The 57,671-nt window shown below is 56.5% G+C and carries 50 protein-coding genes and 1 pseudogene (2 of these 51 running past the window's edge); 16 read left to right on the top strand and 35 right to left on the bottom strand.

The window, feature by feature from the left end:
• On the top strand, positions 1-1,168 hold the 3' portion of the coding sequence (cydD, locus tag DD235_RS12570) for a thiol reductant ABC exporter subunit CydD (RefSeq protein ID WP_109062446.1). 635 nt of this gene lie to the left of the window's left edge; the window shows 1,168 of its 1,803 coding nt (coding positions 636-1,803); the start codon falls outside the window, past its left edge; it ends in the stop codon at positions 1,166-1,168.
• On the top strand, positions 1,152-2,843 hold the full coding sequence (gene cydC / locus DD235_RS12565; protein ID WP_109062445.1) for a thiol reductant ABC exporter subunit CydC: 1,692 nt from the start codon (positions 1,152-1,154) through the stop codon (positions 2,841-2,843). Before cydD ends, cydC begins: the two co-directional genes overlap by 17 nt.
• 14 nt (positions 2,844-2,857) lie before the next feature.
• On the opposite strand, the gene crcB is transcribed toward cydC, so the two are convergent.
• Positions 2,858-3,235 carry a fluoride efflux transporter CrcB gene (crcB, locus tag DD235_RS12560; RefSeq protein ID WP_109062444.1) on the bottom strand — a complete coding sequence of 126 codons (378 nt, stop codon included), beginning with the start codon at positions 3,233-3,235 and terminating at the stop codon, positions 2,858-2,860.
• A gap of 53 nt (positions 3,236-3,288) precedes the next feature.
• Here crcB and DD235_RS12555 point away from each other — a divergent pair, with 53 nt between their 5' ends.
• A complete protein-coding gene (locus DD235_RS12555; protein WP_109062443.1) occupies positions 3,289-3,990 on the top strand; it encodes a fumarylacetoacetate hydrolase family protein in 702 nt (233 codons plus the stop codon).
• Between the two features lie 111 nt (positions 3,991-4,101).
• Here the strand turns inward: DD235_RS12555 and DD235_RS12550 are convergent, their stop codons facing one another.
• The 7 genes and pseudogenes from DD235_RS12550 to DD235_RS12520 all read right to left on the bottom strand — a co-directional run bounded on the left by DD235_RS12550 (position 4,102) and on the right by DD235_RS12520 (position 11,888).
• Complete coding sequence (locus DD235_RS12550) at positions 4,102-6,096, bottom strand: TonB-dependent copper receptor (protein WP_239990135.1); 1,995 nt, start codon at positions 6,094-6,096, stop codon at positions 4,102-4,104.
• A 161-nt stretch (positions 6,097-6,257) separates the two neighbouring features.
• Positions 6,258-6,686, bottom strand: coding sequence for a hypothetical protein (locus DD235_RS12545; RefSeq protein WP_109062441.1), 429 nt, complete (start codon positions 6,684-6,686; stop codon positions 6,258-6,260).
• A 103-nt stretch (positions 6,687-6,789) separates the two neighbouring features.
• On the bottom strand, positions 6,790-8,016 hold the full coding sequence (locus tag DD235_RS12540) for an acetate/propionate family kinase (protein WP_109062440.1): 1,227 nt from the start codon (positions 8,014-8,016) through the stop codon (positions 6,790-6,792).
• Positions 8,013-8,942, bottom strand: a pseudogene (locus tag DD235_RS12535) (bifunctional enoyl-CoA hydratase/phosphate acetyltransferase); the annotation flags it as partial. The pseudogene DD235_RS12535 and the gene DD235_RS12540, both read right to left, overlap by 4 nt.
• A 35-nt stretch (positions 8,943-8,977) precedes the next feature.
• Positions 8,978-9,724, bottom strand: a complete 747-nt coding sequence (phbB, locus tag DD235_RS12530) for an acetoacetyl-CoA reductase (protein ID WP_109062438.1) — start codon at positions 9,722-9,724, stop codon at positions 8,978-8,980.
• The gene (locus tag DD235_RS12525; RefSeq protein ID WP_109062437.1) at positions 9,714-10,040 is read right to left on the bottom strand and encodes a hypothetical protein; all 327 of its coding nucleotides are present in this window, start codon (positions 10,038-10,040) and stop codon (positions 9,714-9,716) included. Before DD235_RS12525 ends, phbB begins: the two co-directional genes overlap by 11 nt.
• A gap of 96 nt (positions 10,041-10,136) precedes the next feature.
• Positions 10,137-11,888: a PHA/PHB synthase family protein gene (locus tag DD235_RS12520; protein WP_109062436.1), complete on the bottom strand. Its 1,752-nt coding sequence runs from the start codon at positions 11,886-11,888 to the stop codon at positions 10,137-10,139.
• Between the two features lie 249 nt (positions 11,889-12,137).
• Between DD235_RS12520 and DD235_RS12515 the strand changes: the two genes are divergently transcribed.
• Positions 12,138-13,460, top strand: a complete 1,323-nt coding sequence (locus DD235_RS12515) for a solute carrier family 23 protein (protein WP_109062435.1) — start codon at positions 12,138-12,140, stop codon at positions 13,458-13,460.
• Positions 13,461-13,519: 59 nt separating this feature from the next.
• Here DD235_RS12515 and DD235_RS12510 read toward each other — a convergent pair whose 3' ends face one another.
• The 4 genes from DD235_RS12510 to DD235_RS12495 form a co-directional block, all read right to left on the bottom strand.
• The gene (locus DD235_RS12510; protein ID WP_239990134.1) at positions 13,520-14,740 is read right to left on the bottom strand and encodes an MFS transporter; all 1,221 of its coding nucleotides are present in this window, start codon (positions 14,738-14,740) and stop codon (positions 13,520-13,522) included.
• A gap of 43 nt (positions 14,741-14,783) precedes the next feature.
• Positions 14,784-15,350 carry a putative antibiotic biosynthesis monooxygenase gene (locus DD235_RS12505; protein ID WP_109062434.1) on the bottom strand — a complete coding sequence of 189 codons (567 nt, stop codon included), beginning with the start codon at positions 15,348-15,350 and terminating at the stop codon, positions 14,784-14,786.
• Positions 15,351-15,555: 205 nt separating this feature from the next.
• Positions 15,556-16,890, bottom strand: a complete 1,335-nt coding sequence (rimO, locus tag DD235_RS12500; protein WP_109062433.1) for a 30S ribosomal protein S12 methylthiotransferase RimO — start codon at positions 16,888-16,890, stop codon at positions 15,556-15,558.
• A gap of 98 nt (positions 16,891-16,988) precedes the next feature.
• Positions 16,989-17,954: a DUF3829 domain-containing protein gene (locus tag DD235_RS12495; RefSeq protein ID WP_109062432.1), complete on the bottom strand. Its 966-nt coding sequence runs from the start codon at positions 17,952-17,954 to the stop codon at positions 16,989-16,991.
• 137 nt (positions 17,955-18,091) lie between these two features.
• Between DD235_RS12495 and DD235_RS12490 the strand changes: the two genes are divergently transcribed.
• From DD235_RS12490 to wbaP, 10 genes are all read left to right on the top strand, one after another.
• Entirely contained in the window at positions 18,092-18,625 is a 534-nt protein-coding gene (locus DD235_RS12490) for a GAF domain-containing protein (RefSeq protein WP_109062431.1), read from the top strand.
• A gap of 15 nt (positions 18,626-18,640) precedes the next feature.
• Complete coding sequence (locus DD235_RS12485; RefSeq protein WP_109062430.1) at positions 18,641-19,330, top strand: response regulator; 690 nt, start codon at positions 18,641-18,643, stop codon at positions 19,328-19,330.
• Positions 19,308-20,753, top strand: coding sequence for a sensor histidine kinase (locus DD235_RS12480; protein WP_109062429.1), 1,446 nt, complete (start codon positions 19,308-19,310; stop codon positions 20,751-20,753). Before DD235_RS12485 ends, DD235_RS12480 begins: the two co-directional genes overlap by 23 nt.
• Before the next feature lie 132 nt (positions 20,754-20,885).
• Positions 20,886-21,848, top strand: coding sequence for a Bug family tripartite tricarboxylate transporter substrate binding protein (locus DD235_RS12475; protein WP_239990144.1), 963 nt, complete (start codon positions 20,886-20,888; stop codon positions 21,846-21,848).
• A 12-nt stretch (positions 21,849-21,860) separates the two neighbouring features.
• Positions 21,861-22,298, top strand: a complete 438-nt coding sequence (locus tag DD235_RS12470; RefSeq protein WP_109062427.1) for a tripartite tricarboxylate transporter TctB family protein — start codon at positions 21,861-21,863, stop codon at positions 22,296-22,298.
• Positions 22,295-23,842: a tripartite tricarboxylate transporter permease gene (locus DD235_RS12465; RefSeq protein ID WP_109062426.1), complete on the top strand. Its 1,548-nt coding sequence runs from the start codon at positions 22,295-22,297 to the stop codon at positions 23,840-23,842. The genes DD235_RS12470 and DD235_RS12465 overlap by 4 nt, the downstream gene beginning before the upstream one ends.
• 228 nt (positions 23,843-24,070) lie before the next feature.
• The gene (locus tag DD235_RS12460) at positions 24,071-25,168 is read left to right on the top strand and encodes an LPS O-antigen chain length determinant protein WzzB (protein ID WP_109062425.1); all 1,098 of its coding nucleotides are present in this window, start codon (positions 24,071-24,073) and stop codon (positions 25,166-25,168) included.
• Between the two features lie 154 nt (positions 25,169-25,322).
• On the top strand, positions 25,323-26,375 hold the full coding sequence (locus DD235_RS12455; RefSeq protein WP_162300490.1) for an LPS O-antigen chain length determinant protein WzzB: 1,053 nt from the start codon (positions 25,323-25,325) through the stop codon (positions 26,373-26,375).
• Between the two features lie 103 nt (positions 26,376-26,478).
• Complete coding sequence (gene galE, locus DD235_RS12450; RefSeq protein ID WP_109062423.1) at positions 26,479-27,489, top strand: UDP-glucose 4-epimerase GalE; 1,011 nt, start codon at positions 26,479-26,481, stop codon at positions 27,487-27,489.
• A 32-nt stretch (positions 27,490-27,521) separates the two neighbouring features.
• Positions 27,522-28,976 (top strand): undecaprenyl-phosphate galactose phosphotransferase WbaP, encoded by a 1,455-nt coding sequence (gene wbaP, locus DD235_RS12445; RefSeq protein ID WP_109062422.1) that lies wholly within the window; start codon positions 27,522-27,524, stop codon positions 28,974-28,976.
• A 48-nt stretch (positions 28,977-29,024) separates the two neighbouring features.
• Here wbaP and DD235_RS12440 read toward each other — a convergent pair whose 3' ends face one another.
• The 7 genes from DD235_RS12440 to DD235_RS12410 are packed head-to-tail and all read right to left on the bottom strand — an operon-like array spanning position 29,025 to position 36,707.
• Positions 29,025-30,134: a glycosyltransferase family 4 protein gene (locus DD235_RS12440; RefSeq protein WP_109062421.1), complete on the bottom strand. Its 1,110-nt coding sequence runs from the start codon at positions 30,132-30,134 to the stop codon at positions 29,025-29,027.
• Between the two features lie 7 nt (positions 30,135-30,141).
• A complete protein-coding gene (locus tag DD235_RS12435) occupies positions 30,142-31,161 on the bottom strand; it encodes a glycosyltransferase family 4 protein (protein WP_109062420.1) in 1,020 nt (339 codons plus the stop codon).
• A gap of 5 nt (positions 31,162-31,166) precedes the next feature.
• Positions 31,167-31,892, bottom strand: coding sequence for a glycosyltransferase (locus DD235_RS12430; RefSeq protein ID WP_109062419.1), 726 nt, complete (start codon positions 31,890-31,892; stop codon positions 31,167-31,169).
• Positions 31,889-32,845 (bottom strand): GDP-L-fucose synthase, encoded by a 957-nt coding sequence (fcl, locus tag DD235_RS12425; RefSeq protein ID WP_109062538.1) that lies wholly within the window; start codon positions 32,843-32,845, stop codon positions 31,889-31,891. Before fcl ends, DD235_RS12430 begins: the two co-directional genes overlap by 4 nt.
• Positions 32,846-32,857: 12 nt before the next feature.
• The gene (gmd, locus tag DD235_RS12420; protein ID WP_109062418.1) at positions 32,858-33,976 is read right to left on the bottom strand and encodes a GDP-mannose 4,6-dehydratase; all 1,119 of its coding nucleotides are present in this window, start codon (positions 33,974-33,976) and stop codon (positions 32,858-32,860) included.
• Between the two features lie 59 nt (positions 33,977-34,035).
• On the bottom strand, positions 34,036-35,259 hold the full coding sequence (locus DD235_RS12415; RefSeq protein WP_146193510.1) for a lipopolysaccharide biosynthesis protein: 1,224 nt from the start codon (positions 35,257-35,259) through the stop codon (positions 34,036-34,038).
• The gene (locus tag DD235_RS12410) at positions 35,256-36,707 is read right to left on the bottom strand and encodes a mannose-1-phosphate guanylyltransferase/mannose-6-phosphate isomerase (RefSeq protein ID WP_109062416.1); all 1,452 of its coding nucleotides are present in this window, start codon (positions 36,705-36,707) and stop codon (positions 35,256-35,258) included. Before DD235_RS12410 ends, DD235_RS12415 begins: the two co-directional genes overlap by 4 nt.
• A 685-nt stretch (positions 36,708-37,392) precedes the next feature.
• Here DD235_RS12410 and DD235_RS12405 point away from each other — a divergent pair.
• Together DD235_RS12405 and DD235_RS12400 are read left to right on the top strand one after the other, a co-directional pair.
• On the top strand, positions 37,393-38,733 hold the full coding sequence (locus tag DD235_RS12405; protein ID WP_162300489.1) for a sugar transferase: 1,341 nt from the start codon (positions 37,393-37,395) through the stop codon (positions 38,731-38,733).
• Between the two features lie 252 nt (positions 38,734-38,985).
• Complete coding sequence (locus DD235_RS12400; RefSeq protein WP_109062414.1) at positions 38,986-39,999, top strand: acyltransferase family protein; 1,014 nt, start codon at positions 38,986-38,988, stop codon at positions 39,997-39,999.
• A 201-nt stretch (positions 40,000-40,200) separates the two neighbouring features.
• On the opposite strand, the gene DD235_RS12395 is transcribed toward DD235_RS12400, so the two are convergent.
• The 16 genes from DD235_RS12395 to DD235_RS12320 form a co-directional block, all read right to left on the bottom strand.
• Entirely contained in the window at positions 40,201-41,430 is a 1,230-nt protein-coding gene (locus DD235_RS12395) for a glycosyltransferase family 4 protein (protein ID WP_109062413.1), read from the bottom strand.
• A 107-nt stretch (positions 41,431-41,537) separates the two neighbouring features.
• A complete protein-coding gene (locus DD235_RS12390; RefSeq protein WP_109062412.1) occupies positions 41,538-42,653 on the bottom strand; it encodes a glycosyltransferase family 4 protein in 1,116 nt (371 codons plus the stop codon).
• A gap of 55 nt (positions 42,654-42,708) precedes the next feature.
• The gene (locus DD235_RS12385) at positions 42,709-43,851 is read right to left on the bottom strand and encodes an N-acetyl sugar amidotransferase (RefSeq protein ID WP_109062411.1); all 1,143 of its coding nucleotides are present in this window, start codon (positions 43,849-43,851) and stop codon (positions 42,709-42,711) included.
• Positions 43,852-43,911: 60 nt separating this feature from the next.
• Positions 43,912-45,135 (bottom strand): hypothetical protein, encoded by a 1,224-nt coding sequence (locus tag DD235_RS12380; RefSeq protein WP_146193506.1) that lies wholly within the window; start codon positions 45,133-45,135, stop codon positions 43,912-43,914.
• A 77-nt stretch (positions 45,136-45,212) separates the two neighbouring features.
• A complete protein-coding gene (locus tag DD235_RS12375) occupies positions 45,213-45,962 on the bottom strand; it encodes an AglZ/HisF2 family acetamidino modification protein (protein ID WP_109062409.1) in 750 nt (249 codons plus the stop codon).
• Positions 45,963-46,574, bottom strand: coding sequence for an imidazole glycerol phosphate synthase subunit HisH (gene hisH / locus DD235_RS12370; protein ID WP_109062408.1), 612 nt, complete (start codon positions 46,572-46,574; stop codon positions 45,963-45,965). It abuts the gene before it with no gap.
• Positions 46,571-47,803, bottom strand: a complete 1,233-nt coding sequence (locus DD235_RS12365) for a lipopolysaccharide biosynthesis protein (protein WP_109062407.1) — start codon at positions 47,801-47,803, stop codon at positions 46,571-46,573. The genes hisH and DD235_RS12365 overlap by 4 nt, the downstream gene beginning before the upstream one ends.
• Before the next feature lie 19 nt (positions 47,804-47,822).
• Positions 47,823-48,923, bottom strand: a complete 1,101-nt coding sequence (locus DD235_RS12360) for a DegT/DnrJ/EryC1/StrS family aminotransferase (RefSeq protein WP_109062406.1) — start codon at positions 48,921-48,923, stop codon at positions 47,823-47,825.
• A gap of 20 nt (positions 48,924-48,943) precedes the next feature.
• On the bottom strand, positions 48,944-50,125 hold the full coding sequence (locus DD235_RS12355; RefSeq protein WP_109062405.1) for a hypothetical protein: 1,182 nt from the start codon (positions 50,123-50,125) through the stop codon (positions 48,944-48,946).
• A 14-nt stretch (positions 50,126-50,139) separates the two neighbouring features.
• The gene (gene wbpD, locus DD235_RS12350) at positions 50,140-50,724 is read right to left on the bottom strand and encodes a UDP-2-acetamido-3-amino-2,3-dideoxy-D-glucuronate N-acetyltransferase (protein ID WP_109062404.1); all 585 of its coding nucleotides are present in this window, start codon (positions 50,722-50,724) and stop codon (positions 50,140-50,142) included.
• A gap of 9 nt (positions 50,725-50,733) precedes the next feature.
• Positions 50,734-52,569 carry an acyltransferase family protein gene (locus DD235_RS12345; protein WP_109062403.1) on the bottom strand — a complete coding sequence of 612 codons (1,836 nt, stop codon included), beginning with the start codon at positions 52,567-52,569 and terminating at the stop codon, positions 50,734-50,736.
• A gap of 28 nt (positions 52,570-52,597) precedes the next feature.
• Positions 52,598-53,542, bottom strand: coding sequence for a Gfo/Idh/MocA family oxidoreductase (locus DD235_RS12340; protein WP_109062402.1), 945 nt, complete (start codon positions 53,540-53,542; stop codon positions 52,598-52,600).
• Positions 53,543-54,109: 567 nt separating this feature from the next.
• Positions 54,110-54,949, bottom strand: coding sequence for a UTP--glucose-1-phosphate uridylyltransferase GalU (gene galU / locus DD235_RS12335; RefSeq protein ID WP_109062401.1), 840 nt, complete (start codon positions 54,947-54,949; stop codon positions 54,110-54,112).
• Between the two features lie 137 nt (positions 54,950-55,086).
• Positions 55,087-56,298, bottom strand: coding sequence for a beta-ketoacyl-[acyl-carrier-protein] synthase family protein (locus DD235_RS12330; RefSeq protein ID WP_109062400.1), 1,212 nt, complete (start codon positions 56,296-56,298; stop codon positions 55,087-55,089).
• Entirely contained in the window at positions 56,295-56,699 is a 405-nt protein-coding gene (locus tag DD235_RS12325) for an acyl carrier protein (RefSeq protein WP_109062399.1), read from the bottom strand. Before DD235_RS12325 ends, DD235_RS12330 begins: the two co-directional genes overlap by 4 nt.
• Positions 56,700-56,779: 80 nt before the next feature.
• Positions 56,780-57,671, bottom strand: the 3' portion of a protein-coding gene (locus tag DD235_RS12320; RefSeq protein ID WP_109062398.1) for a fimbrial protein. Its footprint extends 269 nt past the window's final position; only the last 892 of its 1,161 coding nucleotides appear in the window; the start codon falls outside the window, past its right edge; its stop codon occupies positions 56,780-56,782.

The raw sequence follows: 57,671 nt of genomic DNA, 5'->3' as shown, positions 1-57,671 counted from the left end.
GGATGTCCTGCGCGGCCTGCCAACACTCCGGTTGCTTGATGCGCATGGTCGCCAGGCCGAACGCATCACCCGCACGGCCGAAGACTTCCGCATCCGCACCATGAGCGTGTTGCGACTGGCCTTCCTGTCCGGCACCGTGCTCGAATTCTTCTCGTCTGTCGCCATTGCGCTGACAGCCGTCTATCTGGGCTTCAGCCTGCTGGGGCATCTCGACTTCGGCTACTACGGCCATGCCCCCAACCTGCAACTGGCATTCTTCATCCTGCTGCTGGCCCCCGACTACTATCAGCCGCTGCGCGACCTTGGCACGCACTACCATGCCCGCGCCGAGGCACTGGCTGCCGCCGAGGCGCTGCAGGAGGTATTGCCCGGCGAACCGACCGTCCCCGCGACGGAAGCCGTTCCCCTCCCTGATGCAACTACCCCGGCGACAGCGCATGCAACACATCCTTCCCGGCAGGCAGATAACAGGGTGCCACCCTCCGGTGCGCCCAGTCTGCGTCTCGACAATCTGAGCTTTGCCTACCGGCCTGGCGAGCCCGTGCTCGCAGACCTCAACCTGCAGGTCGAGCCGGGTGCGGCAATTGCGATTGTCGGCCCCTCCGGCGGCGGAAAAAGCACCCTGCTGCGCCTGCTGTCCGGGCAACTGGCACCCGACGCCGGCAGGATCGAGATCAATGGCATGGCACTGTCGGACATCGACCTGCCGGCCTGGCGTGAACGTATCGGCTGGATGGGACAACATCCTGCCGTACTGGCCACATCCCTGGCCGAAAACCTGCGCGTCGCCCGGCACGATGCCACCGAGAGCGCACTGACTGACGCACTCACCTTTTCAGGCCTGGCCGACTGGTATGCCTCGCTTCCTGACGGACTGGATACGCAACTGGGAGAAGGCAGCCGCCGACTGTCGGGAGGGCAGGTTCGCCGCCTGGCACTGGCCCGCCTGGCACTGCGCCCGGCAGCGCTGCTGCTGCTGGACGAGCCGACCGCCAGTCTGGATGAAGATACCGAGCAACTGATTGTCGAGCGGCTGCAGCAGCTGCGCCAGGGGCGCACCCTGGTGTTGCTGACACATCGCCGGGCCCCGCTGGCCTGCGTCAATACGGTGTATCGACTCAGCGAGCATCGGCTGATCAAGGAGGAAACGCATGCGCCAGCGCTCTGATGCCGCCGTCCTTCTCCCCTATATCCGCCGGATGTCCGGCCGGATGTTCTGGCTGCTGGGCTCCCTGATCCTGATGCTGGCGACCCTGGCCGGCAGCATGGGGCTGCTCAGCCTGTCCGGAGGCTTCCTGACGGCAACCGCCATTGCCGGCCTCTCGCCGGTCACGGCCATGGCATTCAATTTCTTCCTGCCGGGTTCTGGCGTACGCTTTTTTGCCATCCTGCGTACCGCCAGCCGCTGGGGCGAACGCGTGGTGACCCACGAAGCCACCTTCCGACTGATCGCGGGCCTGCGGCTCTGGCTATACCGTCGCATCAGCCCACTGGCCCCCAGCCAGCTCGGCCGCTGGCATGGCGGCGAACTGCTGAACAGGTTGATCCGGGATGTCGATGCGCTCGACAACCTCTATCCACGCCTGCTGCTGCCCATGGTCGCGGCAGGCTTCATGCTGGGTCTGGCCGGCCTGCTGGCCACCTTCATGCTTCCCGCACTGGCTCCCATCGCCTGGTTGCCCTTCATCCTGGCCATGCTGGTCATCCCATTGACAGGCTGGCTGCTGGGCCGCTATATCGCCCCCGCACGGCTGACCCGTCACGCAGCCTTGCGGCGCAGCCTGCTCGATTGCAGCGATGGCCTGGATGATCTCATCCTGCACACGGTAGCCTGGCAACGCCAGCTTGATCGCACGTTGGCCGCCAGCCAGGCCTGGCTAGCGCTGCAAATGCAGTTCGCCCTGCGCGGTGCCTGGCTACAGGCCGGCACGCAAATGGCGGTCGGTCTGAGTGCCTGGGCTGCCTTCGGCCTGGGAGCCGCCCTGCTGGCCGACGATACAGGTGCCGGCCAGATCGACGGTCCCTGGCTAGCGGCGATCATCCTGCTCTGCCTGGGCAGCATGGAAGCCCTGCAACAGTTGCCGACCGCCTGGCTCGAACTGCCCGGTACAGCCGCCGCTGCGCGCCGCCTGGATGAGCTGGCCTGCACCACACCCCGGCCGGCCTTTCCCGAGCAGGGGGCAAAGCCCGACGGTTACGACCTGCAGGTCCGTGCCGTCACGTTCAAGTGGCCGAATGGGCCGGCCGTGCTGGACGGCCTGAGTCTGGACATTCCTTACGGCATGCATCTGGCACTGCTGGGCCCCAGCGGCTGCGGCAAGTCCACCCTGTCACAATTGCTGGCCCGGCTGGAAGACCCGGACAGCGGCGACATCCTGCTGGGTCGCATTCCGCTGCAGGCGTTCGACGAATCCACCCTGCGCCACCTCATTGCCTGTGCGCCACAGGATGCCTGGGCGCAGACCGCCACACTGGCCGACAACCTGCGCCTGGCCGCCCCCGATGCCAGCGATGCAGACTTGCATGCCGTGCTGACCCTGGTCGGGCTGGACGAAACGGTACGCACCTGGCAGGACGGTCTGGAAACCTGGGTTGCGGAAGGCGGTGCCAGCCTTTCGGGAGGCCAGCGCAAGCGACTGGCCATGGCCCGTACGCTGCTGCGCAATGCCCCCATCACGATTCTGGACGAACCCACCGAAGGGCTGGATACCCCGGCAGCACAGGCATTGACGACGCGCATCAGCCAACACCTGCGTGGGCGCACCCTGATCTGGATCACGCACCGGACTATCGGGCTGGATGCCTTTGATCGCACACTCACGATGACGCCCGTGCAGGGCTAGCTGCGCAGCAAAGGTCAGGCAAGCCGCATCAATGCCATGCCGGCCCACAGTGCCAGCACGGACAGTACGACAGAAGCCACGACATACAACACGGCCAGCATCAGTTGGCCGCGTTCGAACAGCATGACCGTTTCCAACGAAAACGCCGAAAAGGTCGTGAATCCCCCCAAGATCCCCGTCGTCAGGAACAGGCGCAGTCCTGCATGGGTGGCTCCCATGCGCTGCGCCAGCCACTCGACCACCATGCCCATCAACAGCGAACCAACGACATTGATCGTCAATGTACCGAATGGAAATACCTGTGCCCATCCGGTGCGCAGTGCCACCATATTCAGGGCATGCCGCGCCATACCACCCAGACCGGCACCGACGAAAACAAAAAAGTAGTTCATCCCGCGCTCCGTTTTGGGTATCGTACTGCACATCGTTTCATCAGGAGCCCGTCATGTCCGAGTTTGTCATCGTCCCGCCCACAGTACCTTCCGTCGCCGTCCACGGCCAGGCAGCGCGTTTTCCCCTGCGACGTGTTTTCTGCGTCGGCCGCAATTATGCCGACCACGCACGGGAGATGGGCCACGATCCCGATCGCGAGCCGCCCTTTTTCTTCGGCAAGCCGGCCGATGCCATCGTACCGGCCACCGGCACCATCGCCTACCCGCCGCTGACCTCGGACTTCCACCATGAAGTCGAACTGGTGGTCGCCATCGGCACCGGCGGTGCCAACATCTCCACCGAGCAGGCCCTGGAACACGTCTGGGGCTACGGCGTGGGTGTCGACCTGACGCGCCGCGACCTGCAGACCATCGCCAAGAAACAGGGCCGCCCCTGGGACTGGGCCAAGGGCTTCGACGCCTCCGGCCCCGTGACCGCGCTGCACCCCGTCTCGGAAACCGGACACCCGGACGACGCCCGCATCTGGCTCAGCGTCAACGGCGAAATTCGCCAGCAGGGATCGCTGGCCGACCAGATCTGGTCGGTGGCCGAAGTCATCAGTGACCTGTCCACCTCGGTCGCCCTGCAACCCGGCGACCTGATCTTCACCGGTACGCCGGCAGGCGTCTCGGCGCTCAAGCCGGGCGATGTGGTCGAAGGCGGAATCGACGGACTGGACAGCTTCCGCTTTACGATCGGTGCCACTGCCCGCTGATGCGCAGAGCCCCCGGCAATCTCCATGTCGGCCAGACACAAAGATTGCCGGGCATGGCATACCTGCACACTGTCAGGCATGCCCACCACCCCGGCATACAGATGCCGGGTATCAGAACTCGGCCTGCATCTTCAGCCAGAAGGTCCGGCCGGGCTCGTTGATACGGATATTGGCAGGCCAGATCCCGACTGCGCCACTGCCGGTACGCGACAGGTGCTCACTGTAGGTCTTGTCGAGCAGGTTATCGACACCCGCAGTCACAAGCACCGTCGGGTGGACACGCCAGCCGGCATTGAGTGACAGCACGCCAAACCCTGCCGTGGGTCCCGAATCGCGACCGATCAGATTGCCCTGGTTGCTATCGTAGCGATTCTGCCGCGCCGCCAGTCGCCACAGTGCACCCACTGAATAGTCACCCTGTTCGTAGTTGAGCCCAAGCCGCAGTTCAAGCGGTGGCTGCTGCGCCAGTGGTCGGCCATCGGTACGGTTCTGGCCGAACACATAGGCCAGCGTGGCCGTTCCCAGCCAGTTGGGATTGAAACGATAGCTGGCATCGACTTCTCCGCCCATGATGCGGGCATCGATATTGCGCGTGACCGTCGAGTTGCCGCTCCAGTCCAGTGAGATATAGTCGGCTACATGTCCATAGAAACCGGATACGGCCACGCTCAAGGGACCCTCGCTATAGCTGGCACCGATATCGAGCTGGGTCAGTTTTTCCGGCTTGACGTTGAGCGTCACACTGTCGCCTGTCTCGTCCATCTTGTTCATGCGCTCCCAGTAATCGGGGAAGCGCTCCGAATGCCCCAGCCCGGCGTACCAATAGCCGCCCTCGAAATCGGCTTCGTAGCGCAGGAAACCACTGGGCAGCGTCCGCTTGTCTTTGTCACCTCGCTGCACCGACGCGGCCCGCTTGTCCTCGACTTCATGCCAGTCCACCCGCAAGCCACTGATCAAGCGCTGGCGAGCATCCAGTTCGTACTGTGCCTCGCCAAACAGTCCCATCTGGCGGAATGTCAGATTGGCACTGCGCGACTTGTCGCGATAACGGTCCGCCATGTCTTCGTTCATGCCCATACCCATCCGCGAACGGTGCCGATCCTGCCTGAAGTCCGTTCCCAGTGTGACCTGCCAATCGTCCGAAGGCGTCAGGGTCGCGCTGAAACGTCCGCCCTGGGTGCGGCGATCCGGATTCATGGCAGAAAACATGCCTGTCACATTGTCGCGCAGGCTGTAGTTGTCCATCACATGATCGACATAGTTATGGTAGAGGCGCGCTTCGATCTTCGACAACACCGGCGTCAGGTTTTTTTTCTCGAATAACAAGGACAGGTTTTCACGCCGGAACTTGCTGCCATCCATGCCGCGATCAGCATAAGCTGCCTCACCATCGCTGAGCGCAGCCGACAGTTCAATCCGGGTATCGTCATCCGGCGTCCAGCCCACCGCGCCATAGGTATTCCAGCGACGATAGGCAGAATGAACGGTATTGCCGTCGCCATCCTTGTAGTCATGAGCATGCGCACGGCTACCACCGGCACGGACGTAGAACTGGGACGTGCCGACAGTCATGTCCGCCACCTGGTCATTGCGCGCCGCACTGCCAAAGATCAGGCTGGCGTGACCGCGCCAGCCAAACTCATCGAAACGCTCGAAATTGCGCTCAAACAACGCCACGCCGGCCGACCAGCCTGCGCCATAGAGCACGCTCTGCGGCCCCTTCAGCACACGGACATTGTCATAGGATTCAGGATATACATAGGCAGTCGGTGGATCCATGCGATTGCCGCAACCACCATAGATTTCCTGGCCATCCAGCAAAATGCCCAGGCGCGAACCGGCCTGACCACGAAACACCGGGTCACCATCCGTACCGCCCTTGCGAATCACCGAAAAACCAGGGATGCTTTTCAGGAAGTCCGCGCCATCGTTGGCAGGCAACGGTTGCCTGGGTGCACTGGGGTCTGTCTCGACCACCAGCGGTGCCACCACCACGGGGGCAGTCACAACCACAGGGGACAGTATCTGGACCGTCGACGCCGATTGCGCCTGCACCGCCCACGATGCAGAAGCGATGGCCAGTGCCAGCAATGTAGGATGGATCACTTCAATTTTTTTTCTGCAATTCACAACAAGCTCCTCATTCATGCCGTACCGACGAGCGGACACAGCACCACGCTACATCTCGGGGATATAGGGCGCGCACATAACTTGGCCTGCAACACGGAGCCGCACTGCAGGCCAAATAGGGGATCAATCTAGGAGTGTCAGAGCAGAGGCGGGGCGCGCGGACCAAGCGGCGCGCCGGCCGTGAAAGTCGCTATCGGGACAGGATGGATATCCCGCAGCGTCTCCACGCCATCCCGTTGCGGGATGGACAAGATACCAAGCGCCGCGCTCAGCGCGACCTGGGTAACAACGGAAGCAAAAAGGCAGGGACTGGAACCGACAACATCATCCGGCGCGGACGATGCGCCATCATCGCCAAGATCAAGCATGATGGTTTTGACCGGCCCGTCCATCGAGCACAGGACAAGGCTGAATGTGCGATCCTCACCCGGAGACATGCCCGGCATGTAGCCCACCGGAATCGCACTGCGCAGGAACAACGAAACCAGCAGGAACGCCAGCAGCGCCCACCGCCCGGTCGGGACGGCGGATCTGCTGCGGCAATATCCTGAAAGCGGGTTCATCATGAAAATCCGAAAAAGAAGGTGACCTGTCGCACCATCCTGTCTGGATTAAAGCACGACAGCCCCCTTTTCCTCTTTGACTTCCCTCAACTTCGGGCAGCAGGTTTCAGGCAGCCCGCAGCACCATGTTGGCAGCCACCCATTCCTCGTTGGTGGGTTCCACCACGACCTTGACCTTGCTGCGCGACGTCGAGATCACGCGGGCATCGGACTGGTTCAATTCCTCGTCCAGTTCGATCCCGAGGTAGGCCAGTTCGCGGCAGACGCGGCGGCGAATCATGGCACTGTGCTCGCCAATACCGGCGGTGAAAGCCAGCATTTCCAGCCCGCCCAGCATGGCGGTCAGGCCACCGATCTCGCGCACAATCCGGCGCACGTAGAGCGCCAGCGCATGTTCGCAACGGATGTTGGTGTCGGAGTGCGCCCGCAGCACACGCGGATCGTTGGACACGCCGGAAACACCCTTCAACCCGGAGTCGTGATACAGCACCTTGCCGACCTGCTCGAGTGTGAGCTTCTCGATCTCCATCAGATAGAGTACGGCCCCCGGATCGATGGAACCGCATCGCGTGCCCATCATCAGGCCATCGAGTGCGGAGAACCCCATGGTGGTGGCTTCGCTGCGCAAATCCTTCATCGCACACAGGCTGGCCCCGCTGCCCAGGTGAGCCACGATCGTGCGGCCCTGGGCACGCTGACCATACAACTCCGCCAGGACGATCGACATGTATTCGTACGACAGGCCATGAAACCCGTAGCGGCGCAGCCCCTTTTCCCAATACTGGTAGGAAATGGGCAGCATCTTCTCGATGTCGGGCGTGGTGTGGTGAAAGCCCGTATCGAAGCAGGCAATCTGCGGCAGATCGGGACGCAGCGCCAGCAACTCGGCAATCGCAATCAGCGCGAAAGGCTGATGCAACGGTGCCAGCGGCACGTAGCTGCTGAGGTCATCAAGTACCTCGCGGGTAACACGTACCGGTTCAAAATACTTGTGGCCACCGTGCACGACCCGATGCGCCACCGCGATCACCGGCTTGCTGCCGATTTTGTCGAGCACACGCTGGCGGATCATCACCAGAGCCGCCCGATAGGGATCGGCATCCAGGCTCAGATCGACCGGCTCACCCTCGGGCGAACGCCCGAGCACCAGGGCCGGCTGCTGGCCGGTGATGTTCTCGATCCGACCACTCCACCATGCCTGACGGGGAATTTTGAGGCCACCATGCGTGGCACTTTCGACCTCGAACAAGGCAAACTTGATGCTGGACGACCCGCAGTTCAGCACCATGATGTAGCCGCCGCCCTCGGGCAGATTCTGCAACAGACTGCTCATGGACGGTGTTTCCTGTAATGATGAGCCAGGATGACACCGATGGCGCACGATGCCAGGCGAGCATCGGCCGGATCGGCACGACTGGTCAGCATGATGGGTACGCGCGCACCCAGCACAATGCCGGAGCTGGCAGCATCGCCCATGTATTCGAGCTGCTTGGCCAGCATGTTGCCGCTTTCCAGATCAGGCGCGACCAGGATATCGGCCTGCCCGGCCACGGGGGAATGGATCCCCTTGATGGCCGCAGCATTGAACGAAACAGCATTGTCGAAGGCCAGCGGGCCATCGAGCACGCCTCCGGTGATCTGGCCACGGTCGGCCATCTTGCACAGAATGGCTGCATCCAGTGTGGCCTGCATGCTGACATGTACAGTCTCGACGGCCGCCAACAGTGCGACCTTCGGCACCTCGACGCCCAGCACCCGGGCCAGGTCGATGGCATTCTGCACGATATGCACCTTGGCCTCGACCGCCGGAGCGATATTGATGGCCGCATCGGTGATGATGAAAGGCCGGGGATAGGCTGGCGTCTGCATGACGAAGCAGTGCGAAATGCGCCGCTTGGTACGCAGGCCGCCGGCCGACGAAACCACAGCCCCCATCAGCTCATCAGTATGCATGCTGCCCTTGACCAGCGCCTCGACATCCTGGCTGGCCGCCAGTTGCACGGCCAGGGCCGCTGCCGCGTGGCTATGCTCGACATCATGGATCTCGATGTCGGCCAGGTCATGCCCGAACTGTTCGGCGACCGCCTCGATCTTGCTCCTGGGGCCGATCAGTACCGGCTCGACCAGGCCATGCTCGCGCGCCTCGAACGCCGAGGTCAGGCTGACCTCGTTGCAGGGGTGCACGAAGGCGGCACGGATACGCTCCAGCGGGCGGGCGGCTTCCAGCAGCCATCCCAGGCCATGGGTTGCCGCAGACTGATGTTCTGCTTTCATTCATTCACCTCAGGATTACGTCAGTACATGTGCTGGCCGCCATTCATGGCGACGTTGCTGCCTGTCATGAAACCGGCCACGTCGCTGGCGATGAAGGTCACCAGCGCAGCAATTTCCTCGGGCTTGCCCAGGCGACCGACCGGCACCTGCGCAACGATCTTTTCCAGCACGTCGGGGGCAATGGCCTGGACCATTTCCGTCCCGATGTAGCCGGGCGACACGGCATTGACCGTCACGCCCTTGCGTGCCAACTCCTGCGCCAGCGACTTGGTAAAGCCATAGATACCCGATTTGGCCGAGGCGTAGTTGGACTGCCCGAACTGCCCCTTGGAGCCATTGACCGACGAAATGTTGATGATCCGGCCCCAGCCGCGATCGGCCATACCTTCAAAGAACTGCTTGGTGACATTGAAGACAGAGTCCAGATTGGTGCGCAGCACCGCATCCCAGTTTTCCTTGGTTAGCTTCTTGAGCGTGGCATCGCGGGTGATACCGGCATTGTTGACCAGGATATCGACCTGCAGACCATCAGCCGCGATCTTCTGAGCCAGTCGCTCGCACGAGCCATAGTCGGCCACATCGGCCTCGTAGGCCTTGAAACTGTAGCCAGCACCGGTCTGCGCAGCCAGCCAGGCCTCGGAAGCCGCCTCGGTGCCGGGCAGATAGGTCACCAGCACCTGGTGGCCTGCGTCGTAGAAGGCGCGGGCAATAGCCTGGCCAATCCCGCCTTGTCCGCCGGTGACCAGCGCGGTACGTTTATTTGACATTTTTATCTCCTTGCTTTGCGATTGCACTTGCCCAGAACGCCTGGGTTGCTTCAGCCTGTCGCGCAAGCTGATTCCAGAACTCCGATGCCGGTGCCTGCGCACCCTGCCCCAGCTCGCCCAGTGCGGCGGCCGAGGCCTTCTGCCAGGCCCGGAACGCCTCGGCCGATTCGTTGCTCAGCCGGGCATAGTCTTCCGTCACGGACTGGACGCCAAGCGCCAGCCATTTCTGCTGATGCTCCTGCAGCAAGCGCCCGATACGCTGGGCGAATGCAAGGTTGGCCTGGTACAGCGCTGCGGGAACTTGATTCAGACTCATCGCCTTCTCCTGTGACATCCATGAATGAAAATTAGTCGTGCAGATCTGCCAATACACCGCATACCTATGGTTATCCGCATATCTGCCACCTCCTGCTCACTTCTGCAGTACGTACTCGCCCGGGGCATCACACACGATGTCGTAGCCCTTGCGAGGGGCCCCCATGCTCGGCGGTGCCACCTCGGCTCCGGAATGGGCTGCCAGCCAGCGTTGCCACTCGGGCCACCATGAGCCTTCGGTGACGGGTGTCTGCGCCTGCCAGGTATCGGGATCAAGTGCCTTGTTGCCATGCGTGTGGGTATGGACCTGATAGCTGCGACGTGGCCGGCCCGGCTCGCTGACGATGCCGGCATTGTGGCCGCCGCTGGTCAGCAGGAAGGTCACTTCGCTGGTATCGGCCAGACTGTTCAGCTTGTATACCGAGCGCCAGGGAGCTACGTGATCGGACACGGTACCCACCGCAAACATCGGTACCTTGATATCGCTGACGAACACCGGCTTGTCGCCAACGGTATAGACCCCGCGACTCAACTCATTGTTGAGGAACAGGCGGCGCAGGTACTGCGCGTGCATGTGGGCCGGCATGCGGGTCGCATCGGCATTCCAGGCCATCAGGTCATTAAGCGGCCGGCGCTCGCCCAGCAGATATTCGTTGACGATCTTCGACCAGAGCAGGTCGTAGGAGCGCAGCATCTGGAAGGCACCGGCCATCTGTTCGGCAGCCAGGTAGCCCTTTTGCTGCATTTGCGCCTCGAGCAGGCTGATCTGGCTTTCGTTGATGAACAGCGCCAGCTCGCCCGGCTCGCTGAAATCGGTCTGCGCAGCAAAGAACGTCAGGGAGGCCAGTCGGTCATCACCATCGCGAGCCATGCGGGCTGCTGCAATCGCCAGCAGCGTACCGCCCAGACAATAGCCGGTGGCATGCACCCTGGCCTTGGGCACGATGGTCGTGACGGCATCAATGGCTGCCCCCAGTCCCAGATCGAGATAGTCGTCCATCCCGAGGTGGCGGTCGCCTTCGTCGGGATTCTTCCAGGAAATGCAGAATACGGTATGGCCCTGGTCAACCAGATACTTGACCATCGAATTGTGCTCGGACAGGTCAAGGATGTAGTACTTCATGATCCAGGCCGGGACGATCAGAATCGGCTCGGCCTTGACCTTGTCGGTGGTCGGCGTGTACTGGATCAGCTCGATCAGTCGGTTGCGGAAAACGACTTTGCCGGGAGTACGAGCCACGCTCTGACCCGGCACGAAATTTTCGGTGCCTTCGGGAGACTCCTCTGCCACCAGACGACGCACATCGTCCTGCCAGTTGCTGACGCCACGCAGCAGGTTGGCACCACGTTCCTCGAGCGTGCGACGCAGCACAACCGGATTGGTCAGTAGTTGGTTGCCCGGCGAGAACATGTCGAGCCACTGGCGAGCATAGAACGAGACGAAATCCTCATGCTTTTTCTCGACACCCCAGACCTGGGTCGTGGCCTGTGCCAGCCACTCCTGGCCGAGCAAAAAACCCTGGTGCAGGGCATTGAACGGCCAGTACTGCCATTCGGGTGCGGCAAAGCGGCGATCGCTCACAGGACGATCCACACAATCGCGCGTTTCACCGAGCGGCGTAGTCATGCATTCCTGGAGATAGTTGAAGAACCGCCCCCAGTTCTGCATGCCGGCCATCAGCAATTCGAGCTTCTTGCCCGGCGAGGTAGCCAGATGCGAGAGCCAGTCCATCCACGCCAGCATGGCCGCTTCGGGCGACAGTGAAGAACTGAAGCGCGCCTGGTTGATGCGCGATGCCAGATCAAGTTGACGGAAGGGACCTTGCGTATAGGTCGTGCTCTCTTTCATGCGCCATCACCCGTTTATAAATTTAAACACAATGTCACAAATGCACTCGTATATTAACATTTATACCTGCCCAAGGCATGACATCCGTTAATACGTATTGCTGCCACCACATGTACCGAACCTGACAATGGTGCACCGCAACACATTACACTATTGCAGCGCTTCTGACAAAACTCCTTGTATGCCCCTGTCGAAGACAGGTAAGCTGCTGCCCGGTTTCCTTCCCCTCTTGCTTTCCTGGCACACATCATGTCCGACTCCTTCTTTCCACGCTGGCGCGAGGTCCCCGGTGGCCTCCAGGACGGCAGCGTCGTCCAGCCCGACGAGCGACTTTCCTGGCCCCACACCGTTGCCATGGGTGCCCAGCATGTGGTCGCCATGTTCGGCTCGACCATCCTGGCTCCGTTGCTGATGGGCTTCGATCCGAACATGGCGATTCTCATGTCCGGCATCGGTACTCTGATCTTTTTCCTGTTCGTGCGAGGCCGGGTACCCAGCTACCTGGGCTCGAGCTTTGCCTTCATCGGCGGCGTGATTGCCGTGACCGGTTATGCCGGCGTGGGTGCCAATGCCAACATGGGCGTCGCGCTCGGTGCCATCATCATCTGCGGCCTGGTCTATACCGCCATCGGTGTCGTGGTCTGGGCACTCAGCGCCCGCTCGGCCCGCGTGACCGATCTCATCGACGCCTGGATGCCCCCGGTGGTAACCGGGGCCATCGTTGCCGTGATCGGTCTCAACCTCGCCCCCATCGCCGCCAAGGGTGCCATGGGCAGTGGCACCTTCGACGCCCTGATGGCATTGATGACCGTGCTCTGCGTCGGCGGCGTCGCCGTCCACACCAAAGGTGTCGTCCAGCGCCTGCTGATCCTGGTCGGCCTGCTGCTGGCCTGCCTGCTCTACTGGATTTTCACCAACATCATGGGACTGGGCGCGCCCATCGACTTCAGCCGCGTGGCGGCCGCTGCCTGGTTTGGACTGCCGACGTTGACCGCACCGGTTTTCGAGGCCCAGGCCATTACCGTGATCGCCCCCGTGGCCCTGATCTTGGTCGCGGAAAACCTTGGCCACATCAAGGCCGTCAGTGCCATGACCGGGCAGAACCTGGACAAGTACCTGGGACGTGCCTTCGTCGGTGATGGTGTGGCCACCATGGTGTCCGGCGCAGCCGGCGGCACCGGCGTGACCACTTACGCCGAAAACATCGGTGTAATGGCGGCCACCCGCATCTACTCGACCATCGTGTTCGTGGTCGCTGCCCTGATCGCTATCTTCCTGGGCTTTTCACCCAAATTCGGCGCACTGATCCAGGCCATTCCCGGCCCGGTGCTGGGAGGGATGTCCATCGTGGTGTTCGGCCTGATCGCCGTCGCCGGCGCACGGATCTGGGTGATCAACAAGGTCGATTTCAGCGATACCCGCAACCTGATCGTCGCCGCCGTGACCCTGATCCTGGGGACCGGCAACTTCACGCTGGAGTTCGGCGTATTCAAGCTCGACGGCATCGGTACGGCGACCTTCGGAGCCATCATTTTGTATGCGCTGTTGCGGCGCACCCGACGCACGGCTTGATCAGAACACACCGGGCCTCTCGCGCCAACGGGCGGAGAAATACGCTTTACCGCCCTCTCTCAGGCCCGATGCAGGCTGCGCCAGCGGCGCTCCTGCCGCCAGGCCAGCCACAGTACTACCAGCCCGGCAGCAGAAAGGACGGCCCCGGCCCAGCCGGTTGCCCGCAAGCCCCAGCCCGCCTCAATCACCGCGCCCCCCAGCCAGGCCCCCAGCGCATTGGCCAGATTGAACGCAGAATGATTGAGCGAGGCAGCCAGCGTCTGAGCCTCGGCCGCCACATCCATCAGCCTGACCTGCAGCAGCGTGCCCAGGGCCACGGCGGTTCCCACCAGGAAAACGCCGGCAAACACGGCCACGGGATGGACCATCAGGACCGGGAACAGCAATAGGACGACCATGGTCCAGACCAGCACGCCCAGCATGCCCTTCATGACGGAACGATCTGCGGCCAGGCCACCCGCGTAGCTGCCTGCAATCATGCCAGCACCGAAAACCGACAGTGCCACCGGCACGAAACGCTCCGACAGGTGTGCTGCCTGCGTAATGATCGGCGCGACATAGCTCATCACGGCGAACATGCCGCCACAACCTATCGCACCGATGGCCAGCGCCATCCAGACACGGGGATTGCGCAATGCCCCCAGTTCCTGGGCTGCCGAGCTTTTAGGCTCGGGCAGCTTGCGCGGCACGCAGCGCCAGATCAGCACCATGGTCAATACGGCAATACCGCCCACCAAGGCAAACGGATAGCGCCAACCCGCTACCTGCCCCAGCCAGATCGCCAGCGGATTGCCCAGCAAGGCCGCCACGGTCAGGCCCATCATGACCCGACCGACCGCGAAACCACGCCGATACGGTTCGACCATCGAGGCCGCAATCAGAGCCGCCACGCCAAAATAGGCTCCATGCGGCAGCCCACTCAGGAACCTGAAAAACATCAGGGTTGCGAAATCAGGGGCCAGCGCACTGGCAAAATTGGTCACGGCATACGCCGCCATGAGGCTGATCGCCAGGCGAATACGCGGCAACCGGGCACCCCATACCGCCAGCACCGGCGCGCCGACCACCACTCCCAACGCATAGGCACTGATCAGGCGGCCAGCCTGTGGCTCGGTCATCATGTGATGAGCCGCCACTTCCGGCAGGATACCCATGATGGCAAACTCGCCCGTACCGATGCCGAAACCGCCCGCCGCCAGAGCCAGCAAGGCCAGCCAGAGCCGTGGCCCGGCCACGGGTTGCCGGGCCACCGGCACCACTTCTACATTGGACATCTGCATGTCCCCCCTGTCTGCAAAAGGGCGCCAGTGTATTCCAGTCCGCTTACTGCCGGCTGACAGTCGGCAGCCTCCGTACATTCGCATATAACCAACGTTGCAGGACACGATGCACCGCCGGCATCGCCAGATAGACCATCACAGGCACCTGCAGCAGGGTCACCAGCAACAACCGCAGCGGCAACGGCGCACCGACCAGCGGTGCCTGCAAAATGGTATTGAGCAGCAACGAAAGAGGAAACAGTGCCAGCCAGATGGCGCAGGCCTTTTTCCAGCGCGGCGGCTCGGCCTCGCGCTGGCCGAACACGCTCTCTACACTGTCCACGCGCATGATCTCGGTCGAGCGCACCAAGGTCTCGCCACGCTCCAGCCACATCCGCCGCGGCAATGACTTCTCCCAGGCCTTGAGCGACTGCGCATCCTGGAAACGGAACATGATCTGATATTCATCCCCGCCGGGTGCGGGTGCCAGCGTGCCGGCACCGAGGAAACCGGGAAAACCTGCCGCCAGCAGGATCCCCCGGCGCATCCAGGATTGGAATTCGCTGAACCGATCCGGCGAGATCCGACGGGTCACGAGTAAAGTAACGGGCTTGGAGAGGGGCGAGTCCATGATGCGTATCCTGCAAGGAACAGAGTAGGGGCATACAGGAACAAGCAAAAATCGTGCCAGGGTTTTCCCTAGAAATTACAGGGCGCAAACATCAGGGTTTTCACCAATACAGCGCATTTTTCCAACCAGCATTGCTGCGGCGCACCAACCCAGGCAAAATACGCACCAGAGTGGTGCGCTCACAATCTGAACAAATCCAGATCCGTCAGACCAGCTCAGCCCACAGATCGTATTCGTCGGCATCGATCACGCGTACACGTACCATATCGCCCGGTTTGAGCGAAGTGGACTCAATAAAGACATTGCCATCGATTTCAGGCGCATCGGCAGCCGAGCGGGCCACGGCACCATCCTCATCGACCTCGTCGACCAGTACATCGATCTCGCGGCCGATCTTGCGCTGCAGACGGGCCGCGCTGATGGCTTGCTGGTGCGCCATGAAGCGCTCCCAGCGCGACTGCTTGATCTCGTCAGGCACCTGTTCCATCCCCAGGTCATTGGCGGGTGCGCCATCGACCGGCGAGTACTGAAAACAGCCAACTCGATCGAGTTGCGCCTCGGTCATCCAGTCGAGCAGATACTGGAAATCCTCCTCGGTCTCGCCCGGGAAACCGACGATGAACGTCGAGCGGATGGTCAGATCAGGACAGATTTCGCGCCACTGCTTGATGCGCGCCAGCGTGCGGTCCTCGAACGCCGGCCGCTTCATGGCCTTGAGCACCTGCGGACTGGCATGCTGGAACGGAATATCGAGATAGGGCAACAGCTTGCCTGCGGCCATCAGCGGCACCACATCATCCACATTGGGATAGGGATAGACGTAATGCAGCCGCACCCAGACGCCCATGTTCGACAGCGCTTCGCAGAGTTCCTTCATGCGCGTCTTGACCGGCTGACCGTTCCAGAAATCGAGCTTGTACTTGAGATCGACACCATAGGCGCTGGTGTCCTGCGAGATCACCAACAGCTCCTTCACGCCAGCCTTGACCAGCCGCTCGGCCTCGGACAGCACATCGCCCACCGGGCGGCTAACCAGCTTGCCACGCATGCTGGGGATAATACAGAAGCTGCAATTGTGATTACAGCCTTCGGAAATCTTCAGGTAGGCATAATGGCGCGGCGTCAGCTTGACGCCCTGGGGCGGCACCAGATCGACGAAAGGATCGTGACTGACCTGGGGCGGAGCCGCCTCGTGCACGGCACGCACCACCTGTTCATACTGCTGCGGACCGGTTACGGCCAGCACGCTGGGATGCACGTCGCGGATGTGGTCTTCTTCCACGCCCATACAGCCCGTCACGATCACCCGCCCGTTCTCGGCCAGCGCCTCGCCAATCGCATCAAGTGATTCGACCTTGGCGCTGTCGATGAAGCCACAGGTGTTGACCACCACCACATCGGCATCCTCGTAGGTCGGCACGATCTGATAGCCTTCCGTGCGCAACTGGGTCAGGATGCGTTCGCTATCGACGGTATTCTTGGGACAGCCGAGGCTGACGAAACCGACCTTGGGCGCGGCGGCAGGAGAAGCGGCGGACATAGGAGGAAAAACCTTTTTCAGGGATGCGCAGACGGCATCGGATAGATGGGCGAACACTCGATTTTAAAAGAATATTCGCCCTCCGCCCGCAATAGCCCTCAAAGCTGGTTGGCGCTGGCCACTCCGCGATTGTAGGCATCCACCATGCCACCGATCCGATCAGCATCTCCATCCTGCTTCAGATTGCGGTAATAGGCCAGGACATCGATCATGGCCCCGGCCAGATGGTCATAGGCAAAAGCAGGCTTGCGCTCCTCTCCAGCCGCGTCCTTCTGACGCAGATACTCATTCCTGAGATCGGTAGCGGCCTGCTGCAATTGCGCTGCCAGATCGTCTGTGGTCTCGAACACCATCGGCTGACCAGTCGTATTCTGCTCGACCAGCGCGCTGACAAGATCTTGCCCCAACTGGATATTGAGCAATGCGTAATACGGCAGCTTGTTGTCCTGGCTCTTCAGCTTGTCCAGATCGGCCTTGCGACGCGCATCAAGGTGACGCCCCAGCGCATCATCGAACTCATTCAGGGCAGCCAGAGCCCCCTCGAAAGCACCACGAATCGCCGGATCGGCAGCCTTGCCCTTGGCGACGCCATCGTCCTTGTAGGCGTTGGACGAATAGTAGACATCCAGCTCGCGATGCTGCGCGAACAGGGTGTCCAGCGCCGCAATCAACCGGTCCGCAATCGCATCGAGATCCGAGTAGCGATCGCCCTCGATACCGCGTGCCTGCTTGAGACTGTCAAGCGGACGATCCAGGTTCGACACCGAAAACCCCAGCGTACTGTTGGCTGTCGCCTTGGAGAAATCCTGGCGCAGATAGCCTGCGGCCTGGTACTTGAGACCATACTCATTGGACAGCGCATTGAAAGCAGTCACATAACCGGCCAGCTTGCGGCCTTCATCCTGCGCAACCGTCGTCGCGCCTTCTGCCTGCTGCCCTGCGGCAGGTGCCTGGGTGCTGGCAGCTTCCTTGTCACCGCAGGCGGCAAGGCCTGCGCCCAACAACAGGACGACCGCAGTCTGTCGCAACAATCCCAGGGCGGTTCCTCGATTTTTTTCCTGCATGGCAAACTCCTCTGTTCCAAAGAGCCGGCAGTGTAGATCAGCGCTTTGTCGCAGACCCGTACCATTCGTATCCAAATCAATCCCTCTCCCCCTGCTGCTATCATCCAGACACCAGCGACTTTTGGCCCTGTCTCATCATGTCCGTCCACCACACACCGCCTGCCCACCAACCCACCTCCAACGTGAGCGTACTGGTCTTTGAAAGCCTGTCTTATCCAGAGCTCCTGCAACAGGCGCGCGGCCTGCTGGCCGGCGAGCATGACCGGATCGCCAATGCCGCCAACCTGAGCGCCCTGGTTTTTGAAAGCCTGCCCGACCTGAACTGGGCCGGCTTCTATTTTTTCGACGGTACAGAACTGGTACTCGGCCCGTTTCAGGGACGTCCGGCCTGTGTCCGCATTCCGCTGGGCCGCGGCGTCTGCGGTACTGCCGCACGCGCGCGCAGCACCCAGGTCGTGGCCGACGTGCACGCCTTTCCCGGACATATCGCCTGCGACGCTGCCTCCAATGCCGAAATCGTCGTGCCACTGATCCTGAACGACGGCACGCTGCTGGGCGTATGGGATGTGGACAGCCCGCTGGCAGGCCGTTTCACGGATGCAGACCGTGACGGCATGCAGGCGCTGTGTGCGCTCTACCTGGATAGCATCCAGCCTGGCAGCGCCTCCTGAGCGGACACCATCGGGATGCGAATTTTCCTGATTGAAGACGAGCCCGAGCTCGCCCGCTGGGTCTCGCGCTCACTGGCCCGACATTCCGGCTTCGTGGTCGAGTGGGCCGACGACGGCATCGTGGCCGACCGTCGGCTGTCGCTCGAGGAGTTCGATGCTGTCGTCCTGGACCTGGGCCTGCCGGGTATGGACGGCCATGCCGTGCTGAGTCGCATGCGCGCCCGCGACGATCGAACTCCGGTTCTGGTGCTCACGGCACGCGACTCGCTGGCAGAAAGAGTTGGCTCGCTACACGGGGGGGCAGACGACTTCCTGCCCAAACCCTTCATGATCGAAGAACTCGAAGCCCGCCTGCAGGCCCTCATCCGTCGCAGCCGGGGTCGCGAGCATCCCCGCCTGGCCTGCGGTCCGTTGCATTACGACACAGCTGCACAAAAGTTTTCACTCGATCAACAGGTGTTGCCCCTGTCTCCGCGCGAACACGCCGTCCTGCGTGCCCTCATCCAGCGCAGCGGTGAACCGGTCAAGAAACAGCAGATTCTGGAGCGCGTCTTTTCCGACGACAGCGACGTCAACCTTGAAGCCATCGAAGTCCTGATCCATCGGCTGCGCAAAAAGCTCACCGACAGCGGGGTGCGCATCACCACCATGCGAGGCCTGGGCTATTGCCTGGAAGAAAACGATGGCGATCCCACGCAGCCTTAAATGGCAACTGCTCTCCTGGGTCATTCCGGCGCTGCTGCTGAGCCTGGGTGTCGGGCTCTGGATTTCCACCACACTGCTGGACGAACAGGCTGAAGCTGCCTATGACCGATCCCTGGCTGGCGTTGTGCGGGCACTCGACCTGAACATCTCGACGGCCAGCGGCGGACTGGCGCTCGAACAACCCTACCGGTTGCTGGAGTTCTTCCAGTTGACAGCCAGCGGCAACGTCTATTACCACGTCTCGACCGAGGACGGCCTGGCCGAGATCGGCCATCCGCGCCTGCCTCTGCCACACGGTCCCCTCCAGGATGGCCAGCTTTATTTCTACAACACCACCTACCTGGGCAACGAACCGGTACGCGTCGCCACCATGGCCCGCCAACTGGACCTTCCATCCAGCGAGTCAGCGCCAGAAACAGCGCAGCGCCCATCCAGTCACCCAGCCACCGCCCCTTCTCGCGTCATCATCCAGGTGGCCGAAAGTATGGAAGGACGCCACCTGTTCACCCAGAGCATCCTGATCCGCAGCATCGGCCGCGATGTACTGGTGATCCTGCTGAGCGCCGTGCTGCTGGTAGCCGGCATCATCATCGCTCTGCGCCCGCTCAACCGCCTGCGCAACGAGATGCGCCGCCGCCACCCCGATGATCTGCGCCCCATCGACACCCAGGATATTCCTGCCGAAGTCCTGCCACTGGTCGATGCCGTCAACCAGCACATGGCCCGCTTCTCGTGCCAGGCAGAACAGCAGCGACAATTCCTTGACGACGCGTCTCATCAGTTGCGCACCCCGTTGTCGGTGCTGCGAACCCAGATCGGCTACGCCCTGCGCGAGAACGACCCCGCCGAGACCCACGAAGCGCTGCGTTCGATGGCCAGCGGCCTGGATCGGGCCGTGCGCGTCACCAACCAGATGCTGGCCCTGGCACGGGCACGCGATGCCGGACTGCAGGACAGGTCAGCGGCCCGCTCACGCTTTGACCTAGGACTGGCCACCGAAGAAGCGGTACGGTTCCTGCTGGCCAATGCCCGCGCACGCCGCCTGCAATACGATCTCGACCTGCCCGACGAACCCGTCATGCTGGCGGGCGACCGCCTGCTGGTACAGGAAGCCATCGTCAATCTGATCGACAACGCCATCCGCTACAGCCCCGAGCGCGGCACGGTCAGCATCAGTCTCTCCTTCGAGGCCGCCTGCGCCCTGGTCTGCATTGATGACAGCGGCCCTGGCATGGGTGCCGACGACCTCGCACAGGCCGGCGTACGCTTTCGGCGCGGTGCGGCAGGCAAGGGCAAGAGTGGTGCGGGCCTGGGACTGGCCATCGTGCGCACAATTGTCGAAGCCCACGACGGCAAATTGATCCTGCAAACCTCCGAGCAACTGGGTGGTCTGCAGGCCAGACTGGTGTTTCCCCTAGGGTAGATTGAAAGGCAACCGAAAGCCTGCTGTGCGTAAGGTGTCGTCATGCAGAGCGTACAACCACAATACCGCCTGCTTTTCTTCCCCCTTACGGAGACAACTGTAATGGCTATCAAAAAAATCGGCACCAGCTTCATGCTGGCAGCCAGCCTGATCGCATCCGCCCTGCCCGCCTCCGCGCAGGCCGAACCCAACCGTCCCGAATGCATCGCACCGGCACAGCCCGGCGGTGGTTTCGACCTGACCTGCCGCCTGGCCCAGGCAGCCTTGCGGCAAAGCGGCGCACTGGAAAGTCCGCTGCGCATCGTCTACATGCCCGGCGGCATCGGTGCCGTGGCCTACAACAACATCGTCGCACAGCGCCCCGCCGAAGGCGGCTCCATCGTGGCTTTCTCCGGCGGCTCGCTGCTCAACCTCGCCACGGGCAAGTTCGGCCGCTACACCGTCGATGACGTCCGCTGGGTTGCCGGCATCGGTGCCGACTACGGCATGGCCGTGGTCCGCGAGGATTCTCCCTACAAGAACCTCGACGACCTCATGAACGCCCTGCGCGAAGACCCGAGCAAGGTCATCTTCGGGGCCGGCGGCACGGTCGGCAGCCAGGACTGGATGAAGGCTGCCCTCACCGCCCAGGCCGCCGATGTCGACTACAAGAAGATGCGCTTCGTCGCCTTCGAAGGCGGCGGCGAGGGGATCACCGCGCTGCGCGGTGGTCATATCCAGGTCTTCATGGGCGATGCTGCCGAAGCCATCTCCATGCTGGAAGGCGGCGCGCCCATTCGCGTGCTGGCCGTCTACAACGACGAACGTCTGCCCGGCCGCCTGGCCGACGTGCCTACAGCAAAGGAGCAGGGCTACGACATCGAGTGGCCAATCATCCGCGGCTTCTACGTAGGCCCCAAGGTCTCCGACGCCGACTATGAGTGGTGGGTGGATGCCTTCAAAACCACCATGGCCACACCGGAATTTGCCGAGCTGCAGGCACAGCAGGGCCTGTTTCCCTTCGCCATGACCGGCCCCGATCTGGATGCCTACGTCAAGGAACAGGTTCAGAAATACGCCGAGCTGGCCGCCTCCTTTGGTCTCGTCAAGAAGTAAGAAGCATCCATCATGAATGATCGCATCCTTGGCATTGCTGCCCTGGTGCTGGCCGCCTTCATGACGTGGTTCGGCCACGACCTGGAGGCGCCCTTCGCCTACGAACCCCTCGGCCCCAAGGCCTTTCCCCTGTTGCTGGCGCTGGTCATCGCTCTCTGCGGCCTGACGCTCATCATCAAGAATCGCCATACGGCCGACCCCAATCCACCCGGTGCCAATGCCCGCATTGGCGTCATGATCACCATCGTGGCCGGCTACGCCATGCTGTTCCAGTGGCTGGGCTTCGTCATTTCGACAGCCCTGATGACCACGCTGGTGGCACGTCTGTTCGGAGGCCGCTGGGTCTACGCCATCATCGGCGGCGTTGTCATGGGTGTGGCCTTCTTCCTGCTGTTCGACAAGGTACTTGACGTCGTATTGCCTACCGGCCTGCTCGGAGACCTGCTATGAGCGATATTTTTGAACACCTGAGCATGGGCTTTGGCGTGGCCCTGTCCTGGCAAAACGTGCTGGTTGCCGCGCTGGGCTCATTCTTCGGCACCATCGTCGGCGTCCTGCCCGGCCTGGGGCCCATCAACGGCGTGGCCATGCTGATCCCGATCGCATTCGCCATGAACCTGCCCCCCGAAACGGCACTGATCCTGCTGGCTGCCGTATACGTGGGTGCCGAGTACGGCGGGCGGATTACCTCGATCCTGCTGAATGTCCCCGGCGAAGCCGCCTCGGTCATGACCACGCTCGACGGCTACCCCCTGGCACGCAAGGGTCTGGGCAGCGTAGCCCTGTCCCTGTCGGCATGGTCTTCGTTCTGCGGTTCGTTCGTGGCTTTCATCGGCATCGTCATCTTCGCTCCGCTGCTGGCCAGTTGGGCGCTGGCCTTCGGCCCCCCCGAGTATTTCGCCCTGATGGTCTTCGCCTTCTGCTGCCTGACCAGCCTGCTGGGTCAGAATCCCGCCAAGGGCGTACTGGCGGCGGCACTCGGCCTGTCGATCTCGACTGTCGGCGTAGACTCCAACTCCGGTGTCTACCGTTTCACGTTCGACTCACCCAACCTGGCCGACGGCATCGACTTCGTGGTGGTCGTGATCGCGCTCTTTGCCATCAGTGAAATGCTGCAGATGCTGGAAAACGTGGTCGGAGGCATGTCGGTCAAGGTCCCCAAGAGCGAGCGCAAGTTGTTCAACCTGAAGGAGTTCAAGTTCACGCTGCCCAGCGTAATCCGCAGCGCACTGACCGGCTTCGGCCTGGGTGTGCTGCCTGGCGCAGGTGCCAGCGTCGCCTCGGCCGTCACCTATGCAAACGAGAAGCGCCTGATCGAGCAAAAGGACCCCAACGCCTGCTTCGGCAAGGGCGACATGCGCGGCCTGGTGGCCCCAGAGGCGGCCAACAACGCCTCCGCCACCGGCTCCTTCATTCCCATGCTGACGCTGGGCGTACCCGGCTCGGGCACGACAGCGGTCATGATGGGCGCACTCACGCTCTACAACATCACGCCCGGCCCGGTACTGTTCGAGACCCAGCCGCTGCTGATCTGGGGCCTGATCGCCTCACTGTTCGTCGCCAACGTGATCCTGCTGATCATGAACGTGCCGATGGTGCGCCTCTTTGCCAGTATCCTGGCAATTCCGCCCTGGTTGCTGGTTCCCGGCATCGTCAGCATCAGCTTTATCGGTGTGTACGCCATCAACGCGACCCGATTCGACCTGATGATGGTTGCCGGGCTGGGGCTGATCGGCTACTTCCTGCGCAAAGCCGAAATGCCCATGGCTCCGCTGATCCTTGGCGTCGTGCTGGGCGATCTGATGGAGCAAAACCTGCGCCGGGCCCTGTCGATGTCCAATGGTGAAGTCGGCATCCTGTTCGCCAGTCCGATCACAGTGCTGTTCTGGGTGCTGTCGATCTCGGTGGTGATCGTGCCGCTGGCGTATCGACGGTGGAATCGACGGCAGAAAGCGGCGGACAAGCCGGTGCAGCACAAGGATACAGCCCCCTGAGGGCGCGATACCGGCGACACCCCGGGACAATGCCATACAGCGACAGCGGGCCCAGCAAGGAAGACTTGCCGGGCCCGTCTGCTTCTCCCTACCGGGGAATCAAGTAATGGAGACGCGCATGCGCACGAAATTTCGTTATAAACCATTACTTACAAGTAAGGATATTCTGCTAGGATACAGGTATCAATCCCAATTCATTGATAATTAATAACAATCCTCATTCCGCAGATGTCCGACACTCATCGTTTCACCAGCACATCCTGTCCGCCACACCAAACCGACGAAATAGACCTTGTCACCCTGCTCCGCTCCCTCTGGCAACAGAAATTGCTGATCATCGGAACCATGATCGCCTTTGTGACTATTGGCGTATTCTACGCCTTTGTCATCGCAAAGCCCCGCTACGAAGCAACGGTCTATCTGGACGAACCTTTTGCAGGTTCCCTGGCCCTCCTCAACGAGGGCCGTACGCTGCGACCGATCCAGCAATTGCCCAACACAGCCAGCCTGACAACCAATCTCAAACCCTACACTCCATCCGAGATTTTCACTTACACCAAGCATTTCCTGGGTTCTGACACCCTGCAGCAACAGCAAATCCGTTACGTCCTCGATATCTCCAAGGGCGATGCATTGCCGATCCAAGAGCTGCAAAGCAATGGGTGGCGCATCCAGGCCGTCCCTCCTGCCGCCAAGGGCAGACAGCTTTACCGCATCAGTGCCTATGCGCACACACAGCAGGCCGCACAGGATGATCTGATTCATTATCTGAAACTTTTACAGCAGTACGCCACCGACACTTTGCTGGACGACAGCGGCAGTGACACTCAGCTGGCGATCGATAATATCCAGCGCACGTTACAAGAGCAACGTGTTGTGGCGCGCGAACAGCGCCAGGACCAGATCGCCCGACTCAAGGAAGCCTTGCAGATTGCCCGTGCGGCCGATCTGGAGCAACCGCAGTTCACTGTCGCCCAGGCGCCGGGCCAGGATACGCTGCGTCCCTACATAGATGGCAGCGCACTCTACGCACGTGGCATCCAGGCACTCGAAGCCGAACTCAAGATACTGGAAACGCGCCAAAGCGACGACGCCTATATCGATAGCTTGCGCGAATACGAAGCCCAATTGCGACTGCTGCAGGCCATACGCCTGGACCAGCTCAGCGATTTTATGCCGTATCGGCTTGATGGCGAAATGTACGTCTCGGACAGCCCCGTCAGCCCCAAGAAATTCCTGATACTGGCCCTGGCCGCCATCCTGGGAGCAATGACGGGAACCTTTCTGGTGCTGGGCCGACAATTCTGGAGAACTCACAAAGGCTAGACTTTCATCCCATCGATATACCGCTCTGCAGGCACGGCATGAGGTCACTGCATATGCACGTATAATAAGGCTTCTCACTTGCAAAATATGCTTACGTGATTTTCGTGCGCAGCCCTTTTCTGCATCCGCATTACCTGTCTGCATGGTCCAAGTCATGTCCCATCTTCCTGAACCACACTCGCGCGCCACTACGCCCACCAACGAAATCGACCTCCTGGTGCTGGCTCGGGCCATCTGGTCCCATAAATACCTGCTTCTTGCGTATATCGTCGGCGCCATCATCCTGGCTGCCTTGTATGTGTTTATCATCGCCACACCCCGCTATGCCGTATCGGTCTATGTCGACGCCCCATTCAGCGGCAATCTGGCGCAACTCAACAAGGGGCGTGGACCAGCAGGGCTCGAACCCTATACGCCCGGACAGGTATTTGCCTACTTCACCCGCAGGCTGGGCTCGGACGAAGCCTTTCAGCGTTATCTGCAGATCACGCTGCAGCATCCCGACGGCACCACCCTGCCGGCCAGCGAACTGGCGGGCAACGACTGGCGCGTCAGTATCGACGCCCCCCAGCCCAAGGGGCGCAACCTGTACAAGATCACGGTGCAGGACAACACCAGCCAAGCCGCGTACGATGGCCTGGTACGCTATCTGAACCTGGCCCGGTCCCAGGCGGCTGACACCCTGATCGACGATGCACGGCAATCCATCGCCCTGTCCATTCGCAACATCGAGCGCACCCTGGATGAGCACCGCCAGGTCACGCGCGAAAAACGCGAAGATCGCACCCAGCGCCTGACTGAAGCCTTGGCCGTGGCCCGCGCCATCGGCCTGCAGCAACCGCAATTGACCCTGGCGCAACCGCCCAGCCAGGATGCCCTGCGCCCCTATCTGGATGGCAGCGAATTGTATGCCCGCGGCATCAAGGCACTCGAGGCCGAACTGGCTGTACTCAAGGCGCGCGAAAACGACGATCCCTTCATCAGCAACCTGCGCGAAGAACAGGCCCGGCTAAGACTGCTGCAGGAAATCGACATCCAGTTGGACAATGTGCACCTGTTCCGGTTCGATGGTGAAGTCATCCAGCCGGAAAAGCCTGTGCATCCCAAGAAAAAAATGATTCTGGTGCTCGCCGTACTACTAGGCAGCATGCTGGGTGTCCTCCATATTCTGTGGCAACGAATATTACGCTCTGGAACCGCATTCTGATCACCTCCAGGAATACGATGTCCCATCGCGTTCTTGGAATACTTATGCCCCTAGACTGTGCTGCCCGATTACAATCTGAGTTTCCAGAGATATAACAACGCGCATGCCCACCCTTCTAGTCACCGGCGGCACTGGTTTCATCGGTAGCCATACCAGCGTCGTCCTGCAGCAGGCCGGCCACGATCTCCTGATCCTGGACAATCTGTGCAACAGTCAGCGCACCACGTTGCCCGCCATCGCACAGATATCCGGCAGACCACCTCTGTTCATCGAAGGCGACGTCCGCGATACCGAATTGCTGGCGCGAATTTTCAGCGAGCACACCATCGACGCCGTCCTGCACTTTGCCGGCCTCAAGGCAGTGGGTGAATCCACCCAAATCCCGCTGGTCTACTACGACAACAACGTACACGGCAGTACCGCCTTGCTGCAAGCCATGCAACAGGCCCAGGTGCGCACGTTCATTTTTTCATCCTCCGCCACTGTCTATGGCGATCCCCAGTACTTGCCGCTGACCGAGGCTCATCCGCGCAACGCCACCAACCCCTACGGCCACACCAAGTTGATGGTAGAAGACATCCTGGAAAATCTCTACCAGAGCGAACCCGGCTGGCGCATCGCGCGGCTGCGCTACTTCAATCCGGTCGGTGCACACCCCAGCGCCTGCATCGGCGAGGCACCACGGGGGATTCCTAACAATCTGATGCCTTATATCGCCCAGGTCGCTACCGGAGAACGCCCACTGCTCAATGTATTCGGCGATGACTACGATACGCCCGACGGCACCGGTATACGCGACTACATTCATGTGATGGACCTGGCCGAAGGACATGCTGCCGCGCTGGATTACTGCCTGCGTCATACACAGACACTGCTTACCACCAACTTGGGAACAGGACAGGGTTATTCCGTCATGCAGATGATCCGGGCCTACGAGCAAACATGCGGCCAGCCGATCCCCTATGAAATCGCGACACGCCGCCCCGGCGACATCGCCGCATGCTGGGCCGATACCCGTCATGCCCAGGCTACCCTGGCCTGGCGCGCCACACGAAGCCTGCAAGATATGTGCGAGGACGCATGGCGCTGGGCCAAGGCTTCTAATGCTGCGTGAGCCTCACCATATCATGACTCATTCATCCTGACATGCATATCAGCAGAAGAAAGCGCAAGCTCCTATACCGCACCCGCTCGGTACTCTCGCAGATTGTGCTGGCGATCTTCGATCTGGCCACCTTCAACCTGGGACCGCTGATCGCCATTCTGTTGGTCATGAGCCTATGGGGCAATCTCGATAACTATATACCTGACGCCGAAATCGTATCCCGCCTGGGTGCCCATTTTTTACTCTCTTTGAGTTGCGTAGTCTGGTTCTGGGCAAGACTGCGCCATTACACCTATCGCAAGACCTTCTGGTTCGAGCTCAAAGATATCCTGCACACCCTCGCTATTTTCGCAGTTATCGACCTGGCCATCATAGCCTTCTCCAAATGGCACCTGTCACGCTATATCTGGGTATTCACCTGGTCATCGATCCTGGTACTGTTGCCCCTGTTCCGATTCTTCGCCAAGGTCCTGCTCCAACGCTTGAACCTATGGCAGAAACAATGCGTCATTATCGGCACAGGCAGCAATGCCACCGATGCCTTCAATGCGCTGCACGGCGAAACGGATTTGGGCCTCGACATTCAGTATTTTTTTGCCAATCATGCCATCTCAAGCCGGCAGTACCTACACGGCCTGCCAGTTATTGGCGACGAACGGCTGCTCTGGCGCACCACGGACCGGCGTCACACGCAATACATTATCGCCTTGGACGACGGTCAGGAAAAACTAGGCGAACACTGGATCAAGCAGTTGGCCATGCGCCGCTGTACCACGGTATCGGTCGTTCCCACCATGCGCGGCTTACCGCTAAACAGCACAGACATGTCCTTCATTTTCCGGCATGAAGTGTTGATCCTGCGCATCAATAGCAACCTGACCAAGAAGTCGGCCCGCTTCCTCAAGCGCAGCTTCGACCTGTGCGGCTCGCTGCTCATCGTCCTGCTCCTTTCGCCGTTGCTGCTGGGCCTGGCGCTATTGGTCATGCGCGACGGAGGCCCGCCCATTTACGGCCACACGCGCGTGGGACGCGACGGCACACCTTTCAAATGTCTGAAATTCCGCTCCATGATCATGAACTCGCAGGAGGTCCTGGCCCGGTTGCTGGACAACGACCCCGCCGCCCGTGAAGAGTGGCAACGAGACTTCAAGTTGAAGGATGACCCCCGGATCACCAAAGTCGGCCATTTCCTGCGCATGAGCAGCCTGGACGAACTGCCTCAGCTTCTCAACGTGATCAGGGGAGACATGAGTCTGGTCGGACCACGTCCGGTCGTCACAGAGGAACTGCAGCGCTACGGTAGCAACAAGGAATACTACCTGATGGCCAAGCCCGGCATGACCGGACTCTGGCAGGTCAGCGGGCGAAATAATGTTGACTACGATACCCGCATCTACTTTGATGCGTGGTACGTCAAGAACTGGTCACTGTGGAATGATATTGCTATTCTGTTCAAAACGATCAGGACCGTATTGAAAAGGGAAGGGGCCTACTGACCTCATGAGGCCGGACCGGAAAGAACACGCCCCTTTCAGGTCCCTCGCTTAGGCGTTATGCTGGGTCAGTCTGTCATCAACCAACGATCTGAAGTGCTCGCGGAAATACGCTGCATTGAAGGTTTCGGCATGTGCGCGGATACGAGCTCGATCCGCCACGAAGCCACTTTCGAAACGTACCACAGCATCACATAGTGCGGCAGTGGTTTGAGCAGGATAGAGCACCCCGGTCTGTCCATCGATCACCGTTTCCAATGCACCGCCAGCGCCGAAGGCAATCACCGGCGTACCGCAAGCTTGCGCCTCCACGGGGAGAATCCCAAAGTCTTCCTCGGCGGCAAATACAAATGCCTGCGCCCGCTGCAGGTAATCCTTCAATACCGGAAACGGCTGATAGCCCAGGATCTGCACATTGGATGCAACAGCAGCCTGGATCTTTCCCATTTGCGGACCATCACCAATCACCACCAGCCGCTTGTCAGGCATCTGCGCAAACGCCTGTACAATCAGGTCCATCTTTTTGTACGGCACCATGCGTGAAGCCGTAACGTAGAAACTATCTCGCTCCTCCGACAGTTCAAAATCATCCGTTGCAACACAGGGATAGATCACTGTGGCTTCTCGCCGGTACACTTTCCAGATACGCTGTGCGATATAGCCGCTGTTGGCCACGAAGCAATCGACGCCATTTGCCGTGCGATAGTCCCAGGCGCGGATCCGGTGCAGCAGGTAGCGCACCAGCCAGCCCCTGACGCCGTGCTCCAGCCCTGACTCATGCAAATATTGGGACTGCAGATCCCAGGCATACCGCATCGGGGAATGGCAATAGCACACGTGCAACTGGCGCGGCCCGGTGATCACCCCCTTGGCCACGGCATGACTGCTGCTGATCACCAAATCGTAGGACGACAGGTCAAACTGTTCTATGGCCAGCGGCATCAGCGGCAAATAGTGCCTGTAAAAACGCCTCGCTCCCGGCAAGCGCTGGATAAAGCTGGTCTGCGCTCGGCGTCCGTGCAACGAAGCACGCTGACGGTCATCCAGGAAATCCACCACGCTGAACACATCGGCCTGGGGATACAGCGCAATCAATTCGGCCAATACCTTTTCGGCTCCTCCCAGGGTCACAAGCCAGTCATGGATGATGGCAACTTTCATGGCAATATCAACTCCATCGCAATGGCCAGTCGGGGTCATTGTCCAGCGTACCGATTGCAGCCCTCAGGCGCTCGGCCACACGATCCCAGGTAAACACGGCTGCCCGTTCCCGGCCTCTGACCGTCAACATCCTGCGCAGGCCGGCATCGGAATACAAGCGCTGGATACCCCGCGTCATATCCTGCTCATCGCACGGATCCACCAGCAGAGCCGCGTCGCCCGCGATTTCCGGCATGGACGTCAGGTTCGAAGTCAGTACCGGCGTACCGCAGGAAAAAGCCTCCACAATAGGCAGACCAAAACCTTCGTAAAGAGAAGGAAACGCCAGAAACAAGGCACCCCGGTACAACGCAGCCAGTTGCGTTTCGCTCACCCGGCCGGTAAACACCAATCGGCCACTCAAATCCAGCTCGGCCGCCAGCACCTCAAGCTGCCTGCAGGCAGGCCCCGTCAGCACCAGATTGACGTGCGTCGGCAGCCCCGCCTGCGCGAATGCCCGCAACAGGGCGGGTTCGTTCTTGTGCCCCTTGCGGTTGCCCACGCCCAACACATATTCGCCATAATCCAATACCCGCTTGCCTTCCGACACAAAGACAGGCGATACCCCATTACCGACATTGAACACGCGTTCGGGCTGAATGCCAAACCATTCCACAATGCGCTGGCGCGAAAACTCCGACACAGTGAACACCCCGCGGGCCCTGCGGCACAACCAGGCTAGAACCACCCGGTAGTAGAGGCGCTTCATCCGGCTGCTGTTTTCCGGACGATCGACATGGTTCAAATCATGGATGGTCAGGAAACAGGGCAACGAACCGAACAACGGCGCATTGTAGCCCGGCGAAAGAAACCAGTCCCCCGGTGCTGCCTGCGCACGCAGCCGCACAGCAAGACGCCATGGATCCATCGGCGACATCGGCCGACCCGGCAAGGCCAGCGCAGTTACCTGCAAACGCGCGCCCAGTTCAGCAGCAAAGCGGCCGATGCCGTGAGGGCCATCCCAGCGTGGATCAAAAAAGCAGGACATATGACCTATCCAATGGCTCTGATCCTGGATTTGAACAGCCTGAACGGCAGCTTTGCGAGCACCCGCAGCGCCCGCGCCACGCCATACTGGCTCGCCGCGAGGATTCGAGCTTCCTCCAGTGTGCCGGTGCAGATGTGGGTCGAAGAAACACCGCTCCCGTCGAAATCCACGGTTACAGTCTCAAGGAACCGGAAGGCCGTCTCTCTTGGAAGTCGGGTCAGCCACTCCAGATCCATTCTTATTTTGATGTCCGGAGAAAAAAGCCCATATCGCTCGAACAGGTCGCGCCTGAAAAGGGTGGCCTGGTGCGAGATATAAATGAATTCGTCCCTGCCCGGTTGCAATGAGCGTGTAGGCAGGTTGTATCCATGCTGCACGACTCGCGCATAAGAACAGATCATCGCCACCGAGGCATCCCGGGCACCGGTCAGCAACTCCAGCGACCTGTCATCCGAGAACGCATCGCCGCCATTGAGAAACTGGATCCACTCGCCAGTGGCCGCAGCCACGCCGGCATTTAGTGCATTGGAGATGCCGGGGCTTTCACTCTCCGTCCAATGTATCCGGCCATCGGCAGGCACATTGATGTCCCGGGATCTGCCGGCCAGCACCAGTATCTGCTCGTACGCCTGAAACGACTGGCCGGAGACAGATGCCAAGGTTTTCGCTAATCCCTCCGGATCATCCTTCGAAATCGTGATGATGCTGACAATCGGACTTTTCCCTGTCATGGCTGACACACCTTGAATGCTTCATACGCCCGCCGCAATCCTTCTTCCATCTCCACTTCCGGCCGCCAGCCCAGCCCCAAGAGCTTGTCGCTGTTCATCAGCTTGCGGGGAGCGCCATCGGGCCTGGTGGTATCGAAATTCAGAACGCCAACATAACCCACTACTGCGGCAATCAGTTCTGCTATCTCGCGGATAGCGTAGTCCCGGCCGCAGCCCACATTGATATGCGAGCACATCGGCTCGACAGTCGCCCGCCATTGTTCCGGCGGCAGGCTCATCACATGCACGCTGGCGGCGGCCATATCATCCACATACAGGAACTCGCGGCGCGGCGCACCGGTCCCCCAGACAACGACCTCGGCATCACCGCGCGCTTTGGCTTCGTGAAAACGGCGGATAAGCCCAGGAATCACGTGGCTGTTTTCCGGATGGTAGTTATCACCGGGACCATAGAGATTGGTAGGCATCACGCTGCGGTAATCGCGTCCATACTGGCGATTGTAGCTTTCGCAGAGCTTGATGCCGGCGATCTTGGCGATAGCATAGGGTTCATTGGTGGGTTCCAGGACACTGGTCAACAAGCTATCCTCCGCCATGGGCTGGGATGCCAGCCTTGGATAGATGCACGACGACCCCAGAAACAGCAGTTGCTGCACCCCGGCCAGATGCGCGCCATGGATGACATTGGCCTCGATCATCAGATTTTCGTAGATGAATTCGGCCGGGTAGCTATTGTTGGCAAGAATACCGCCCACCTTGGCTGCGGCCAGGTACACCAGATCGATCCGCTCCTGCCGGAAAAAGGCCCGCACCGCCGCCTGGTCGCTCAGATCCAGCTCACTGCGGTTGCGGGTGACAAGGTTGTGATAGCCTCGGGCCTGCAGCTGGCGCACGATGGCAGAACCGACCATGCCGCGATGGCCGGCGACGAAAACGCGCTCATTCAGGTCCATGGGCATATCCAATCAGCTCTCCACAGACACCACCACATCATGCCCATGCGCTTTCAGCAAGGCGTGGCACCGGGCGGTCTTCAGATCTTCGGCCACCATTTCAGCACACATTTCCTGGACGGAAATCTCCGGCACCCAACCCAGCTTTTCCCGGGCCTTGGCAGGGTCTCCCAACAGGGTTTCCACTTCGGTTGGTCGAAAATAGCGCGGATCTACCCGCACGACCACATCTCCGGGCCTGACTGCCGGGGCCGCCTCGCCCGTTACGCTCGCCACCACGGCATGCTCATCCACTCCTAGCCCCTGAAACTGCAGTACGATGCCCAACTCCTGTGCCGCCCATAGAATGAACTGGCGCACACTGTGCTGCACCCCCGTGGCAATCACGAAATCCTCAGGCTGCTCTTGTTGCAGCATCAGCCACTGCATGTGCACATAATCCCGGGCGTGGCCCCAATCGCGCAAGGCATCGAGATTGCCCATATAGAGACAGCTTTCCAATCCTTGGGCAATATTGGACAGGCCGCGGGTGATCTTGCGGGTCACGAAAGTTTCTCCGCGGCGCGGACTTTCATGATTGAAGAGGATACCATTGCACGCATAAATGCCGTAGGCCTCGCGGTAGTTCACCGTAATCCAATAAGCATACAGTTTGGCTACTGCATACGGACTACGGGGATAGAACGGCGTGGTTTCTTTCTGGGGAGTCTCCTGCACGAGACCATACAGTTCACTGGTAGAGGCCTGATAGAACCGCGTCCTCTTCTCCATGCCCAGAATGCGGATCGCCTCCAGCAAGCGCAGCGTTCCAATGGCATCGACATCCGCAGTGTATTCCGGCGACTCGAAGCTCACCGCCACATGCGATTGCGCTCCCAGATTGTATACCTCGTCCGGCTGTACCTCCTGCAATATCCGGACAAGGTTCGAGGTATCCGTGAGGTCGCCGTAGTGCAAGCGGAAACGCGCGTGCTCCACATGGGGATCCTGATAAACATGGTCGATGCGCTGTGTGTTGAAAAGCGAAGCCCGGCGCTTGATGCCGTGGACTTCATAACCTTTTTCCAGCAGAAACTCGGCCAGATAGGAGCCATCCTGGCCGGTAATGCCGGTGATGAGAGCTTTTTTCATAGTATCTTTTCCCTTTAATTATTTCTCATGCACGGCATGCATCATGGAGTAAGGCGACATTATCTTTCCGGCCTCGATGATTGCCTGAGCCCCTGGGTAAGCGGAACATTCTTGAAAAATCCAGGGAAAGACAAACAAAAGAGCACAAGCTCGGAAATCACAAACACGACACAAACCCCCAGAAGCCCAAATCTTTCCGCAAAGCAGATATTGGCCAGAATGCTGAAAACAGCAACCAGGACCCTGAAGCTCACATATTTTCCATACGCCTCGACACGCACATAAAACATCTCGACAACAACATTCGGAAATCTAAACAAAAAATAAAAGGAAGAAACACCCAGGATAATAAACGAATCCCGATATCTTTCATTGTACAGATATTCGAACGCAAAATATCCGAAAAATTGACTCCCGGCAAGGACCAGCACGCCCAGAAGAACCATGCCCCAGAAAAACCTGGCTGTATCAAAAATGCCTGCGCCCCTGGCAAATCTGGGCATATAGAGCGACCAAATCGCACCGACAAGCAACTGGCCGACCGCGATAATGTTATAAGATGTTGCATACCTGGCAAGGGCCTCTTCTCCCAAATATTTCATGACGATCACCCTGTCCGACAGGGAATACAAATAGAACGACAGGAAAGACATGAAAAAAGGAAGCCATCCTCGCCACAGCCTGAAAACAGCAATAATCTTTCCAAAGAAACCAGCCATCGCACCTGCAAGGTCAGCCACCCGCAACATCCAAAAAGAATACGAGGCAAAAACAAAAAGCGATGCAATCCCTATCGAATAGAAAAAACTATCCGTCACAAAAAAAATGGCCACCCTTGAAAATCCGGCCACAATCTTGATGCAAAAGTCGATTCTTGAGAAAACAACAAGCCGATCTTGCCTTTGATAGAAAAAAACGATCGATTTATAAATTACCGATAGTGCAAAAACCTCAGGCAAAACAATCAGGAATATTTCGATGCCGGAGCCGCTGGCCATCCCCACACAGATTGCAACCGGGAAAAAAACAATGGCTGAGAACAAAAAAAGACTCTGCACGTCTCCTTCCCGATGAAGTCCGGCCTTCCTACCAAGGAAGAAATCCTTCAAACCCAAATCCGAAAAAGCGATGGGAAAGGCAATCAGCGCCAGAACATACGAGTACCGGCCGAACAGATCTACATTCAGCTTATTTGCCAACAGCATCAAAAATACGAAATTCGTTGCCGCCGGCAACACCTGAGGCAACACGACGGTCAATACATGCAAAACACCCCTCATCATGCACGTCCGTAGGTGTCCTCGAATCGTACGATATCATCCTCGCCCAGATAACTGCCCGACTGCACCTCGATGATTTCCAGGGGAATGGCACCGGGATTGGTCAGCCTATGCACTTCCCCCAATGGAATATAAGTGCTCTGGTTTTCGGTCAATAACAGGGTTTCGCTCCCCCGAGTGATCTCGGCCGTGCCCTTGACTACGATCCAGTGCTCAGCCCTGTGATGATGCATCTGCAAACTGAGACTGGCCTTGGGCCTGACCATAATGCGCTTGACCTTGAAACGGCCGCCTTCATCAATGCTGTCGTACCACCCCCAGGGGCGATGCACCTTGCGATGAAGGCTACGCTCTTCCCGCTGCCGCAGACTGAGTTCGTCAACGATATGTTTGACCGCTTGGCTATGGGACCTTCCAGCCACCAATACGGCATCCGGGGTTTCCACCACCACCAGGTCCTCCACGCCCACCAGCGCCACAAGCCGGCTGCCTGCATGAACCAGGGTGTTGCGGCTTCCGGTCGCGAGCACGTCACCCTGATGGGCATTGCCAGCCTCATCCCTGGGCAGCGCATTCCAGACGGCATCCCATGCCCCTAAATCGCTCCAGCCAGCCGCAAGCGGCACCATGCGGATGGGAAAACCGCTGCCAGGACACTTTTCCATGACCGCATAGTCAATGGACTCACCAGGCACAGCGATAAAAGAGGCCTTGTCGGGGCGGATGAAGGCGCCATCCCGATACCTGTCCGCCCAGGCAGTTGCGGTACCCTGGGCGATATCCGGCCGAAAGGCCTCGAGGGCCGCCAGCCAGACAGAAGCCTTGAGCACGAACATGCCGGCGTTCCAATAGTAGCCGCCCTGATCCAGATAGCCCCAGGCAGTGGCAGCATCGGGTTTCTCGACGAAACGGAGAACATCCCGGATGCCCTCCCGCCCACCGTCTCCGGCCTGGATATAACCATAGCCCGTCTCGGGCCGATCCGGAACAACACCAAGCATGACGATGCTGCCGGTATCCGCTTCCCGGATGGCTGCCTGCATGGCACGCACAAAAGCGGCTTCATCGACAATCGTCTGATCGGCCGGCGTGACGACGAGGACGGGATCATGGCCCGCCTCGATCGCGAACAGCGCCGCCAAGGTCAGTGCCGGCGCAGTATTGCGGCCAGCGGGTTCCAGCAGAAAGGATGCGTCCTCCAGCCCGATTTCCCGCAGCTGTTCCTGGGCCAGGAAGCGATGTTCTTCGTTGCTGACGACACAGGGCGGCAGCGCACGGCAGCCACTGTCGTCCCGCATAGCCCGCAAGCGCTGTACAGCCTGCTGGAAAAGGCTCTCACCGCCAGTCAGGCAAAGGAATTGCTTTGGAAAACCAGCCCGGGAAAGAGGCCAGAGGCGTGTACCGGAGCCGCCGCAAAGAACGACGGGCAAAAAGGGGATGCTGAGAGTCATCGATGTCGGCCAGAGAGGAAGCGCACACTGGATTTTGCCTTGCGTTGGAACAACGATGGACCAGCCATGCACCGGGTCGCGGGGAAACTGCCAATCAGACCCGACTTGGTCGCCTCGCCCTTGTGCGGTTGGACTTTATCACAGTTCTCCCTGGTAGCATCCAAGGCATACGCCTTGTTTTTCTGGTGTCCATGGGTGCGTGAATATCAAGTCAAAACCTGTCATGCAGACTACTGCACAATCACCATCCAGCACTTTCCCAAGTCAGTACGAGCTGGGACTGTCGCAGAAAGTCAACATACAGTTCGACAGTATACGCCTGGGCCACTCAAGGGCGAGACTCTCGGTGTGGAAAGTCCCTGATAACGGAAATCTGCACAAATACCTGTTTCCAGAAGGAATACCGGGGGCCCCCATACAGGTTCACATATTGTGGAGCCCTTCGCTCCCTCTGCCGACGCCCACTGAGACAACCCGCACATACCCGGGCATTACCCTTGATAACACTTGTCGCTCCCTTGATGGAAACCGGCCGGTTACAATCCCAACCTCCAGACAACCACTAGCAGTACCGGCTCCATCGATAGCCATACCAGTATCGTCCTGCAAAAAGCCGGCGACGTCCGCAACGCGCAGACCATACTGTGCTGGAATGCCGAACCGAGCTTGCAATCCATGTGCCAGGATGGATTTCACTTTTTCCTCCTCACACATATTCCCGAATAACCTCCACCACACAATCTGCTCCGGAATGAAAAGCCTAACACCACGGCGCTTCAAACGCCTGCATGAGCAAATCCTGCTATCCAATACTTTCTCCGTGTTGCTGGGTTGGTGCTTGACAGTGGCATTTCCATACGTCCTCTTCTGGTCCTGGGCTGCACTCAAGAATCCCAACGCTGGTCAGCGCACGGCACTGATCATCACCTCCATTGCCTACCTGATCAGTCACGTCGGTTCGATACGGCTGCGCGCCATCTATCCGGGCGGCAAGTCCGCGCACTGCATCGTGCCCCAAGTGCTATTGACCTATGCCGCCTGCGCGCTGATCACGTTCACGCTCCACTTTACGGTTTCACGTTATCTTTTGTTCGCTAGCAGCATGGCCACACTGATCTGGCTGCTCATCGAATATACAATTACATATAGATACATGAAATTAAAGATTGCCGTACTTCCAGGGGGCAGATACACGGATGAAATCCTGAACATTCCGTTCATCGATGCACGTCCACTCAAGGAGCTGAACCTCGGCAGTTACCGGTATGACGGTGTTGTTGCGGATTTCAGCAAAATCGACGAAGCAACCCAGCGGTTTCTGACTGCCTGCGCACTCAATCGCACCCCGGTCTACGACTCGAAACAGATATTCGAGTCCCTGACCGGACGCGTGAAGATTCACCGCATCTCCGAAAACAACATGGGGGCCCTGCTGCCTTCCCCCGCCTACGAACACCTGAAGACCATTATCGACGTGCTGATCGTACTGGTCACTGCGCCGATCGTGCTCCTTATTGGACTGATCACGGCCACTCTGATCAGGCTGGAAAGTCCCGGCCCTGCCATCTACACCCAGACCCGCATCGGCCGCGGCAATCAGCCTTTCACGATTTATAAATTCCGCAGCATGCGCTTTGACCGTGATGCGCCCGAACAATTCGCAGGCGAGGCTGATCCCCGCATCACTCGCGTCGGCAAAGTCATACGCAAGCTGCGCATCGACGAACTTCCCCAGTTCATCAACGTACTAAAGGGCGAAATGAGCCTGATCGGCCCACGGCCGGAGCAACCATCCTTCGTGGCTGAATACGACAAGAAGATCCCCTTCTACAGCTATCGCCATATCGTCAAGCCAGGCATCAGCGGCTGGGCACAGGTGCTCCACGGCTACACAGCCACTACCGACGAAACCCAGGTCAAGATCGAGCACGACTTCTACTACATCAAGAACTGTTCGCTAGCTCTGGACCTGATCATTGCCATCCTAACGGTTAGAATCATGCTGACGGGTTTTGGGGCGCGCTAGATCCAAAAATTCATAGCCGGCAAGCCAATATCAGACTCGCCGTTCCAGATAATCCTGCCATCTATTGTGAAACGGCCAGTGGTGCACCTTGGAGTCAGTTTTGATTTTTCAAGTACTTTTACTAGAGTGAAAAAAGAGTATTTTCCGCACCGGAAAACAAAAAAAACTGGTCAAAACCAAGGATTCAGAGGAGCACACCAATGAAATCTCTAATATGCCAGAGCAACCAAAAACAAAGCAACAGGGAAAACAATGAAACGAATTGCTGGACTTGATGGAATCCGAGCCCTATCAATCATATTAGTCATCCTATCTCATGTCGCCGTATGGCCAAGAATCGGCTTGCAGAACGGACCAATATTAAACGTTCTCAGCCCTTCCAATGGGGTTGGGATATTTTTTGTTTTATCTGGATTTCTTATCACCCTTCTATTGATTGAAGAAAAACAAAAAACAGGCAAGACTGATATTTTTGCATTCTTCATGCGGCGCACTCTCAGAATTTTACCTTTATACTTCATAGCCATTACCTTTGTGCTCCTGCTTGACATAGCAGGGAAAGCAAATGTGCCAAACTGCATCTGGCCATATGCCTACACCTATACTATCAACTTCGCCCCAAGAGCATGTAACCACCAGTCCATATCACATCTTTGGTCCCTTGCCGTAGAAGAGCATTTTTATCTGGTCTGGCCGCTGGTTTTCATGCTTGGCAGAAGAATTGCCATTTTTGCAGCAGCGGCATTCGCTGCCGCTTGTATATTTTATGGCTTCTCTCCCTTCGAGAAATATGCAAGCACCCACCGACTTGTCACATGGACATTTCCTGCCGCCGCTCCTATTGCGTTCGGTTGCTTGGCAGCATTCATTCTAAACAATTCATACGTAAAAAGGATATTCACGGACAACTCAGGAGCTATTCTCCTGGCCATCTTCGCCGGGACAATCTCTCCCGCATTCCTCGCTGGAAAAACCTTGTGGATGCTATCAATAGCATCTTTGCTGGTATACATATATCACAACCAGAACTCTGTTCTTGTCCGGTTCCTGGAACTGAAGCCAATGATTGCGATTGGCATCATGAGCTATGGACTATATGTTTGGCATGGAATATTCACCGGAAACGGTCCATGGAGACAAAATGCATTTCCGTTCCCGCCTGAAATGGATTACGGGCTATGGATAAGCCTAATCGTTGCTCCAATCAGCTACCTGGCCTTTGAAAAGCCCATTCTTAGGCTTAAAAGGTTTTACAAGAGAACATAACAGGCACCGATCGCCAGAGCGGGGAAGTTGATCCGGCAAAACCTGCACAGATTGCCCAGAAAGACTTCTGCCCTGCTCCAGAACGGACGTCGCATTGTCGGCCCGCTATTCAATTCCCGGCGACCTCAATTTGAAAATCTGGGGGACAGGTCATGGCAATCCTCCCTATTTAGCGATTGCCACCGGGTGCTTACAGAGTATTCATCTCTTGCCCAAATCCTCCAACCTTAGAAGAATATTTTTTGCCATTTTCCACATATCGCGATTCTTGCACACCCAAGACTTTCCCTTTTTCCCAAGTTGGCTACGTTCCTCCAAGGACATTCCAACCAACTCTCGAGCGGCGCGTGCCAAATCCTGGCTGGAGCCCGGCTTATAAAGCAAACCAGAACCACTCATCTGTACTGCATTTCCAGGATCATCCAGGCCATATAAAACAGGCTTCTCTGCCATCATGTAATCATTGAGCTTTGTCAAGCTGGCACCATATTTATAAAGCGGAGAGCAATGCCCACCCACATATGCTATATCTATCAGTTTGAGGAAGGATGCCACCTGGCTCTTGTGGATAGGATCAAAAAAAATCACCCTCTCCCCAAAACAGGCGGCCCTTTCCTCCAGGTTTTCCTTATCAGCACCTGAGCCCACTATACAAATATTAATATTTTCAGGTAAATACTCAAGGGCGTCTATCAAAACATCCATTGCATTTGCACGCCCCAGGGACCCCGTATAACCAATAATGATTCCCCCCTTATCCCTAATTTTCCCAATCACAGACAGGAAATTATCCGGAAGGGGCTTCTCTACCGTCTCATCCGAACCAAATCCATTATAGACAGGCAGAAATCTATCCTCTGGAAGCCCCCTACCCTTCAGATACTGATGCGCATAAGCCTGCACCGCAATTACAAGATCTGCCTTGCGGCATGCAAAATCCTCTGCCGCCTGCATCAAGAGAATAAAAGGATGGTTTTTCCGATACCCGCCTAGCATTATCGGTGTCAATGGCCACAAATCCCGGATATCGTATACAAAGAAAGCCCCGCATCTTTTCGCCAGGAAATATCCGGGATAAACTGAAAACGGGTGCGGGGAAGAGCAGACAACGACATCCACACCTCGCCACTTCCAGAGCTCGAAGAAACAATGTAGTGTAAAAGCAAGCATTCCCCAAACTCGTCCCATATTGCTGGCTCCACCATATTTCGGCCCCCACAGCCAGCGATATTCAATTCCGTCAATGGTTTCCTCAAGAACACGTCCTTTCATATCAGGCTGCGATGCCCTGTAATGGGAGTATGCCGAGGCAACGATAGTCACCCTGCAACCTTGTTTTACCCATTCACGCGCCATCATATAGTTCCGCAAAACCATTCCATGCCTGGGCGAACCTGCAAACGGTGAAACTATGACAATATGCTTTTTCATAATATATTTACGTCAAAGCGTATACACGTCGAGTTTTTGGCAGGCGTTCCAATAATTGCACCAAAAAGCCAAAGCAGCAATATCGAAAGACAGTATTTTCATGGAAACTAGACATTTATCGAAAGCAAGGAGTCATAAAAGGAAAGCAGCTTTTTTGCCTCGACATCCCAGTTGTAATGATCACGAATAGCTCGCTGTCCATTTCGTCCCATACGCTCGGCATCTTCCGGATGCATGAAAAAATAGTCGATGGCATCGGCAACCTCTTGAGGATGAAGCGGATCGACACACAATCCGCATTGGTTTTCCTCCACAATTCTCCGCCACAACTCAAAATTGGAAGCAATCACTGGAATACCTGCACTCATGTATTCAAACATCTTGACTGGCAATGCATCCAAATAATTGACCACAGGATGCAATGTCACGACACCAGCAACAGATTCCTGAAGTAGTGTGCGAACCCCCACCCGGTCAAGAAAGCCCCGATCATCCACCCGTGCCCAGCCAGCTGCATTTTCAAGCTCACGTTTGAAATCGGCCTCAGGGCATGTCCCGCCCAATCCCAGCGTTACATCCGAACGAACAAGCCCCATCGCCCGGACCAATTCCAAGATGCCCCGAATACGGGAAATTCCCCCCACATATGCCACTTGTGGACGTTTTCTTGACCAATCAATCTCCTCTGTAACCAGTTCACCCAGCATAGGAAAATTATTGACATCAACCGTATTTCGGTTAATTTCAAGAAATTTGTCTCGAATAAAAGGGGTAGCCGCAATCACTCCATCAAACTTCCTGCAAGTCCGATTCTCATAGACAGAAAACAACTCGGACAATAACCAGCGAGAAGCTGCATTCAGATATGGTTTCCCCAGCAATTGTTTGGGGACATCCTCATGGGCATCGAACACTACCTTTTTGCCACGCTTCTTAAGTTCTAGGCCAATCGGTAGCAGTTCCGGATCATGGAGTTGGTAAACAATCGCATCGATTGCAACGGCCTTGGCGAGCACTCTTTTTGTCGTATTACGCATTCGGTCCAGACGTCCGGCTGAAGCACCTACGTCGTAAAAACGCACGCCATCCCGAGTTTCATCTCCCTTGCCATCGGCAACTACCAGCGCGGTTTCAAATCCAGCCTTGGCCAGCGATCGGCATTGTTTTAGAAAAATACGGGTATCGTACCGGGGATGAGCGGAAGTAAGGTGGCAGATTTTCATGAAAGTCGTATCCGTCCAGAAGCCATATTCAGAATCACGACAGCATCCTGTTCCATTACGAATAAACCTTTATATTGCGCCCAAGCATCCGGGCCACAATTGATTGCACACGCTTGAGAAAACGATATCGTCCAGTCCAATTCGGAAAATCAGTATAGTGATGAACAGGCGCATTCATCAACTCCTCGAATTTTTCCCTGGATATCCTGAGCTTTTTACAAAAATAGGAAATATCAATTTCAAGCTCATCTGGATCGTAGAGTGGCTCAGAAAGCTTTTTCTCCGCCTCTTCACGTGACATCTGACCAGAAACAATCAGACTCGAAAAGTGAGGACGTCGCTTATCGTAGCCAAACTTATTTGGAAGATAATAATTTTGAAACAACTTCGTGAAGAGGGATTCTCCGTGCTTGCGCGCATACGGCTTATAACCAACAGTCCGCTCGAGTTCATCCAGAGCTTTAGCCTTGTCATATGGCATGTAATTCAGCGGACGCACTGTACGCATTTTTTTGATGAACGGATACCATATATAGCAATCAAAAAAACCAATGGTTCTATAGTTCCGTAACGGACGTTCACCAAATTTTTTATGGATAGCTTTTAGATTGATGGCATCCATTGCACTGCCATGCCAGGATTTAGGAAATATGCTCTCGGTTGAGATATTGCCACCAGACAGGATATAACGAATCCCGTTTTTTGTTGCAAAATGATATAAGCTAGCGAAGAATATGTGATCTTGGGGAACATCCTGATTTGCGATACCTGCACGCAAGTATGCCAGGTGGAGATCCCTCATTTCCTCCCAATCAACGACATGAGTGTGCAAGTCATACTTACAGTGCTTGACAACGGCTTCTATATTGGCAACAGCAAGTTCACTATTCCAGCCTGCATCGACATGCACGACAAGCGGGCGCAAGCCCCATTCGTGTACTTTTATCGCCAGATAGGAACTATCAACTCCCCCACTCAATCCAAGTATGCAATCATACTCATGCCCGCGCCCTGCCACTTTGATCTGTTCGACTGTTTTGGCCCACCGTTCCTTACCCTCTTCGTTTGGAAACCATGTAGGCCGGGTAATCGTATCAAATCCAAGGCAGTGGTTACACACCCCATTTTCATCAAATGTGATCTCAGGATCAGATGTATCCATAACGCACCTGGAACAAATTTTGTATTCAGAATTCATTTTTTCATGATAACTCATATAAGTGTCTCGATCTCATTTGAAAATCATCACAGCAGTACATCATTGACCAATCAGTCTGATTTTCATGTTTTTATCTTCCACTCTGGAAAACATCAAAAGCAAAATAAGAAATCCAATTCCAGATGACACCAAAGCAGTGCTTGCCGCTTGCTCCGTCAGCAGAATTGCGTATGACAATCCAACGTACAAAACAGCAGGGTTACGGCTAGAAAGATATACAGCATCAAGTAGTGAGAAAACAAGTGCAACCAGAATTATTGTCCCTCCATACATGACGACACCACCGGCCGCAAGCTGATGGACAAAGGTGTTTGTATTGGCATTAAGACCTGGCGCCCCGAGAAACCACTCACCAACAAGAAAAGTAATTGGTTCAACGCTCTCCACCCCGTCCAGCATCGACCACGAGTAAAAAATATCTACATTCATAAACTCGAAGTAAGCGGAAACAATGTATGACGAAACGCCAAACGCCCTGCGAATAAAATAATCGCCAATCTGAGAGAAACCAAAAAAAACATACTCAACAAAGAAAGCGAGAAACATGAACACTAGCAAAAAGCAGACTATTTTCCCTGCCATGTATATCTTTTCAAACCTGGCCGCATAGCCAATTATATATGCGAGAACAATGAAAAGCAGAGGTGCCTTCAATCCCAGAAGGTAGAAATAGCCGATCCCGCAAGCCATGGCAAACATGAGCAGCCAACTTCTTTTCCTCCAGCCGGCTACAAAAGCCAGGAACGGGGCAAATCCATTCACAATGGCTGAATTCAGATAGGCTGCCACCGATCCCACGGTAAAAATTTCCCGCCCTTCGAGGCGACGATCATATGCACTCGCAAGATCAAAACCAGCGGAACCGGGGGGATTGGCAAGAGCGTAAATCAGCCCAAAAATACAGAGCAGAAAGAGCAGGCCAACCACCGTCCTAGAATCAATAAATTTAAGCATCCCAACTCTTGGCGTCAGAGCAGAAACAAGGCGCACAATCATTACCGGGAGAGACAATACAAAGAAATAGAGAAAAAAATCCTCCAACGCTACATGACCGCGAATTGGATAAAGCACCATATACGGCAGCAGGACAAAAATCACATAGATCAAGCCAAAGAAATCCGACGGCCGATAAATCACTAATGGCATCAGAAGACCAGAAAAGACCAGGGCAACTGCCACGGAAAACAGATATTCGAAATCAATAGGGAATGAAACATACCCCATATACGCATTTGTTTCGGCGATCTGCAACTTGTAGGCCATGGCGATACAAACGGCCAAGATAAATACCCAGCAGATACGCCCTAATAGGAACCGAAGAGACGGAACTGAGTTTTCCATCAAATAGACTCGATATTCTTTGGATAGTTGATCAGTACAGCCCGGTGTTTACCGTGAAATACGAACATACTGCCTGCCGCGACTGCGGACGCACCACCTTCGCGAACCGCCTCTCGCAGGTGCTCCTCTGTCCCCGCACCACCGCAAGCTACGACCGGCGTATTCACTTTCTGTGTGACATTCCGGATGAGTGCTATATCGTAGCCGGCCATCATGCCATCGCGATCCACGCTGTTAATAAAAATCTCACCAGCCCCCGCTTCCGCTAGGTTCCGGATATGTTCATCCAGACCAACTCTGGCTTCAGACGTCGCCGATTTCGTGACAACTCGATATCCTCCAAGCAAGGTTTTCCTGACATCCACAGCTCCGACTACAGCCTGGCTGCCAAATATGTCGGCAGCAGCGCGAATGACATCGGTCGACTCGACTGCCGCCGTGTTGATCACCACTTTTTCAATGCCTGAACGGATCAGCTTCCGAATCTGATCGAGAGTTCGGACACCTCCGCCATAAGCCATCGGCATAAATGCCTCGCCAGCCATTTCCGCAATCAGTTCATAATTAGGGGCACGGCCGTCGCGGGACGCATCGATATCGAGCACTACGATTTCGTCCACTTCCTTCTCGCTGAAGATGCGAACCGCATTGACGGGGTCGCCGATGTATACGGGATCCTTGAATTTCCTTGTTTTGACTAGGCCATTGCCACGAAGAAGCAGGCAGGGAATGATACGGGTGCGATACATTCAATTCCCCTTTGCAAATGCAGCCAGAAGCTGCTTGCCAAAACGATGACTCTTTTCGGGATGAAACTGCACGCCAGCAATATTGCCGCTAGATACTCCGGAAGCGAACTCGATGCCGTAAGTCGACCGCAGGAGAATGGCGGATGGATCAGCAGGTTCCATGTAGTAGCTGTGCACAAAATAGAATCGCGTCTCTGCGTCCATGTCCTGGGTAAGATAGTTGCCCTCGCTCATGGGAACTACCTGATTCCAGCCCATATGAGGAACGCGCAGGCCGGGTTGATCCGGAAAACGGCGAACCCGCATATCGAGCCAGCCCAATCCTGGTTCCATGCCTTCGGCACTTTCATAGCCCAGCATCTGTGCTCCCACGCAAATACCCAGAAGCGGCACTTTCTGGTCAAGAACCCTGTGCTCGAGAACAGGAATCAGACCACTTGCACGAAGGTTCTTCATGCAGGCGTCGAAAGAACCATTGCCTGGCAGGATGATACGTTCAGCTTGCTCCACATCATCTACCCGGGACGTTACCTGGCATCGTACGCCGATCCGCCTCAGCATATTCGTCACAGCGGCTATATTGCCGATATCGTAATCGATGATTGCGATCATCTTCTTTCTCCAAGACTAAACCGATACGACATCGCAAGATAGATGACGTAAAGCAGGCTGTAACCAGCGCTATAAACCTGCAGCGCTTGTTCATAGCCGTGCAGGATGGAAAGACTTAGATAGGTCATGGCAAGCAAGACAATCTGCCAGAAAAGATCCACATGCTGCTTGCCGGCGATATAGACCATATAGCTGAGTGGACTAGCCATAAAGCGCAGCGCAAAAAGGGGCAGCAACCATACAGCGATCGTACCCGCGCCGCGCCAGCTTTCACCGAAAGCGAATGCAAAAGCCGACTCGCTGAATATTGCCATCACAGAACAAAACAACAGCGAACCAATGGCCAGCACCGTGAACGTCCGGATATATTCGTCTCGGCATTCTCCCCGTTTCCGGAAACTTTCAGCTGCATGACGTTTGAAAACATCCAGTACTGCTTTTCCCAAAAGTCCGATTGGTGCACCCAGTATTCGAAAGGTCATTGCCAACAAACCAGCCGTCTCTGTGCCAAATCTTGCTGCGACTATCACAACAGGCAACTGTGCTGACGCCGCACTAATTGCATCAGCCGGCAAAGAAAACATCGGAAACTTTTTCTGACGCACCCAGAATTTTTTACTTGCCGGCCAGAGATGCTGCCATTTCAACGAAACCTTAAAGGGCATCAGTTTCGCCGATATCAACCCGCCCAGCATCACTCCAATAGCATAAGCCCCAACCAAAGCATCACTTGTGGCAAGGAACATACCTGCAGAAATTTGAAGCAAGGTGATCCCTGCGGCTTGCACGATACGCATAATTGATAAAAATGCATAGCTACCTTCTGCAGCGGCCCAAGACTGCCATATTTGGGAAACAGACAAAGCCAAAGCCGCCGGAACCAAAAGCAATACAGACAGAAGTGAAAACTCTCCCAACCATGCCGGCATCAGAAATGCAATGGCCCCAACAATCAACGCCGAAGCCATTGTCAACATCAAAGTCACAATCAAGGCAGCCAGAACTGCCTGTTGTCGTGGATTACCATCATCTTCAAGCGCCAATGCCGTCTCAAAGCGTGCCGTGAGAACAACACTCAGAAAGGTCACAACTCCAAGCCAGACAGAGAACGCACCAAATTCGTCAGGCAAATACTGGCGTGCGATAACCAACGAACCCACGATGGGAATCATTTGGGCCATCAGTGTACCCATGAAAACTGAAGTTACACTGCGCCAGTAACTGCTCATGAGATCACCAATGACCTGTTCAAATACCTGAAGGTAGTGCAGCCCTCAAAGCCTGCAGCACAATTGTCTGATCTTCTGGCCCAAGGTAAGGTCCCATCGGCAAGCTAATCACCCGTTCTGCGACTGCATCACCAACAGCCAGCACGACCGCGGCATCCTGAACTGCAGGCTGCTTATTAAGCGGGATAGGGTAATGCACGGCTGTCGGCACTCCCGCTTCCTGCAGCTTCTTCTGCACACCGGGACGATCATCCACCTGAATCGTATATTGTGCATAGACGCTGACTTGCTCAGCCATCACCTGTGGCCCCGAAGTGATCCCCATGGCCAACAGTCCGGCATCATACCTGGCGGCCACCTCTTGGCGCAGCCGAATCTCATCGTCCAGAATTTCCAGCTTGGGCAGCAATATCGCTGCCTGCAAGGTGTCCAGGCGACTATTCACGCCGACACGTATGTGATGGTAGCGCCGATCCTGTCCATGTCGGGCGATCTGACGAATCACCTTGGCAAGGGTTTCATCATTTGTGAAGATGGCACCACCATCCCCATAGCCTCCCAACGGCTTGCTGGGGAAAAAACTAGTGCATGCGATTTCGCTGAGATTGCAGGATTTTCTGCCTTTGTAGACAGCACCAAGACTTTGTGCTGCATCCTCTATCACGGGGATTCCGTGTCTGGCCGCTACCGCATTGATGGCGTCAAAGTCAGCGCACTGTCCATACAGCGAAACGGGAATGATAGCCTTGGTGCGAGGCGTAATTGCAGCCTCCAGCAAGGCTGGGTCCAGGTTGTAGGTTCTTGGGTCAATATCGACATAGACAGGTTTGGCCCCCAGCAGCGCTACCGTCTCCGCAGTAGCGATGTATGTAAATCCTGGGGTGATGACCTCATCCCCCGGGCCGATACCCAACGCCATCTGTGCAATCTGCAAGGCATCAGTCCCGTTTGCGCAACTGATGCAATACTTTGCTCCGACATAATCAGCAAGCCGCTCCTCCAGCTCGGCAACCTCGGGGCCCAGAATGTACTGTCCGTGCGCCAGTACTGCCTGAATATTTTTGTCGATCTTATGTTTTATTCTTTGCTGCTGCGCAGCCAAATCCATAAACGGAATCATATAAGGAACCAAATAAAATATTAGTGAAAATCAATCATTCCTGCGCGACAGACATATAGGGAATTATCGAAATTCCTTATGTTGTAACGAGCACCATTCATCCTTGAAAAAATCAGCATCTTTCGCCCCACCATTCTTGGATAAATATTTCTCCCATCAAGGAAACAGCCATCAAGATTCAGATTCGAGTAATAGCTATCAGCATTGAAAAATACAAAATCAAGATTTTCATTTATATTTACATCCGTATTGTAATAAGGAGCCGCCACATCCCTTTCATACACAACATGAAACGAGGCACAACTTTCAGAGCTTCCCTCCACCAGCAAAACTTTGTTTTCCTGGCTGAAAACATCTGTTTCCGCCTTCAAAAATGCAGCCTCATCAAAAAAACTGGTGCCCACCAGTATTCGTGAATCTTTTTTGGCGATGGCAGTAGGTCGATTGTAAAAAGCACCTTCTACCAAGTAACCCAAGTCGCACTCCCACTTTTTTTCCCATGTCTTCAGGCCAAACGATGCGACATGGAAATCACGCATGCTTTGATCGCTATATCGATGCAAGGCATACGCCACAAGCATTTCATCATCAGCAATGAACGGAATTGCAGCATAGACAACTTCACCGTCTCTCGACTCCATCAATATTCTTTTTTCAGAAAAACCATCGGATGCTCGATAGGCCACAAGATCGCCACCCATTTTCCCTGCCGGCTGCTCCCTGGAAAAAAGAATGATTTCCCCCTTAATATCAAACAAGGCAGGATATGTATAGCTTCCTTTCAAAATTGTATGTTCAGCCCCATCCATACTCATATCATCTATCACATACAAGTGCATGTCGGTACCGTGGTATGCCGTAGCATACAGAATCCTGTTCCCACCCATGGAAATAATGGCGGGTGCGGCATGGTCATCCGAGAACCCCCCAGAAGCCTTTACCTCTTCATAATAGTCGTGAACCAGCAGCCGTTTTCCACTACCGATTTCTTCAAGCCAATTCTTTCCTGTACTATCCAGATAGGCCAGATACTCACCCTGTTCATTTTTTGCATAAACCGGAGCATTATAGAAAAGCAGACTACCATCTCGCGACACCTCGGCAACGCCATGAAAAAGTCGCAACAAATAAAACAATGAAATAAAAAATACTGTCGCCAGAATATAGGCAAACAATTTTTTCCCGGAAAAACTCTTACTCATAATACTCAGATATCTCAGTCATCATTTTTTTTATGAAGAGAATTACCCTTCAAAAGATAACGATCACCTGTATGTTGGCAGACTGCGTATTCTTCGCCTGTCAAGGGCAGTTCCAGACGTTCGCCGTACTCACTCATCCAACCAATTTGCCTGGCAGGCACCCCTACCATCAATGCATAGGCCGGCACATCCTTGTTGACCACTGCGCCTGCCCCCACAAAGGCATATTCGCCAACAGTTACGCCACACACAATCGTGCAATTGGCCCCCAGCGTAGCCCCCTTTCTGACTACGGTATCCCGATACTCACTCTTACGCTCGATCAGCGAGCGTGGATTGTAAACATTGGTGAAAACCATGCTGGGACCACAAAACACACCTTCTTCCAGTACGACATTATCGTAAACAGATACGTTATTCTGAATCTTGCAATGGTCACCTATGACCACTTTGTTGCCGACAAAAACGTTCTGTCCGAGAGACACACCCTTGCCGATACGCGCACCGCCGCATACATGTACAAAATGCCAGATACGGGAACCATCGCCAATTTGCGCTCCCTCATCAACAATGGCGCTTTCGTGCTGGGAGTAGTTCATAACAAAATCCTATTTTTTGCCTGTATTAACGGACAGGCTGGTCAATATATTTTCCAACTCTCGCGCGTACTCGTGCGCACCAACTTCGTTCAAGTGATGGCTGTCCATATAAATCATGCTCTCTTTATAGAAGGGAGGCGTCCGCAATAGATCAAGGCCAGCAACGTCAACGAATACTGCATTTCCATACTTTTCTACAATTGCCTTGACTGCATTGTCGCTATCGACAGTCGACAGCAGACGAACATGACCTGGGGGCAGCCCCAACTCGGCAAAGCGATGCATACGAATCACATTCGAATCCAGCATCGGCACCTGCCCAAGCACAATAACGCGAGCCCCTCGCAACTGCATCGCGGACAAAAACCCTTCCAATGCCAGGATAAAGTCCGGGCTTTCCATCTGGTATTGCCACATGGCTGCCAGTATTATGATGTCGCTAGAGGCAACCAGCGCTCTAGCATAGGCAATCTGATCCATGCATGCCTGTCGAGCCCATGCCGGCAAGCGATCGACATCAAAATGATCTATGGGCACACAACTGCTACCTGTCACCAACTTGAAGGATTGGTGTCGAGTCCTACCCAACGCATCAAAGGCAAGATTCAATTGTGCCGCATGCGAATCCCCAATGACCAGTGCCCAAGGCTGTTCTTTGACATCGCCCTGCAGACAATCACCAACCACTTGACCATGGCAAATCTTGGCACTATCTGCATAACGGGTACGCTCTACGGGCAAAGGAACGACAACTCCCGCATTCAGGCCCACACTCTGAACTTGAAAACCAGCGACAACCGCAAGCGTAACCAGCAGCCCTCCAAGGAATACTCTGTCGTTACCATGTCGCCTGAAAAATTTTTCAATGCAAAGATAGGAAAAAACAGCCAATCCAAGCGCTGACACAACATAGACCAGCAACCAGGTGATACTCAATTCGTATTGCTGAATGTAGTAACGCATAAATGCCAGAATCGGCCAATGCCAGAGATACAACGAGTAAGAGATGGCCCCTATACCCACCATACAGCGACTTGAAAGCATTCGATTCAAGCTTGCATCACGTGCAGCGATAATCAGAAGGGTGCCCATGCATGGCAACAACACCCATACGCCCGGAAAATTTGTTTCGGGGATAAAAAAGACACCTAGCAACAGCAGCGCTGCGCCGGAAATGCTGGCTGCCTCAGCTTGCAGTCTAGACAGGGGTGGCAGAGGATAGGCAGCCAGCAAGATTCCGAAACCGAACTCCGCAGAGCGGGCCAGAAAGGAAAAATACATGGAGTCATGATTGCCGCTCTGATATTCCGACCACCCGATAGCGGCGACAATGAGCACAAGCACGACATACCGCAATGCGGCACGTGGAAGTAAAACCAATAGCAAAGGCAGTACCAGATAGAACTGCATTTCGATCGCCAGGGACCACGTATGCAGCAACGGAAGCTCATATGCGCTTGGAGAAAAATAATTTCCGAAGCTCGCAAAATAATTATTGCTATTGAAGAGCAATGCATTTTTCAGACTGGCACTGAAAAAATTGAAATCCTGAGGAGTCAACAGGATAACAGCAATCAAAGCAACAACAGCCAGCATGAACAGGTAAGCCGGCACGATCCTCCTGAGTCGCCCCAGGAAGAATCCGCGCCAATCAAAATGCCCCTGCCGGCCCAGGATGAGCCTGGAGACAATGAAACCCGAAATGACAAAAAATATATCAACACCAATGAAACCGGCAGGTAACCACGATCCATTGGCGTGAAAAACCATCACGGCCAATACGGCAACAGCCCGTAGTCCTTGTATATCCTGCCGGAAATCCGGGCGAACAGTATGTGCGCACATGAATGGCGAAGTCAGGTATTTATCGCCATTAACGTTTCAAAAATGGATGGTAATCACCCGTCAGAGGAGTCAGTTGTGCATCACGGATACGGGAAACCGTACTAATTGCAACTCGATTTTCCTCTAGACCAAAACCTCGCCCAGCCAATATTTCCTGATAGCTGCGAGTGTGCAGATCCGTGAAGCCACCGGAAAATTCGATCTCTTCGCCATCTACGGTAATGGACCGGAACGTACGCTGACCAGCATCACGCTGCGCCTGCGGCACATCCTCGATATCAACCGACAAGAACCAACGGACCCGGGCCTTTTCGTATTCAAGATACCCGGCGGCCTTGGTATCCGATGACAAATGCACGACATTGTCCTGCAGGTCACCAAAAATGAAATGCAACATATCGAAGAAATGCACACCGATATTGGTGGCAATACCACCCGATTTTTTTATATCACCCTTCCACGATTGCAGATACCAGTGTCCTCGCGACGTGATGTAGGTCAGGTCGACATCATATTTTGTATCCTTGCTCTCAGACTGCACCTTTTCCTTCAATGCCATAATCGCAGGATGTACGCGCAATTGCAGAATGGTATTGACGCGACGTCCCGTATCCTTTTCGATATCCAGCAAGCCATCGATATTCCAGGGATTCAGAACCAATGGCTTTTCGCATATAGCATCCGCTCCAGAGCGAAGAGCAAAGCGCATATGCGAATCGTGTAGATAGTTAGGCGAGCAGATAGCCATATAATCCACCTTGCGCGTATCGGCTGCGCGCTGCAATTTATCCACATATCGATCAAATCGCTCAAATTCGGTAAAAAACTCCGCATCAGGGAAATGGCTGTCAATGATTCCAACCGAATCATTTGGATCAAAGGCTGCAACCAGCACATTGCCGGTATCTTTGACTGCCTTCATATGGCGGGGTGCAATATACCCAGCTGCTCCGATCAATGCAAAATTTTTCATTTTATTTTCCAATACACGCTCAAAAAAAACACTGAATAGTAATTTATTCAGCCGCAGGACAATAATTCAGGAAATACCAACCAGCAAAACAAAACCCATCCAACTCTGGATCTCTCTTTCCTGAGGCGGGACACACATCCAGCCTCTTTCTGCATGGCAACAAAACAGCCGAACAATATTGTACTACTCTAAAGGCTTTACTACTGCCACCGAAACAGCTCGGCAGATCACAATGAACAGCTACGCCCGTACCCACTGATGATTTCGAGACCACCTTTCAGCAGCGCACATCAGAAACACCCAGCCGCACACCACATTTAAACCAGGACCAACAACCATTCCCCACAATCAAATATTTTCGCGAAATTAAAACACCAGCCATTCGGACATAAATCCAAGATAAAAAAACTTACACCAATCAGCAAAACTGAACAATATTCACCAGAATCGCTGCCATTTTTTACATTAACTTCATTATAATTTCAGACAAGAAATAATATTTGAAATTCCCCCTTCTCCAAAACTTTCCTCCAGTCTGAGTCCTGGTCGTCTCAACGCATAAATCCATCACAAATGGTCTAAATTGTGATATTTAAATCCAAGATCAACAATTGCCCGAAACATCCCCTCTTTGCTTCCACAATCATAGCGTGTACCGGCATACTGATAGCCGAACACAGGCTGTAATCGCATAAGCCGCTCAATCCCATCTGTTAACTGAATCTCTCCACCCACGCCGGCCTGCGTTTCCCTCAGACATTCGAAAATGGCCGAATCCAACACATAACGCCCAACGACACCAAGCGTAGATGGTGCCTTTTCCGGCACTGGCTTTTCAACTATTCGCTCTACCTTGAGACAATCCGACGCGGCACGGGAGCCAGCAACAATTCCATATTTACCAGTCTGGTCTGCCGGTACATCATGGATCGCCAGCATGCTGCCACCATGACGATGCGCAGCATCAATCAATTGCTGTGTGACTGATACATCAGCATCCAATAAATCATCAGCCAGAAGAACGGCGAACGGCTCATTTCCGACAATCGGTGCCGCGCACAGCACCGCATGCCCCAGGCCAAGTGGTGATGGCTGGCGTGTATAGATACAGTTGACGTGGGCAGGAAGAATATTGCGGACACAGTCGAGCAACGCATCCTTGCCCTTGGCCTCAAGCTCGGCTTCGAGTTCAGGAATGCGGTCAAAGTGATCTTCAATGGCACGCTTGTTGCGCCCGGTCACAAAGATCAGATCCGTAATGCCGGCCCTGACAGCCTCTTCAACCGCATATTGGATCAGCGGTTTATCGATGACCGGCAGCATTTCCTTGGGCATGGCCTTGGTGGCAGGCAGGAAACGGGTACCCAGCCCTGCGACGGGAAACACGGCCTTGCGGATGGGTTTCATAGAGATAGGATGCAATTGAAGATTGAGCAATCTTCAATTGTAGGCTGACTGGCAGCAGCCTACTGTCAAAAAACATCCATTAGATGTGACAATCTGACGGCGCGACTCTTTTTCTCAGATACCTGCGCGCTGCAACCCTACACCCCCCTCAACGCCAGCACCGCATTGTTTCCGCCCATTCCAAACGAATGACTCAGGGCAACAGACAGCCCCTCCACACGCCGGGCCTGGTTCGGCACGTAATCCAGATCACACTGTGGATCGCCCCCCTCGAAACGCAGCGTGGGCGGCAAGACCTGCCGTTGCAGCGCCAGTGCGGTCACCGCAGTTTCGACCGCGCCACCGGCACCGATCAGATGACCGATGGCTCCCTTGATGCTGCTGACAGCAAGACGATCTGCTGCCTGGCCAAACACCTGGCGGATGGCGGCGGTCTCGACCCGATCACCGGTCAGGGTGCCCGTCGCATGAGCATTGATATAACCAACATCCTCGGGGGCCAGCCCTGCCTGCTGCATGGCCCGGGCAATGGCCAAAGCCTGCCCTGACGGATTGGGGCGCAATGGGTGCGTGCCGTCGTTGCTCACCCCATAGCCACACACTTCCGCAATCGGCGTGGCACCGCGCGCCATGGCATGTTCGTATGTTTCCAGCAACAGCATGGCTGCACCCTCGCCCAGCGCAAACCCCGTCCGCCCCTTGCTGAACGGGCGGCAACCGCCATAGGGCTCGGCAGAGGCATCACGGCACAGCACCTGCAATTGTCCCCAGGCCTGCATCAGCTCAGGGCGCAGCATGGCCTCGGTACCTCCCGCCAGCGCCACATCGAGATAGCCATCACGAATGCGCCGGAATGCCTCGCCAATCGCGACCGCACCTGCCGTACAGGCCGTTGCATAGGTCTGGGCTTCCTGGGTGGACGTCATGTGCTGGGCGATATGTGCCGCCGGCGCATTGGGCATCACGGCAGGGATCACCAACTGGGCACGACGCGGAATCTTGTCATGAAAGGCACCCACGGCATCGCAGAGCGTGGATACCCCACCGATACCTGTGCCGACAAACACTCCGCACTCCGCCTGCTGCTCTGTGCCAAGCCGGCCAGCCTCGAGCGCCTGTTTTGCGACATACAGCGCCAGATGAGAGACACGATCCAGCATGATGGCCTGGTTACCGGGCAAATTCACGGTCATGTCGCCACGCACATAGCCGACATCCCGGCCGATGGCAGGGTCGGGATGCGGCGTCACCCCGCAGGCTCCGGCAATCAAGGCATCAAAGCAGGCATCAGGAGTATCGCCGACCGGGCTGGCCAGCCCGATTGCCGTAATGACAACACGTCGGCTCATACACGCTCTCCCTTCTGGGCCTGTTCTTCTACCTCGATCTGGCGTCGCAGTTCGGCCTCGACGCTTTCGGGCGTTGGCGGATGGATGCCGGCAGCTTCGTTTGCAGCCTTGCGCTCGGCGACTTTCTCGATATGCTCGGCCAGCTCGGTGAGATTGGTTGGAAAGAACTCGGCCAGTTCCTCGCTGGTCGTATAGTCGCGAGGCAACAGATCATCTGCGCTCAGGCCATACTCGACCTCGATGCCCAGCATGATTTCCAGCATATAGAGTGAATCGAAATTCTCGATCACTGTGGTAAAGGGGGCGTCACGCAACAATGCCGCGGCATCGCAACGGCAGGTTTCCGCAATGACCTTGGCGAGCGTGACCCGCAACTGTTCCCGATCCGGTAGTCCCGACATATCGACTCTCCAAGGCTGCTTGAAAATGGAAAAAACAGTGTATCCCAGCGCCGTGGGCCGGAATACAAGAACATTCCCAATTACATGTAGGTAAACGTGAGGGTCGCAGATGCCCGGACTGTCCCGGCCTGTACCGTGGAATCTATCTGCTGGTAACTCGCCCCCAAACCATACGTCCATTGACTGGTGGGCACATTACCAACGGGCAACCCAACACCTTTTTCTTCGGTACCAAACGACACCTGGCGATGGCCGCCGGCAGGTGGGTCATACAACCACAGCTTCACCCCGACCCCTTTAGCACCACCAGCACTCACATCCTGATTACGCAAGGTCGCCGCTTGACCGCTGACCTGCGTGTTGGCGGTAATCTTCAGTGAAGGCGCAAGACGACTGGTAGCCGCACAACTAACCTGTAACACGGTCTCGCTAATACCACCCGCCTTGCCACTCAACAGTTGAGTCGTCGAGACATCGGGCAAAGTCATGTTCAATGCTGCAGTATTGGTGACATTGCACGTGGGCACGGTAATCGTGATGTCCTGGTTCATGTACACCTTGTACAGTTGCCAGGGAATGCTGATACCGGCATTTGGCACGGTCACCTGCCCAAAGACTTGACTGGCCCTGATCACTCCCGGTTGAATCGGCTGCCCAGTCGCCACAAAATCAATACGCGTAGTCAAGTACCCGCTCTGACCAGATCCGTTCATGGGAAATACCAGCGCACCCGTCTGATAGGAATTGTTAAAGGTCGCAGGTGCCGGGACCTCTTCCCCTCCGTTGAGATAATAGTAAACCCGATACCCTATGCCCGGCACGCCAGTTGAATAAAGCTTGTAAGCGCTATCAATATAGGCACCATTGCCGTCGAATCTCTCGGTCGTGCCTGGCGGACAGTAATAAAGTGGCGCGGCCTGCCCCTGTGCCTCTCCATACAGAGATGGCAAAGCGCTCTCAGTTGTCGAAAAC

The sequence above is a fragment of the Corticimicrobacter populi genome, from assembly GCF_003123725.1.
GTDB lineage: Bacteria > Pseudomonadota > Gammaproteobacteria > Burkholderiales > Burkholderiaceae_B > Corticimicrobacter > Corticimicrobacter populi.
The sequence above is the reverse complement of the archived record's forward strand: the minus strand, read 5'-3'. Positions and strand labels throughout refer to the sequence as shown.

Bases quoted from the DNA above. Each gene is read 5' to 3' on its own strand.
- cydC (WP_109062445.1), top strand. From the start codon at position 1,152: ATGCGCCAGCGCTCTGATGCCGCCGTCCTTCTCCCCTATATCCGCCGG.
- crcB (WP_109062444.1), bottom strand. From the start codon at position 3,235: ATGAACTACTTTTTTGTTTTCGTCGGTGCCGGTCTGGGTGGTATGGCG.
- DD235_RS12555 (WP_109062443.1), top strand. From the start codon at position 3,289: ATGTCCGAGTTTGTCATCGTCCCGCCCACAGTACCTTCCGTCGCCGTC.
- DD235_RS12545 (WP_109062441.1), bottom strand. From the start codon at position 6,686: ATGATGAACCCGCTTTCAGGATATTGCCGCAGCAGATCCGCCGTCCCG.
- DD235_RS12540 (WP_109062440.1), bottom strand. From the start codon at position 8,016: ATGAGCAGTCTGTTGCAGAATCTGCCCGAGGGCGGCGGCTACATCATG.
- phbB (WP_109062438.1), bottom strand. From the start codon at position 9,724: ATGTCAAATAAACGTACCGCGCTGGTCACCGGCGGACAAGGCGGGATT.
- DD235_RS12525 (WP_109062437.1), bottom strand. From the start codon at position 10,040: ATGAGTCTGAATCAAGTTCCCGCAGCGCTGTACCAGGCCAACCTTGCA.
- DD235_RS12520 (WP_109062436.1), bottom strand. From the start codon at position 11,888: ATGAAAGAGAGCACGACCTATACGCAAGGTCCCTTCCGTCAACTTGAT.
- DD235_RS12515 (WP_109062435.1), top strand. From the start codon at position 12,138: ATGTCCGACTCCTTCTTTCCACGCTGGCGCGAGGTCCCCGGTGGCCTC.
- DD235_RS12510 (WP_239990134.1), bottom strand. From the start codon at position 14,740: ATGCAGATGTCCAATGTAGAAGTGGTGCCGGTGGCCCGGCAACCCGTG.
- DD235_RS12505 (WP_109062434.1), bottom strand. From the start codon at position 15,350: ATGGACTCGCCCCTCTCCAAGCCCGTTACTTTACTCGTGACCCGTCGG.
- rimO (WP_109062433.1), bottom strand. From the start codon at position 16,890: ATGTCCGCCGCTTCTCCTGCCGCCGCGCCCAAGGTCGGTTTCGTCAGC.
- DD235_RS12495 (WP_109062432.1), bottom strand. From the start codon at position 17,954: ATGCAGGAAAAAAATCGAGGAACCGCCCTGGGATTGTTGCGACAGACT.
- DD235_RS12490 (WP_109062431.1), top strand. From the start codon at position 18,092: ATGTCCGTCCACCACACACCGCCTGCCCACCAACCCACCTCCAACGTG.
- DD235_RS12485 (WP_109062430.1), top strand. From the start codon at position 18,641: ATGCGAATTTTCCTGATTGAAGACGAGCCCGAGCTCGCCCGCTGGGTC.
- DD235_RS12480 (WP_109062429.1), top strand. From the start codon at position 19,308: ATGGCGATCCCACGCAGCCTTAAATGGCAACTGCTCTCCTGGGTCATT.
- DD235_RS12475 (WP_239990144.1), top strand. From the start codon at position 20,886: ATGCTGGCAGCCAGCCTGATCGCATCCGCCCTGCCCGCCTCCGCGCAG.
- DD235_RS12470 (WP_109062427.1), top strand. From the start codon at position 21,861: ATGAATGATCGCATCCTTGGCATTGCTGCCCTGGTGCTGGCCGCCTTC.
- DD235_RS12465 (WP_109062426.1), top strand. From the start codon at position 22,295: ATGAGCGATATTTTTGAACACCTGAGCATGGGCTTTGGCGTGGCCCTG.
- DD235_RS12460 (WP_109062425.1), top strand. From the start codon at position 24,071: ATGTCCGACACTCATCGTTTCACCAGCACATCCTGTCCGCCACACCAA.
- DD235_RS12455 (WP_162300490.1), top strand. From the start codon at position 25,323: ATGTCCCATCTTCCTGAACCACACTCGCGCGCCACTACGCCCACCAAC.
- galE (WP_109062423.1), top strand. From the start codon at position 26,479: ATGCCCACCCTTCTAGTCACCGGCGGCACTGGTTTCATCGGTAGCCAT.
- wbaP (WP_109062422.1), top strand. From the start codon at position 27,522: ATGCATATCAGCAGAAGAAAGCGCAAGCTCCTATACCGCACCCGCTCG.
- DD235_RS12440 (WP_109062421.1), bottom strand. From the start codon at position 30,134: ATGAAAGTTGCCATCATCCATGACTGGCTTGTGACCCTGGGAGGAGCC.
- DD235_RS12435 (WP_109062420.1), bottom strand. From the start codon at position 31,161: ATGTCCTGCTTTTTTGATCCACGCTGGGATGGCCCTCACGGCATCGGC.
- DD235_RS12430 (WP_109062419.1), bottom strand. From the start codon at position 31,892: ATGACAGGGAAAAGTCCGATTGTCAGCATCATCACGATTTCGAAGGAT.
- fcl (WP_109062538.1), bottom strand. From the start codon at position 32,845: ATGGACCTGAATGAGCGCGTTTTCGTCGCCGGCCATCGCGGCATGGTC.
- gmd (WP_109062418.1), bottom strand. From the start codon at position 33,976: ATGAAAAAAGCTCTCATCACCGGCATTACCGGCCAGGATGGCTCCTAT.
- DD235_RS12415 (WP_146193510.1), bottom strand. From the start codon at position 35,259: ATGATGAGGGGTGTTTTGCATGTATTGACCGTCGTGTTGCCTCAGGTG.
- DD235_RS12410 (WP_109062416.1), bottom strand. From the start codon at position 36,707: ATGACTCTCAGCATCCCCTTTTTGCCCGTCGTTCTTTGCGGCGGCTCC.
- DD235_RS12405 (WP_162300489.1), top strand. From the start codon at position 37,393: ATGGATTTCACTTTTTCCTCCTCACACATATTCCCGAATAACCTCCAC.
- DD235_RS12400 (WP_109062414.1), top strand. From the start codon at position 38,986: ATGAAACGAATTGCTGGACTTGATGGAATCCGAGCCCTATCAATCATA.
- DD235_RS12395 (WP_109062413.1), bottom strand. From the start codon at position 41,430: ATGAAAAAGCATATTGTCATAGTTTCACCGTTTGCAGGTTCGCCCAGG.
- DD235_RS12390 (WP_109062412.1), bottom strand. From the start codon at position 42,653: ATGAAAATCTGCCACCTTACTTCCGCTCATCCCCGGTACGATACCCGT.
- DD235_RS12385 (WP_109062411.1), bottom strand. From the start codon at position 43,851: ATGAATTCTGAATACAAAATTTGTTCCAGGTGCGTTATGGATACATCT.
- DD235_RS12380 (WP_146193506.1), bottom strand. From the start codon at position 45,135: ATGGCCTACAAGTTGCAGATCGCCGAAACAAATGCGTATATGGGGTAT.
- DD235_RS12375 (WP_109062409.1), bottom strand. From the start codon at position 45,962: ATGTATCGCACCCGTATCATTCCCTGCCTGCTTCTTCGTGGCAATGGC.
- hisH (WP_109062408.1), bottom strand. From the start codon at position 46,574: ATGATCGCAATCATCGATTACGATATCGGCAATATAGCCGCTGTGACG.
- DD235_RS12365 (WP_109062407.1), bottom strand. From the start codon at position 47,803: ATGAGCAGTTACTGGCGCAGTGTAACTTCAGTTTTCATGGGTACACTG.
- DD235_RS12360 (WP_109062406.1), bottom strand. From the start codon at position 48,923: ATGATTCCGTTTATGGATTTGGCTGCGCAGCAGCAAAGAATAAAACAT.
- DD235_RS12355 (WP_109062405.1), bottom strand. From the start codon at position 50,125: ATGAGTAAGAGTTTTTCCGGGAAAAAATTGTTTGCCTATATTCTGGCG.
- wbpD (WP_109062404.1), bottom strand. From the start codon at position 50,724: ATGAACTACTCCCAGCACGAAAGCGCCATTGTTGATGAGGGAGCGCAA.
- DD235_RS12345 (WP_109062403.1), bottom strand. From the start codon at position 52,569: ATGTGCGCACATACTGTTCGCCCGGATTTCCGGCAGGATATACAAGGA.
- DD235_RS12340 (WP_109062402.1), bottom strand. From the start codon at position 53,542: ATGAAAAATTTTGCATTGATCGGAGCAGCTGGGTATATTGCACCCCGC.
- galU (WP_109062401.1), bottom strand. From the start codon at position 54,949: ATGAAACCCATCCGCAAGGCCGTGTTTCCCGTCGCAGGGCTGGGTACC.
- DD235_RS12330 (WP_109062400.1), bottom strand. From the start codon at position 56,298: ATGAGCCGACGTGTTGTCATTACGGCAATCGGGCTGGCCAGCCCGGTC.
- DD235_RS12325 (WP_109062399.1), bottom strand. From the start codon at position 56,699: ATGTCGGGACTACCGGATCGGGAACAGTTGCGGGTCACGCTCGCCAAG.